This is a genomic window from Parasutterella secunda (genome assembly GCF_016901835.1).
Lineage (GTDB): Bacteria > Pseudomonadota > Gammaproteobacteria > Burkholderiales > Burkholderiaceae_F > Aphodousia > Aphodousia faecavium.
In genome coordinates this window covers 1-50090 of the sequence record NZ_JACJKX010000015.1, presented here as the reverse complement: position 1 = coordinate 50090, position 50090 = coordinate 1, and the positions used below count along the sequence as shown (strand labels likewise).

Here is a 50090-nt window from a genome sequence, read left to right as displayed (position 1 = left end):
CTAACAGAGTTAATAAAAAGAAAAAAATGCAACCTAATAAAGTCGCAAGAGGGAGCTATAAATACAAAAGAGGGTGTTAATTAGTCGTAGCGACTTTTGTAACACCCCCTTTTTTGATTGTACAAATGAACTCACGACTATTGACGAGCAATCTTGCGTTGAGCACGCTGACGGATCAGCAGAGCGATCATATTAAGTCCCAATACCATCAGCACCAACAGACAAGCTGTACCGTACTGCATCGGACGGGTGGCATCAACGTCAACACTGGAAGTTGCCAACACATAGATGTGATAAGGCAAACTCATCACCGGATCCAAAACGGAGTCGCCCATCTTCGGTGTGTAGAAAACCGCAGCCGTGTACATGATGGCGGCCGTTTCCCCTGCCACACGCGACAGAGCCAAAATGTTACCGGTCAGGATACCGGGCAAAGCGGCCGGCAAAATGATCTTAAAAATCGTCTGTCGCTTGTTGGCACCGAGTGCCAAAGACGCTTCACGCCAGGCTTGAGGAACTTGATTTAAAGCGGCTTCAGTTGTGTTAATGACGATCGGCAAAGCAAGAACTGCTAAGGTGAGAACACCCGAGAGCAGACTCACGCCGAAACCGCAAATCGTCACAAAGAAAGTCAAACCGAAGAGCCCGAAAATAACCGAAGGCACGCCCGAGAGGTTGGAAACAGACAAACGAATAGCCTCGACCATTCGACCCGATCCACCGTATTCGGTCAAGTAAACAGCCGTACTCACACCCAAAGGCAGAGCAATGACAGTGGCGCCGACAGCAAGCCAAAATGTCCCGACAATACAGGGCCAGACACCACCGGCGGTCATCATGTCACGAGGCGGCTCGAAGATAAATTCCCAAGACAGGGCGGGTAAGGCGTTATCCAACAGATAAAGGATAATGGCAACTATAACACCGGCGCTGAAAAGCGTTGACAAACGCATAAAAAACATACCGATGTGTTCGTACGTATAACGCCAGGTCGGATTACGTTCTGCAGACATCTTTCTATCCCCTTAATGCTTTCCGCCGATCTGGAATTTCTTCGTCAGGAAGAAGGCCAGTGCATTGAAAATGAAAGTCGTAATAAAGAGCACCAAGCCGGTAGCAAACAGTGCATAGTAGTGAGTGGAACCCACTGCGGCTTCAGCCATTTCTGCAGCGATGGAGGCGGTCATCGGACGCAACGGATCAAAGAGACTTTCCGGAATAATCGCAGCGCCGCCGGCAACCATCAACACCACCATCGTTTCACCTAATGCGCGGGAAATACCCAACATAATGGCTGTACCGATACCGCCCAAAGCGTAACGGAACTGAACCTTATAGAGCGTCTCCCAACGGGTCGCCCCCAAAGCAAGCGATGCTTCGGACAAAGCAACCGGCACATTTCTGAGTGCGTCTTCAGAAATAGAGCAGATAAAAGGAATGCACATCAGGCTCAGCATGACAGAGGCGTTAATCCAGTTCAGACCGGAGTCCAAACCCATGGATTCCTGAAGCCAAGGAGCCACAACGACCATACCGAGGAAACCGACGATAACCGAAGGTAATGCGGCTAACAACTCGATGGCCGGTTTAACAATACTGCGTACTTTCGGGCTCGCAAAATAGGCCAGATACGCTGCCGTGAGAAGACCCAGCGGCAAAGAAATCAAAGTGGTGGTCGCAGCCACCGCAAGGCTGGCTACCAACAGGGCACCGATCTCAAAATCCGGTGCAGGTCCCGTCGGATACCAATCCGTACCGAACAAGAATGTGAAGAACGGAACTTCACGAAGAATAGGAAGGGCTTGAGTGAGCAGAAAAACCAAAATGGCAGCGAGAGCCACAATCGAGAGCATGGCTATCGCTGCCAAAGACTTTTCAAACCCCTCGCCTCGTTTTAACAACGTCATAACGAATTCTCAAAGGGTTTGAGTGTCAATTACTTCTTGGCAGGAACCGGAACGAAACCGACTTCTTTCACAGAAACCTGACCTTCAGGAGACAAAGCGTAATCGATCAAAGTCTTCGTGTCACCCTTGGGTTGACCGTTTGTGAAGAGATAGAGGTCACGAGCGAGCGGCCATTCACGAGACAGAGCCGTTTCAGCAGAGGCGGCCTTGCCGGAGATCGTCAAACCCTTGATGTCCTTGGTGATGTAACCCAAACCGACGTAACCGATGGCATTCGGGTTCTTAGCAACCGTTTGGAGAACAGCACCGTTGGAAGCTTGCAACAGAGCACGTTGTTGAACGCGTTCACCCTTCATCACGAGTTCTTCCCAGGTTTCAAACGTACCGGAAGAAGAGTCGCGGCTCACAACCGTGATACGGGCATCGGCACCGCCGACGTCCTTCCAGTTGGTGATACGGCCGGCGTAAATGTCACGGATTTGTTGCATGCTCAAATCCTTGACCTTGTTGTTCGGGTGAACAATCGGAACGATGGCGTCAACAGCCACCGTGAAGCGAACGGCTTCACCACCGTTCTTCTTAACGTTTTCCACTTCTGCGGGCTTCATGTCACGGCTGGCCATAGCCACATCCGTGGTCTTGTCCATCAAAGACTTGATGCCGTGACCGGAACCACCGCCGGACAAGGAAACTTGAATGTCCTTGTGCTTGGCCATGAACGTTTCACTGATCTTTTGCATGGCGGGCAAAACCGTCGTGGAGCCATTGACAACAACCGTGCCGGCAGCGGCAGCGAAAGAGGCCAAACCAACACAGCCGGCCACCAAAGCAGAAATCAAAGTACGTTTCATTTTCAGTTCCTTATAAAAGAAATTTCAGAGTATTAGTCGTTTGAACTTGATCGGTATTGTGATGTCTGCATATGAATGAATGGTGACGGCTTTATGAAATTTTGATGAACAAACGCCGTCGGGGAAACAAATTCAACCGACGGCGCGTTCTTTCTGACCGGCAAAAAGTCGTTTATTAAAAATTGTTTTTTGCCTAATAGAGCCAATGTACAGCAATATTGCCGGCTACACCCTCCTTTTGACCGACATAACCGTTAATCGACGCATCCACTCGCCAGGAACTGGTCTCTGACGGTTTAAAGTGAACGCCTAACTGAGCGCTGCCGGTATCTCCTTTGAGGCTTAATTCTTCAAGTGACAAGCCGTATGACTTTACATTAGCATTGCCATCAAACTCATGTTCCCAGCTTAGTCCGACATATGGAGAAAGTAAGGAATTCCCCGTATACGCCATCCTGGCAGTATCTAATCAATAAAATTTTATTGTCTACATAATTTTTTATGTTAAACTGAGTATCCTCGTGAAGGAGAAACTATGGCTAAAACGCTTTATCAAAAAATCGTTGAGGCACACACAGTCAAAAGCATCGATGCCAACACGGTTTTGCTCTACTGTGACATTCATTTTGCCAACGAATACACCTCTCCTCAGGCCTTTGCCGGCTTACATAGCAGACACCTTCCTGTATTGAGTCCGGACTCTCACCTCTGCGTAGTCGATCACATCATTCCGACACACGATGAAGAGCCGCGCCGCATTTATGACGAAGCTTCCCTCACACAAGCCAAAACGTTGCAAAGTAATTGTGAGCATTTCGGCATCAGCGCCTTTTACGGTCCCAATAGTCCCGATCAAGGCATAGAGCACGTTGTCATGCAGGAGCAAGGACTCGTACGACCCGGAATGGTTGTGATCTGCGGCGACAGTCACACCACCACTCACGGAGCACTGGGCGCTTTAGGTTTCGGAATCGGTACGTCTGAAATCGAACATATTTTGGCGACTCAAACGCTCGTCTACAGAATGGCAGGTACTATGCGAATCACCGTTAACGGACAACTGCACGGAGATGCTACCGCCAAAGACCTTGTATTGGCAGTTTTACGAGAAATTTCCGCTCGAGGCGCTCTGGGTCTTGTGGTTGAGTGGGCCGGTGAAGCAATTCGGGCGCTTAAAATCGAAGATCGCATGACAATTTGCAACCTCACCGTTGAGGCCGGCGCACGAGGCGCTCTTGTGGCACCTGATGAAAAAGCTATTGACTGGGTTATTGATCACGCTAAAGGCTTAAGCGGCGAAGACATTGAAGCAATGTGGGCCTACTGCAACGAACTTCACTCTGATGAGAATGCGATCTTTGATAACGAAGTGACTTTTGATGCGGGTCGTGTCAAACCGATGGTCACCTGGGGCACAAGCCCCGATCAGGCAATTGCCTTTGATGAAAAAATTCCGACACCGGACTCTTTCGGTGACCCGATTGCCCGCCAAGCTGCTAAACGAGCGTTGGAGTACCAGAACTTAAAGCCCGGTTCTGAAATTGTGAGAAGCCCTATTGAACATGTTTTCATCGGTTCCTGCACCAACTCACGATTGTGTGATTTGCAGGCGGCCGCTCAAGTGTTGAAAGGGCGCCATGTGGCTGCCGGTGTGCGGGCTCAAGTGGTACCGGGCTCCATGCGTATCCGCAGACAGGCAGAAGAACTGGGCCTGGATCGAATTTTCAAAGACGCCGGTTTTGAATGGAGAAAAAGCGGCTGCTCGCTATGTCTGGCTATGAATGACGATATTTTGAAAGCCGGTACCCGTTGCGCATCGACAACCAATCGCAATTTTGAAGGTCGTCAAGGCCGAGGCAGTCACACACATTTGGTAAGTCCTGAAACTGCCGCAGCCTCTGCCGTCATGGGTTACCTCTGCCCGAAGAGCGAACTGGAAGAATAATCATGGAAAAACTCATTTCGTTAACGGCCGTAGCCGCCCCGATCAATGTCGATAATATGGACACCGATCAATTGATGCCCAAGCAGTTTTTGCGTGGCATTGATAAGTCAGGTTTGGATAAAGGCCTTTTATACAACCTCCGTCATTTACCCAACGGAAGCACCAATCCGGAATTTGTGCTCAACAAACCGGGCTTTGAAAATACACAAATCATCATGGCAGGTCCCAATTTCGGCTGCGGATCCAGTAGAGAGCATGCCGTTTGGGGTCTGATGCAGTACGGTATCCGAGTTGTCATTGCGACGGGGTTCGGAGAAATCTTTTATTCGAACTGCTTTAACAACGGTTTGCTTGCTGCAAAAGTCACCTCTGACGATGCTCAGGAAATTTTTGAGTATCTTTCCGATAACCATGCCGTTAAGCTCACAGTGGATGTTGAAAAAGCGCAGATTCGATCCGAAGATGATTCAAAAGTCTGGTCCTTTTTTATTGCGCAGCGCCATCAAACGATGTTGCTCGAAGGTCTGGATATGCTTGAGGCAACGATGAAAGATATCGATCTCATCAAACGCTTTAAGACTGAACACGAAAAAGCCTTTCCCTGGATGAGCAATTTGGCGGGTCAATACACAAGAAATCGTTGAAATTCATCTTAAAATTGCCTTTTTTTGTCGCCGAATACTGGTTTTTGCCTAGAGCAAAAGCCGTATCGGCGATTTTCGTTGTTAGAATGGCAAATCAGACTTGCTATATCGTGCCGGCTATTTCCCTCATAACCTTCCTAGCCCTCCTCAGCTCGACTTTGCACCTCTGAGCTTGGCGATTCATTGATTCGGCCGGCTTATTAATTATTTTTGACTACTCATTCTGTTACCGGGGTAAAAATGGAGTTTTTGAATAATTTATTCAGCGGTATCAATAGTTATCTTTGGGGCGTGTTCGTTCTGATCCCGCTTTTGTGCGGAACGGGGATTTTTTATACGATCAAACTGCGCTTTGTCCAAGTTAGACTTTTTCCTGTCGCCCTTAAATTTCTCTTTAATAACGCCACGCTTTTCGGTAAGCGCGCCGACCAAAGCGGTATGAGTTCCTTTCAGGCATTGGCGACAGCCGTAGCTGCTCAAGTCGGCACGGGTAACGTAGCCGGCGCCGCCACCGCCATTGTGGCGGGTGGCCCCGGTGCTCTTTTTTGGCTTTGGGTCGCTGCCTTTTTCGGTATGGCGACGATTTTTGCTGAAGCCGTTTTAGCTCAGACCTATAAAGCAACAGGCGAAAATAACCGCGTTGTGGGCGGCCCTGCCTTTTATATTTCCCTGGGCTTAGGACCGAAATTCAAACCCATGGCCATTTTCTTTTCTGCGGTTGCCATCATCACAATGGGCTGTATGGGTAGTCTCGTTCAATCCAATACTGTCTCTCAAGCCTTAAATCATGCTTTTGATGTACCGCTTTTAGTTTCAGGCATCGGCGTGGCGATTTTGTCAGGCCTTGTGATGTTCGGCGGCATGGCCAGTCTTGCCAGTGTCACGGAAAAACTCGTTCCCTTTATGGCCGGTCTTTACCTCATCGGCGGAAGCTACGTTCTGGTTTGCCACTACGATCAGATTCTTCCGGCCTTTGATCTGATTTTTACAGCCGCCTTTAATCCCGAAGCGGTCGGTGGCGGTGCTCTCGGTCTGACTGTCGCCAAAGCCATGCAGTTCGGTGTTGCCCGCGGTTTGTTCTCTAACGAAGCCGGTATGGGTACCACGCCTCATGCTCACGCCGTCGCTAAAGTCGAACACCCGGCCGAACAAGGACTAGTCGCTATTTTCGGTGTCTTTACCACGGTTCTCATCGTCACTTTCACCGTGTTGGTTATCCTGGTCACCGGCGTCATGGACTTTAACACCACCGGCATTGAACTCACTCAAAAAGCCTACAACGTCGGTTTGGGCAGCATCGGTGTGCAGTTTGTCGCGGTTTGCTTATTCTTTTTTGCTTATTCAACGATTATTGCCTGGTATTTCTTCAGCGAACAAAATGTCCGCTACCTCTTTCACGGTCGAGGCATTTTCCTCTATCGTGTAATCGTCTGTGCTTTCTTGGTTTTGGGAGCTGTTACGCACGTTAATCTCGTCTGGACCCTTTCGGACTTCTTTAACGGTATCATGGTGATCCCCAACGTGATTGCTCTTGTTCTTTTGCATAAAGTCGTCGGAGCATCGCTTAAAGATTTTGAAAAGAAACTTAAAAAAGCCGGAATCGACTAAATGGTCTCACCTTTACTGGTTGTCGCCCCGATGGAAGGCCTCACAGGCTTTCCATTCAGACGGGTACATGCTCATTTTTTCGGAGCAGCGGACAGCTATTATCTCCCGTTTATCACACCGACAACATTGCCTCGTTTTACCGATCGTCAAATGCGGGAGCTTGCCCCGGACATCAATCTGGGCATCAGGGTCGTCCCTCAACTTTTGACGAGGCGCACGGAAGATTTTCTTTGGGCTGCCCGGGCTCTTGCCGATCTCGGGTACGATGAAGTGAACCTCAACCTGGGTTGCCCGGCCGGAACCGTCGTTGCCAAAGGGAAAGATTCCGGCTTTTTACGCGAACCCGCAGAGCTGCAGCACTTTCTGGACAAAATTTTTAATGCCGATCTTCCCATCGCGATTTCTCTGAAAACCCGACTCGGTTGGTCAGACGAAAATGAGTTTGATCTGTTGGCTGACGTCTATAACCACTATCCGCAGATGAAATCGCTCACCATTCATCCACGCGTGAGAAGCGATTTCTATAAGGGTGATGTCCGAGAAAACGTTTTCAGGCAATACTTTCATTGTCTGAAAATGCCTGTGGGCTACAACGGTGATGTCATTACTGTCGGCGACATTGAAAAAGTACGATCACAGTATGCTCCGCTTGCTCATATCATGGTGGGAAGAGCCCTGATGGCCGATCCGGCTCTTTTCAGAAAAGCAAAGGGCGGAGCGCCTGCTACCTTAGAAGAAATTCAAACGTACTACGATGCCCTGCTTGAGAGTTACTGCGTTGCTTTCGGCAACGTTAAAAATGCTCTCATGCGAATGAAAGAATATTGGTTTTTCCAACACAATCTTTTTGAAAATGCCGAGCGCGCGGTCAAAGCCATCTATAAAGCCAAATCAATGGACGACTATTTGAATGCGACTCGTTTTATTTATGAAAACTGCAAACTCAAAACCGAATCTCATTTCGGTTGGAAGAAAGAATTGCTCTGAGGCAAATTCGCACAAAAAGGCGCTTTGCTTTAAAATCACTACTCCTTTCAAGAAAAGGAAGGGCCTGTAGCTCAGTCGGTTAGAGCAGCGGACTCATAATCCGTTGGTCGTGGGTTCGAGCCCCACCGGGCCTACCATTTTCTTTCGCTTCCTCTTTCCTCTCATTTTTCAGAAACTAACAGAAACATTTTTCCCCGGCTGCTTAACCTATAATCTAGGCGTTCTTAATTGTCTTGCCTAAGGTTTGTCCCATGTCTTCTTTTTCCAAACTAAGTACCTGTGCTGTCCTTGGATTAACATTGGCCGGTGTCTGCGCCGCCGCTCAGACAGACGATCTGAAGGCTTTGCCTCATATCAGTACCCTGAGTGCTTTTCAGACCGGTGTGTACCATTTCTACGATCAAAACCAAAGTCTGCATAAACTGGGGAAAAAGACCGGTCAAACCTATCGTCTGATCAGTGAATACTCCAAAAATTCACCCAAATATTTTTCCTATGGCACCACTCGGGATTGGACCGTCAGAAACGGGGTACTCCAACGCCCGATTTCCCCCAATTCCGCTCGGGCGGTTTCAGGCAACAAAATTAACCTCACTCGACGTGGTAATGCGAGCGGCCTTGCGGTTCAGCTCAAAGCTTATGATGTATCGGAACAATCGATTTCTTCCTACCTGAGATTACAAAACGGCAAAGAGACGAAATTGTCTGAAAAAGTCTCGCGCTGGAGTAAATTCCCGGCCGGTTCCATTGCGTATGAACCCGTCATCACCAGTCTGCGTACTGAACTCGTTGTCCCTGAAATCAATATTTTTACGGGACAAAAAACCGTTGAGGGATTCGTGAAGGCTTTTTCCGGAAAAATCCCTAACTGCCTGCGGTACGAAAAACGCTCCGGCTCTCAACCCTATGCAATTCGTTTCACTAACAGAAAAGGCAACAGCGGCACTATCGAAATTTATGAAGCAAAACGTGGCAAAGTATTCTGTGAGGTGGACGGTCCCAAGGTAGCCAACGGCACCTACAAAATCCAAACCATTAACGGAACAAAAGTTCTTGCGCTCAATTTCCCGCAAAACATCGACCGCCGCGACATCGGCATTCACTCAAGTGAAAGCGGCGCTTTGGATTTTGCCTTCATTGAAGTGAAAAAGCCTCATGCCCAGGTTCTGCCCGGACGAATTCTGCATGCTAATAAATCCTTTACCGACAATCAGTATCGGTTTAATAAAACAGCCGCCGAGAGTATTCAAAAGGCTTTGAAATAGTTCCAAGGGGCGATCGAACAGTCGCCCTTTTTTCAACTCAGTTAACTCACCGACGGTTTCTACAGGTTGTTTTTCACGGCCTTCTCGTCATAATTGATCGTACATTGAAAGGAGAATCAACATGTCCGAAAACTATATTCAAGAGATAATTGAAACCCGCCGTGCGATCCATCGCAGACCTGAACTCGGTTGGACAGAGTTTGAAACGATGTGGAATGTCTGCAACCACCTTGAACGCTGGGGCATTCCGTACCTCACCGGCACGAAGGTCATTAATCCTGACTTCGTGATGGGCCGCGATGAAACGGAAGTAAAAGATGCCATCGCCCGCGCCATCAAGCATGGAGTACCGGAAAGCTTCATTGAAAAAACTGAAGGGTACACCGGAGCCGTCGCTATCATTGATACGGGCCGTCCGGGTCCCGTCACCGCCTTTCGCTGTGACATGGACGCCTTACCCGTAAGGGAATCTGACGATAGTTCGCACGAACCGACCCGCTTAGGTTTTGCAAGCGAACGCCCAGGCATTATGCATGCCTGCGGCCATGACGGACATACCGCCGTCGGTCTTGCTGTAGCTCATTGGCTCTCGGACCACAAAGAAGGACTTTGCGGAAAATTTAAAGTTTTATTCCAACCGGCAGAAGAAGGTGTGAGAGGCGCTCGTCCCATGTCCGAGTCCGGCATCGTTGACGATGTCGATTGGCTTGTGGGCAGCCACGTGGGCGGTGCTTTGCACAGCGGTGAAATCTGTGTGCAGGACGGCGGCTTTTTAGCCTCCACCAAATTTGATATTCATTTCACGGGGTTGGAAGCTCACGCAGGCAACGCTCCCCACAAAGGTCACAGCGCCTTGGTGGCCGCAGCCTGCGCCACCATGATGATTCAAGGCATTCCTCGCCACGGTGACGGTGACTCGCGTGTTGCAGTCGGCAAACTCGTTGCCGGCGAAGGTCGTAATATTGTGGCTGCGCACGCCATGATGCAAATGGAAGTTCGCGGTGAAACTCAGGAAGTCAACGATTTCATGGCTGAAAATGTCGAATATATCATCGAAGGCGTAGAAAAAGCCTATCAGGTCACAGCCAAAATTAAGCGGGTTGGAGAATCCTCAACCTTGGTGGTTTGTCCTGAAATTTTTGACAAACTGGAAAAAGCGATGTCAGAGGTTAAAGGCGTTAAGATTTTGCCGCGCTTTCATGCTCCTACCGGCTCCGAAGACTGTTCTTGGCTCATTCGCAAAGTTGCCTCTCACGGCGGTCAGGCCGGCTTTTTCCTCTACGGTTGCGAACACAAGGGGCATCACCGTCCGGATTTTGACATCCAGGATGAAACAAACCTTCCGGTTGCATTTAACACGTTTATCAGTTTCGCGAAATTAATAAATGGAAAACAATAACCGTTTTTCCTCATAGAAAAGGGGGTGTTGACAAAGTCAGCTGTTGCCGGCCTGATCATCACCTCCTATGACGAATTCAAAATCTATCTCTGAATAGACAATCTTCCGTACTCTTGTCCCATCAATCGGTGCTCATAGCGACCGTCTTTTTGAGGCACTGTCAACTCAAAATCCACGCCTTTTTGGAAAAGCATCACAATGTCGCTGCCCCCGAAAAGGAAACAACCCAACGGATCACCTTTTTTAACACGGGCGCCCACCTTCACCGATTTTTCCAATTCAACGGAAGATATCTGACTCATACCGATGGGCAGCACTGCAACCAGACCATATTTCTCGGTGTCGAGTACTATAAGGGCACGCGTTTCAATCATCTGCCAGCCGGGAATCGAGGCATTCAAAACATACGATTTGGAAGAAGGCTCCCAAGTGATAAAACCCCCGACTGCAGTGTCGCCCTCAATTTTCAAAACCTCTTTGATCGTACCTGTTACCGGAAAATGGAATCGATGGTAATCGTAAACATCTAAAAAGGTATGCGTCATCGTGCCGCCTGCAAACGCCTCACGATAGCGGCTCGGTCCCATCAGCTCACCAACGCTCGTAAAGAGCTTTGACTTCACCTGTACAAATTCCGGTTGCCCGACAGGCCCCTTTATCAGAGAATGCAGGGTATTGTCTTTTCCGATCGACCAGACGCCCTGGGCTACAGAGTCACCCGGGAAAACCACAACACTGTCATCACCGCCTGAGGCAGTCGGGCGCTTGTCGGGATCGGCTAAGCGTCGAACAAAGAAATCATTGAAGCTTTTCCAATTTGAAGGACTTTCATATTCACCGGTCTGTAACCCAAAACGGTCATCCGTTTTTGCGATAGCCAGATACTCATCGTTCCAAGACTGATCGGTAGAGAGAAATTGACCGTAACTTTTCACAAAATCAATCAACCAGGAGCGGTATGGTTCCAGATACTGTACAGACGGAATGTAAAGCCCTTTATTCTGAAGTTCGGATAAGGGTTGATCGTTTACAAAATAAAAATAGTTCAGGCTCTGGTCAATGCGGTTGTAGATTGAAGGATGGTTCTTCTCAACTCCTGGCAAAATAGCCCACGGCATCGCGGTTTCTGCCCAATTGACATACTCAATATAAGCTTTGAGATTTTGAGCAGGATTAGTTTGAGGATCCGGATTGATTTTCGCTGCTTGAGCAATCGACTTTTCTAACAATGCTTTCAATTGCGTGTCTTTTTCAAGCATCTGCACAAGCCGTTGTGTGGCAGGATGATACGACCGGACCTCCTGATCGGAAACGATCGGACTTTGTGCGGCATAAATAGTTGCCGAGGGATAGAGCGCAGCCGTGCCGGCACTCAAAGCCAGGACAACAGCCAAAAATGTTCCCTTAAAAAACTTTCTTCATAACAGCACTAAAAATCAAAGAATTATTTTTGTCGACAATTTAAAACAATAAGGATATAACATTTTCTTAACTGATTTTTGCCGGCAAACAACTCATCTGCACCTGTAAAAAAAGCGGTTCGCTTTCCATTGAACCGCTTAAAAAATCTCAGGCATCAGCGTCTGATCACGTAACCGTAAGCCCGTTTTCTTCCGTCGGGATCTTGCTGGATATAAACCCCTTGAAGTTCAGGAGAGAAACCCGGCATCCGGTTAATCCCCTCTTCGAGCGCCAGGAAGTATTTCAGCACGGCATCACTCCATACTTCACCCGGCACACAGCAAAGCACCCCCGGGGGATAAGGCAGAGCGCCTTCCGCAGCAATACGGCCTTCTGCTTTTTCCAAGGGCACCAATTCCACGTGGCCGCGGATAAATTCAAAGTGAGCCTCTTGCGGTTGCATGGCCATCTTCGGGAAATGAGCCTTGCGGAACATATCTTTTTGAAGTTGCTTCACATTACGGCTTCTGTAGAAATCGTGCATTTCCTGGCAAAGCCGACGGATGGTATAACCGCGATAACGTTCTTCATGAGCCGCATAGACACTCGGCAAGACTTCCGATAAGGGAGCATCCGCATCGAGCAACTCTTCAAAACGTTTGATTTGAGCCACCAAATGCGTCATTTTTGCCATGTCTTCAGCAGGCGTCATCAGGAAAAGAATGGAATTTAAATCACACTTTTCCGGAATGATATTATTTTCCCGCAGATAATTGGCGAGAATGGTCGCAGGAACCCCGAAATCCTCATACTCACCGGTTTCGGTATCGATGCCGGGCGTCGTCAACAGGAACTTACAGGGATCGACGAAATATTGCTTGTCCCCGTATCCCTCAAACGCATGCCATTTTTCGCCGGGTTTGAAATCAAAGAACTTCAAGTCGTGCGCCATTTCCTCCGTGTCATAGTTTTCCCACGGTTTTCCGTCTACGGTATCGGGCACGAACGGACGGATATAGCGGCAAGTTTTTAGAAGCAACTTGCGGGCTTCAATCCCCACCTTGACGCAGTCAAGCCACAGGGCTTTACCCAACTCGCCCTCATGGATCTTAGCGTTGACATCCAAAGCTGCAAACAGCGGATAGAAGGGGCTCGTAGAGGCATGCATCATAAAAGCGTTGTTTAGGCGCTTGTGCGGAACGTAACGTTCCTGACCTTTGATATGGCTGTCTTTTTTATGAATTTGGGAGGTTTGAGAAAAACCTGCCTGTTGCTTATGCACCGATTGCGTCACAAAAATGCCGGGATCGTCCGGTCCCAGTTCAAGCAATAACGGAGAGCAATCCTTCATCATCGGAATAAACTGCTCGTAGCCCACCCAGGCGGAGTCAAAGAGAATGTAGTCACAAAGATGGCCGATCGAGTCCACAACCTGACGGGCGTTATAAATCGTGCCGTCATAGGTTCCCAATTGAATCACCGCTAAACGGAAGGGGCGCTTAAGTTCGGCTTTTTCAGGAGCAACTTCACGCACCAAGCCACGCAAATACTCTTCATTAAAGCAATGCGCATCAATGCCGCCGATAAAGCCATAAGGGTTTCGAGCCGTTTCAAGGTAAACAGGCGTCGCACCGGCTTGAAGCAAGGCACCGTGATGATTGGATTTGTGATTATTGCGGTCAAAGAGCACCAGATCACCCGGTGCCAACACGGCGTTTAAAACCACTTTGTTGGAAGCAGACGTCCCGTTCAAAACAAAGTAAGTCTTATCAGCGTTATAGACCTTTGCAGCCGCTTTTTGCGCAGCGCACGGTGCGCCTTCATGAATCAACAAGTCCCCCATGGAGACGTCGGCGTTACAGAGGTCGGAGCGGAAAATGGATTCGCCGAAAAAGTTATAGAACTCGCGCCCGGCCGGGTGACGCCTGAAAAATGCCCCACCTTGGTGCCCGGGACAGTCAAACTGCACGTTGCCTGACTCGACGTAACTTTCCAAGCTACCGAAAAAAGGCGGTAAGAGCGCGTTTTCATACTTTTGAGCGGCATTGTCAATCTGTCGACCGTAAAAAGCTTTATTCGTAGGATTGCAGTCAATCACACCGTAGAGCTTGTCCATCGGTAAAGTTGACTTTCCTTGCGAAACCGCAAAAACCGGGATATTCAGATGCAAAGCCTCAATGTCCTGAAGTTTTCCAGCCTGCAAATCGGCTTCACTTAAAACCGCAGCGGAGACTTCCATCCAATCCGCTTCGGAAACCGGTACTTGGTCGCGAACGGATTCAAATACGCCGGTTAAGGTGTCACTGACGGCAATTTTCAGTTTTCTCATAGCGCAATCCCATAGGAAAAATTTATGCGTTGACGGTTTGACAGATTAAAACAGTTTTACTCTGCGTCCGGATTAACGGGACGAACAACGTACAGTTTATCGTTTTCTCGTACTTTTTCCTTCACTTTAAACGTGATATCCATCCCCTTTTCAATATTTTGCTGAGCAACGTCATCGACCAAAATGGTCTCAGGCGTCACATACACGGCCCCGGTCGTGGGACCGGTGATCAAAAGTTTTTCACCGAGTTTAAAGTTCTGAGCTTGAACCAAAAATTCTGCCACGCCCAGTTTCGAGTAGTATTTCAAACACTTACCGGTATAACACTTCTTCTCTGTTGCTCTCGAACCGTAGTGTTCGGTGAGCTCTCCCACGGGCTGTCCGAGGTAAAAGCCATCCCAAAATCCGCGATTAAAGACCGTTGCCAGACGTGCGTCCCAAGACGTGGAGAGCGCTTCGCTCCAACGTCCTTCGGCGATGGCGTGCAACGCCTCGTCGTAACACTCGACAACCGTTCTGACGTATTCCGGACCGCGTGCGCGGCCCTCAATTTTGAAGACTCTTACGCCGGCTTTGACCATTCTGTCCAAAAATCCGATGGTCTTCAGATCTTTCGGACTCATGATGTATTCATTGTCGATTTCGAACTCAATGTCACGCTCTTTGTCTTTGGCAATGTAAGAGCGTCTGCACGTTTGAATGCAACTGCCACGATTGGCACTGTAGCCACGAGTGGACAAACTCAAATAACACTTGCCGCTCACAGCCATACAAAGCGCCCCGTGGCAAAACATCTCAATGCGCACCGGATTGCCCGAGGGCCCGCAGATATTTTCCTCTTTAATCGCCCGAGCGATCACCGCTACCTGCTTGAGAGTCAATTCACGCGCAAGAACCACGACATCGGCAAATTGAGCAAAAAAGCGAAGCGACTCAACATTGGAAATATTCAATTGCGTAGACAGGTGCACTTCCAGACCGATCTGACGGCAATAACTCATCACCGCCACATCCGACGCAATAATCGCATCGATAGCAGCCTCTTTGGCGGCATCGAGGATTTCACGCATGAGCGGACGCTCTTCATCATAGATAATCGTATTGACCGTCAGGTAGCTTTTAATGCCGTGTTCTCGACAAATCTGAGCGATTTCCTTTAAATCGGCAATCGTGAAAGTTTTAGCCGAGTGGGCTCGCATATTGAGTTGCTCCACTCCGAAATAAACAGCATCGGCCTTGGCCTGAATGGCTGCAAAGAGGGACTCTCGAGAACCCACCGGAGCCATGATTTCAAAATCACTGCGCTTTAACATAATCTCAAACTCTAGAAACCGGAGGCAGGTTGATTGGAAAAATCAAGCACCATGTCATACCAGGCCGCGCCGCCATGAACCGATGCAGAAAGCCCCTTATTGACAAAACCGAACTGCTCATAAAACGGGATGAGTTTTTCCTTACAGGTCAAAATAACGCCTCGGCGATTTTCTCCTCTGGCTTTTTCAATCATTTCCATCATCAATAAAGACGCGTAGCCCCGATGGCGTTTAGTAGGCATCACCGCCAGGCCGAAAATACTTTGCCACGCGCCTTTTGGGTTATGAAGCTTTGCATCCTCATAAAGATCATCAGTAATGGTTTGTTGATCGGTCACCATCCCGTCAATGAGGCCACAGACTTCACCGTCCTCTTCAAGCACGATGAAACAATCGGCAAAAACAGCCAGACGTTTTTTGAAATTCTCCAAGCTGCATGCCTCGGCTTCAGGAAAAGAGGCCTTTTCAACTTCTGCAAGAGCCTGCGCATCTTCGAGCGTTGCCGTTCTTAATTGAATCATCACATTCTCCAAAATAATGGCGCCCGAGCTCAAAAGAATCAGGGGCGCCTCAACCGGTCTATTGACCGTCAGGAAAAAAAATTATTTTTTCCATTTACCGTGGACAAGCACCACACGATAGCCGTCTGCGTCTTCATACGCCACACACGGCCACTTACCGTTGACATATTGAATCGGGGGCGTGACCTGAGGAACACCGGCCTGGAACATGGCGGCTAATCGAGCAGCCCAATGTTCATCCTCTTCAATGCAAAAGACCCGATAGTGTTCGGAAGAGGGGGCACGGGGAGCGGTATCAGCCCCTCTGATCTGAGCAAATTCAAATTGATAAGGCCAGTCCTTGTGACCGAGCAAAACCGTATCCATCCCGTCGACATTTTCACTGCGATCGAGTACTTCAAAACCCAAACCGTCACGATAAAACGGCAACAGCAATTCAATATCTTTTGTCTGACGAGACAGGCGTAATTTCGGGCAAGCTGTCATGTTCAACACTCCTCGTTTACTGCTTTCAAATCCCTGAATGTTCATTATAAACAGGCAATGATCGTTTTTTGTGATTCAATGCCCGATTTTGCTTAGAAAAACCGTAGGAAAATCAGTCAGTTTTCTTTAAAATAATCAGGTTCAAGACTATTGTTTGCAGGGATAACCAAATTGAAGCTCTCCGTCAAAAATCAATCCATCACCAAAATCAACACCCAGGCGTTGATCATCGGTCTTTTTGAAAAATCTGAAACTCCGCGCACACAAACGGATGCTCAGGGGCTCTTAAACAGTATCAGCGACATGGTTGCAATCGATGGTTTTAAAGCCAACGTCGGAGAAGTCACTCGGGTTTTGCGTCCGATGGGATTGGCAACCCGTGAATTGATTCTGGTCGGATTGGGGCCGGAAGACAATTTTGACGAAGAGGCGCTCACCCGAGCCGCTCATGCCGCTTTTTCTGCCACTCGTGCCGAAACGGTTTCCGTAATGCTTGATGATTGGCGACTCGAGACCAAAACTGAAGAGTGGTCGGTATTGCAAATCGCAATGGCTGCGGGCTCTGCCTTTGAACCTTTGACAGAGGAAAATCGCTCCCTTTTAGCCAAGCGCCGAGTCAGCATCATCGTCTCACAAAAAGGTGTGGCTCTGAGCGAAGCAGCCAAAATCGGCGAAGCGATTGCCGGTGCAGTCAATCGAGCGAAAGTCTGGGGCAATTTGCCTGCCAATATCTGTACGCCTTCGTATTTGGCCGATGAGGCTCAGAAACTCGCGAAACTTAAAGGCGTCACGATCAAAATTCACGATGAAAAAGCCGCCCGAAAAATCGGCATGAATGCCTTTTTAGCGGTAGCTCAGGGCTCTCGCGAAGCTCCCCGCTTCATTGAATTGCACTACACGGGTGCTACCAAAGACGATGCTCCCGTTTGCCTTGTGGGTAAAGCCATTACGCTCGACGCAGGCGGCCTGTGCCTGAAACCTTCTGCGCACATCACGGACATGAAGTACGACATGTCGGGCGGCGCTGCGGTTCTCGCTGTTTTTGAGGCCGTGGCCTCACAGAAATGGCCCTTAAATCTCGCGGCTTTGATTCCTGCCTGTGAAAATTTACCCGACGGGGCTGCCTATAAGCCTTCCGATGTCATCCGCACGCTTTCGGGTAAAACGGTTGAAATTACCAATACTGATGCCGAAGGACGTCTGATTTTGGCCGATGCCCTGAGTTATTCAGCTCGCTTTAAACCTCAGGCAGTGATCGATGTGGCGACGTTGACGGGCGCCGTGGAAGTTGCGTTGGGCTCTGACATCAGCGGACTCTTTGTCAACGATCCGGTTCTTTGCGACATGATTGAAACTTCTGCCGACGTCGCTCACGATGCTGTCTGGACTCTTCCTTACGGTGGCCGTCGATTTGAAGAACTCTTAAAGAGCAATGTGGCCGACTGTGTCAATACCGGCCCGCGCGGTATCGGTGGCTCGTGCGTAGCGGCAACGTTCCTGTCTCAGTTTGTCGATGAGGATACCCCCTGGGCTCACCTGGATGTCGCTGCGACAGCTTTCAGAGGCGGGAAAAACGCTCATTCCACCGGACGCCCCGTTCCCCTTTTGATGGTTTTGCTGCATCAAATGGCTGCTTTTGCCGAGTAAGCGAACATGGCTCAACGCATTGATTTTCACTTCAATGTCACCAACAGGCTTTTATACGCCTGTCGTGTGGTCAGAAAGGCTCGAGCCAACAACCTGACCCTGGCGGTGTGGACAAAAGACCGTCATAAGCTTGACTTTTTTGTTCGCCAACTTTGGAGTTTTGAACCCACCGGGTTTTATCCGCATGTAGCGGCTGACGATGAGCTCGCCGCCGAAACGCCCATTGTTTACCACACTGATGAAACGCTTTTACCTGCTCGCGATGTATTGATTTTGCTCGATGACGAGGTGCCCGATAACTGGTCCGTGCTTTTCGGACGATTCGGACGAGTCATTGATATTGTCGGCACTTCTGAAGCTGAAAGGCAGCCGGCTCGCGAACGCTTTAAGATTTACCGATCGGCGGGAATGGCTCCCGTCGCCCATGACCAAGGAGGTCACTAAACACATGACCAATGAACTCCTCCGAAAGGAACCGACCATTGCCCACTACGATGACATTCCGGTTTTAAACGACCGCATCAATGTCTCGTGGGACAAATTAAGCCGAGTGCTCGAACCGGTGAGAATGCCGACAATGCCCCAAGAGGGAGGAGCCCTTTCAGATAAAGAAATGGCTCTTGTATTGGCCGGTGACCGCATTGCTGAAAATGTTTCGGCTCAGATGGATGATATTCTGAGCATGGCGATCAACAACAGCTACCATCGTCTTCGCGCCGACTTAACCAATCAATTGCGAGCGGCTGTTAAAGAAGCGGTGCATGAAGAAATCGAAAAGATCGTACAATCCGACAAACGTTCGACTTTGTCGTAATACAATCGAATGACTGAAACTTTGTAAAGAAAGACTGAAAAATGAGTACAGAAGAACTTGCCAAGAGCTTTGAACCGGCACAAATTGAAAAGCGCTGGTATGAAACCTGGGAAAAGCGCGGCTATTTTGCCGGCAAACAGGATCCCTCCAAACCCTCTTTCAGTATCCAATTGCCTCCTCCCAACATTACGGGCATTTTGCACATGGGTCATGCTTTTAACCAAACGGTTATGGATACGCTTGTGCGTTATCACCGCATGAAGGGATATAACACCGCTTGGGTTCCAGGCACCGACCACGCCGGTATCGCCACCCAGATCGTGGTGGAACGCCAACTTGAAAAAGAAGGGCTCAATCGCCGTGACATGAAGCGCGAAGACTTCATCGCTCGCGTGTGGGAGTGGCAAAAGTTCTCCGGCGGCACGATTCTGCAACAAATTCGCCGTATGGGTGACTCGGTCGATTGGGATCGTCTGTACTTCACGATGGACAAAAAGCTCTCCAAGGTTGTTGTCGATACCTTTGTGAAGCTCTATAACGACGGCCTTATCTACCGCGGCACGCGCCTGGTGAACTGGGATCCGAAGCTGCAAAGTGCCGTCAGTGACCTCGAAGTCGAAAGTGAAGAAGAAAACGGCCATCTGTGGGAAATCCGTTATCCTGCAGCCGACGGCGGCGAAGGTGTGGTTGTGGCCACGACTCGTCCCGAAACGCTTTTCGGTGACCAAGCCGTTGCCGTTCACCCTGAAGATGAACGCTACCAAGCGTTGGTCGGAAAAGAACTCGTTCTTCCGCTTTGCAACCGCACGATTCCTGTGATTGCCGACGAGTACGTCGATCGCGAATTCGGTTCCGGCTGCGTGAAAATTACCCCGGCCCATGACTTCAATGACTTCGCTGTCGGTCAACGTCACCATTTGAAACCCTTGTCCGTTTTAACGAAGACGGCCAAGATGAACGACAACGTTCCTGAAAAATACCGCGGCATGGATCGCTATGAAGCCCGTAAAGCAGTCATTGAGGACCTGAAAGCCTTGGGACTGTTGGTGGGTATTAAGGATCACAAGCACATGGTGCCGCGTGTGAGCCGTACGGGCGAAATCGTCGAGCCGATGCTCTCGGAACAGTGGTACATGGCAATGAGTAAGCCGGCTCCTGAGGGTGCACACTTCCCCGGCAAATCAATCGGAGAGATCGGTCTGGAAGCGATCGAGTCCGGTGAGGTCAACATTCAGCCCAAAGAATGGCGCGGTGTTTATCGTCAATGGCTTGAAAACATTCAGGACTGGTGCCTGTCTCGTCAACTTTGGTGGGGCCACCAGATCCCGGCTTGGTACGATGAAAAGGACAATGTCTACGTCGCTCACGATGAAGAAGAAGCTCAAAAGCAAGCCGGTGCCGGTGTCAAACTCACGCGTGATGAAGACGTGTTGGATACGTGGTTCTCTTCAGCCATGGTCCCCTTCTCTACTTTAGGCTGGCCCGACAAAGAAAAGATGGCTCAGGAAGGCTATGACCTGTTCCTGCCGAGTTCTATCCTCGTGACTGGCTACGACATCATCTTCTTCTGGGTGGCTCGTATGGTCATGATGACGCGCTACTTCACCGGCCGCGTTCCCTTCAAGGGCGTGTATCTGCACGGTTTGGTGCGCGATGCCGAAGGCAAGAAGATGTCTAAGAGCGAAGGCAATACGCTCGATCCTTTGGACATTATGGACGGCATCGATCTCGAAAGCCTGATTAAGAAGAACACCCGTGGCCTGCGTCAACCGGAAAAAGCCCCGCAAGTCGAAAAGAAACTGCGCAAAAATTATCCCAACGGTATTGCCCCGCACGGTGCCGATGCTTTGCGCTTTACGATGGCTGCCTATGCCACCTTGGGTCGCAACATCAATTTTGATCTGCGCCGTGCTGAAGGCTATCGCAACTTCTGCAATAAGCTCTGGAACGCCACGCGTTTTGTGCTCATGAACGTTCAGGGCAAAGACTGTGGAACGGATGCTTCTTTGCCTCAAGAACTCTCCTTTGTGGATGAATGGATCCTTCGCGAACTCGATCGCACGATCGCTGAAGTGGAAAAAGCTTTTGCCGAATGGCGACTGGACAATGCCGCCAATGCCATCTATTCCTTTGTCTGGGATCAATACTGTGACTGGTACCTGGAATTGTCCAAGGTTCAGTTGGCTAACGGCAACGAAGCTCAGCAGCGCGCAACACGCCATACGTTGATTACGGTGCTTGAAGCCGTGCTGCGCTTGGCGCACCCGATTATTCCGTTTATCACCGAAGAGCTCTGGCAGAAAGTCAGTGTGGTGGCCGGTACCCGTCAAGAAGACGAAGAAACCTCTGTGATGATTCAAAATTATCCTCAGGCTCAATTTGCCGGAGCTGACACGGGCGCTGATCACAAAATGGCTCTGACCAAACAGATGATTGATGCCGTGCGTAATCTGCGAGGTGAAATGCAATTGTCTCCTTCGCAACGTATTCCGCTTGCTGTTGAAGGCGACGAAACGGTACTGAAGACGGTTGCTCCTTATATCATGCATCTGGCTCGAGTCAGCGAAGTGAACATCTGCGAAGACATCAATAAAGCCAATGAGGGTTCGATTGCCCCGGTGGCTATTGTTGAAGACTACAAACTCATGTTGGTCGTCAAGATTGATGTCGCCGCCGAACGTGAGCGTCTCGGCAAAGAAGCTGCTCGCTTGGAAGGCGAAATCGCCAAGGCCAACGCTAAGCTCAGCAACGAGAAGTTCACGGCCCGCGCTCCGGCTGCGGTGGTGAATCAAGAGCGTGAACGCCTGGCCAATTTCACCAAACTGTTGGCTAAGGTTCAGGAACAATTGGATAAGCTTCCCAAAGCTTAATTCCATTACCTAAGCGCTGAAGAAATCCGTCGGTAACCTTTGTGCCCGACGGATTCTTTTTTTTCAATAATGTTAAAGTTAGGCTTTAATCGAATCACCTTGCGGGAATACCGCTTCAGAAGAAAGGAACTCTGACCATGTCTGAAAACTACCAAGGCAAACGCCCTCGCGAATTAGGAATCTCTTTCGGTGTGTTACCCACCGGCAAAAACAATGCCATCACTGACGTTAAAGGCGTTAAAGTCGGTCAGGTCACTCTGATTGATGACAAAAAGGGCATGCGCACCGGCGTCACTGCGATCGTCCCGCACGAAAATAATATCTTTCAACATAAAGTGCCCGCCGGTATTTTCCTCGGGAACGCTTTCGGGAAGATGGTCGGATACCCCCAAGTCAAAGAACTCGGCAATATTGAAACGCCGATCGTTTTAACCAACACTTTAAATCTGGCCGCGGCCATTGACGGAATCATTGATTATGTTTTCAGTTTCGAAGAAAACGATTCCGTTCAATCCGTCAACTGTGTGGTGGGTGAAACCAATGACGGAGCCATCAATGACATTCGCTCCCGATTTGTCAAACGTGAAGATGTACTCAAAGCCATTTTAGAAGCCAAAGACGGTCCGGTTGAAGAAGGCGGAGTGGGTGCCGGTACGGGTACCAAAGCGTTCAATTTCAAGGGCGGTATCGGTACCGCCTCTCGAAAACTACCCGACAACATGGGCGGCTATACAGTGGGCGTCATTGTCCAGAGTAACTTCGGGGGGTTACTGAACATTAACGGCGTCGAAGTCGGCAAGGCTCTCGGCGGTTTCCCCTACCAGAAAGAAATTGAAAGCGCAGACGGCTCCATCATGATGATCGTCGCAACCGATGCGCCGCTCGAAGCACGCAATCTTGAACGCGTGGCCAAACGCGCTTTCATGGGACTGGCTAAAACGGGCGGCGTGGCCTCCAACGGTTCGGGCGACTTTGTGATTGCCTTCTCGACCAACGAGGACGTTCGGGTCGATCATAAGGCCGATAAATTAGCCAAACAGACGATGTCTGTCGTTCGCAACGATGACATGACGCCGATTTTCATAGCAACGATCGAAGCCACAGAAGAGGCCATTATCAATTCATTATTTGCTGCCCATGACACCCCGACTCATGACGGTCGAGTCATCAAGGCACTGCCTTTGGATAAGGTGATGGAGATGATGCGCGAACACAAAAAAATTTCGCTTCAATAGAGCGCCAACTCAATTCCGACTATCTAGTCAGACAAATTGACCATCTGAAAGCCTCTCGGGTTATTCGAGAGGTTTTTTATTAAGTTTCCAGCATTGAGAAGACGATGGGCATTAATGCTATGGTTTAATATCTGAAACAAAGGACCTATTGGAGTCGGAAATGAGTATTAACGCAGTGCTAGCCGGAGATTATGAAGGCTGCCAGATATCTTTCAACGAAATCAAATTGCCTCTTCTCGAAACCTGTCGAATTCAGAAGGAAATAGAAGCGAAAGGTTATCGAACCGTCCGTAGCGACAACTTCAAACCGTTAAACAAGGACTTTGTCGAAAGCTATCAGCTGATTGATTCGATTGACGATGTTCAGAAAGACGTCTTCAGTGCCATGTTCAGAGGCGGAGTCGGTCAAATGGTTTTCGGTAATGTCGGAGGTGTAGCGGGCGCCGCTACGGCCAAAAACCGCAACGACGGATACAAAATTGTTGATGTGCACTTTCGTGACGGCAAAAGAAGCCTGATTCGCTTGGATTTGAAAGCATGGGAACAATTTCTCTCTGAGACCTATTGCTCACCGGATTACATTCCTAAACCGATCGTTCGTCCGAAACTCACGAAACCATTTCAAGTGGCCAGAAGTATTTTAGCCGTCGCTATAGTTATCGGATGTGTGTGGCTAATTGTTAGGTGTACAACCGTGATTTAACTTGAGGACTAGACTCAAGAAAATCAGGAATTAGAAAAACAGTTGAAAAACAAATTTAAATCTTATAAAATCCGCATTCTTACTGAGCAATACTCAGTGTGTGCGGAGAAGTGGCCGAGAGGCTGAAGGCACACCCCTGCTAAGGGTGCAAGCTCGCAAAACGGGCTTCGGGGGTTCGAATCCCCCCTTCTCCGCCATTTTTTATCCTCACATTTCTCAAAATCCCCTTAAAAATCAAACCAATCCCTCTGAATGCGTTTATTTTCAGGCTTTGCAGCTCGATTTTGATTTTCTCAAAAATTCTCAAATTTTCTCAAGAATTCTCAATTTTTCTCGTTTTGTCGCATAACATTTGTGGGTAAATTAGGGGGCAAAATTGAATCTTTTAGTTCGAATCCCTTTTCCCGCCACCGACTTATCGGCTAGAACATCCATCCCAACTTCAATCCCAAATTAACTCCGGAGTGATCGTCTGTGAAAAATTCACTGCCGACATCGAGATTGGCTTGGAATTTTTCATCTACAGACAAATGCAGCCCCATCTGTACCAAAAGCGCATCCTTATCACGTTTTTCCGACTCGCCGACAAATCTGTTGGCACCATATCCCACAAAGTTAGCCTCGGTTCGATAGGCTGCGTCAAGCACCTCGTAGCGCCAAGCGGTTAAGAATTGAGCGGTTCCGACAGAATGGCGATCATCTGAAAGTGCACTCAGTGAAGCTCTGAAGCCTGCAGAAAGCAGCAAAGAATCATATGTCTGGGCTTTTGTATGCAACGCTGCAGCACTCGCTTCTTTTTCAGTCACACTCGGACGTCTGACAAAACTGTATTCGGCCCAAGCTACAGGCCCAACGGCTATTGCTGTATCGTCTATCATCCGTGTCCAATCTTTACCGGCTGCCAAAAAAGTGCTGCCTGAAACCTGAGTCCAATCGGTTTTAAAGCGCGAAGAATATCCCGGGAAGGTTACATCACGATTCATCTCTGCGTCTTGCAGACCAAACCGAAGGCCGCCGGCCACATAAGCACCTCTCCAATCTCGGGGACCATAAAGCATCTGAGCTCCAAGATGAACGCCCTTACTTTCAAAGTCAGTTCCTCCCAACTCATTCATTTCAGTTTCGCTCTCTGAAACGATAAGATGACCGCCGAGCGTCAGACCTTGCTGCAAAGTGGTGTCAAATCCGGCCATAAGACCATAGCCCGTACTGTCCTCACGGGCATCCGTTCGATAAGGCATCACCCAAAAAGCGTCGCCTGCAACGGGTGAACGGCTCGACTCAAACCGAGCATTTAGCATGTGCGAAAGGATTGAAACATTAAATTCACTTTGCTCAATGAGGCCTGAGCGTGCGGCTTCAGCAAAAGCTCCCGGACCTAAAACGTTCAAAGCACGAGTCACACCACTACCGTCTGCTCCTGACCAATCAATGGCAGAAATCAAGGCCTGCATGTCTGTTGAACTATTTTGAGCGATCGCACTTAAAGCATTACCAAGACCAGCCTGAGCTGAATTTTGAGCCCATTGGCTGTACGCATCAGAGGGTCGGTCAACGGCAACAAAATAGTCATTACCCGATGTTATTAAAAAGACATCCAGCGTAGGAGAGTCCGTTTGTGCCGTCAAATCCAACTCTCCGGTTGAATTTCCGTTAATTTCAATGACGTTGCCCGCCAGATCATATTGAGCAGACCGGTAGAAAAGATTGCGCTCCGGGACAAAGACAAGTGTTCCCGCCAGTGTGGCATCGTTTTCAACTTTAAGTTTGGCATGATTTCCTTCGGCATCAAAAGTGATGGCAAGCGTTGCCTCATCGCCTTGCGTATAGTTTCCTACTGTCAAAGTATCGCCGCGCCAACCGGGCCTCACCGTTCCGTTATTGATGAGTGCCTGTTCAATGAACCCGTCCCCTGAAAGTATTCCGTTTTCACGAACGACAACAGAGCTCTTTTGCAAGGTGCCGCTCGTCATTGAGTCTTCTTCCGAGATAACCTCAGTCGTATCGGCACGTTGTGCAATGACAAGTACGCCCTCTTCTACAATGGTTGCTCCCTCATAGGTGTTGTAACCGCTGAGAATCAACATGCCGGGGCCCGTTTTCAAAAGCCCGACTGATTTATCTTTCAGACTTTGGGCATTTTTATTGCCGGGACCCGTAGTTTGATATTCTTCATGGTGGTACCGGTCATCCCACTTTCTTTCTGAAATATCGTTGGAAAATTCTGATGTATAAACCTGCGTGTTGAATGTTTCTATGGCATAGGTCTTTTGGAGTTCGGCTACCTCCAGAACATTGTCTGCAGTCATGCGGTTGGCATCAAGCCTAGCCGGGCCGCGCACGGCCTTACCTACATCAAGAATGCCTTGACCGAAAACCTCTTCACGAGTGAGCACCTCTATGACAAAGTTGCCTTCTGTCACTGCCTGATGAGCATAGTCTGCTCCCCCTACCCAGGCCGAAGGATCCTGCTCGATTTGTTGATCAAGCAATGCCAGAACACTCTCTTTGTCTGCATTGATCGTTATGAGTGTTCCGTCAATATCGGTGCCGTTTTCTCTAAATTTATCGGCTTGCTCCTTGTTATCGGCGATAATCACGAGGCTTATCGTGCCGAAATCACCTTTGGACGGATTAAAACCGGCTGTTCTGTACTGAATAGCGTATTTCGGCGCCTCAAAACTATTGTTTGCCGTAGTCAGGACTGCGTCAGCCAACTGCTTGCCGTTCATCCATGGGTGAGCCTGAGCAACCAATGCTAGAGCACCGCTAACAACCGGCGCCGACATACTGGTTCCGGAATCAAGCATATAACCGTTGGTACCGGCATCAAGGGAGAAAATGTTGCTGCCGGGCGCCATCACCGTAAAAAGTTCTGCACCCTTAGAGAGATTCGTAAACCAGGGAATGCCACCGGAATTTAAGATAAGTTCCCCATTTTCTCCTGTCGTTATGCAGCCGTTATTGGCATTGACCGAGCCTACATTAATCCAGTTAGCCAGATCGCCCACGTTAAGATACCTCGGCAGGTTAGCCGTGAAACCAGGAGCAATCTCTCCTTCATTTCCGGCTGCAAAGACAAATACACTCCGAGGATGTTCGTGGGCATGAACAGCAATAGTGACCAGTTCAATGTCTGAAGAAAGAATCTCTGCAAAGTTCTCTATTGAGCTTTCCTTGCCATCGGCTCCAAACATAGGAATGTACTCGGTATATCCCCAACTGTTATTAAAAATGCGGACTTCCGGATGAGTCGCGAAATACTGATTCAGATCAAGAGGGGTGTACTCATTGAGAAAATCGCCTGACCAAATCTCTGCATCAAAAGCGACCCCATGCATGCCGATACCATCGCGTTTAGCTGCCATAATTCCGGCTACGTGCGACCCATGAGTATTATCGTTGTCCCAAGTCTGAGTGCCTGAGCTCGAGTTCATCAGCATCTCTGCCTTGCCGGCCAATTCCGGATGATCAATGCGAACAGCCGTATCAAGAATTCCGATTGTCAGGCCCTGCCCCGTGTAACCGAGGTCATAAGCTTGCGAGGCCTTGATGATGTCAAGAGCGCCGCTGCTTTTGTATTCTTCAGTCTCTAAATCAGTCGGTGAGGCCGTTACTTGAGAAGAAAACGATAAGGCTAGCGACACAGCAACGACAAGAGGGGAAAAACGAAATCGCATACCAACTCCGAAAGCTCTATGAGCTTATTCTATTCCCTGTCCTATTTTTTACACTTACGGCCCGCCCTTTCATTTTTCGGGGAAATAATCTGGGAACAGACTCCTCTGAGGAGATCGACTTCAGGTTGAGTCAATAGAGTACGCGAAAAAAGTCTTCTGACTCTCGGCATAAAAAGCTTAGGTTCTTTCGGATCAAGCACTCCGCAATGAATCATTGCTTTTTCGAAATGATTCAGAAAACCCTCGACGGCTTGAGGGCCTGCCAATTTTTCACCGGCAAACCGCTCCTGCCAATCATAAAGTCCATCATGGGTTTTGGTCTGATCCATGATCGCCATGTGCAGTTCATAGGCCATAATCTGAACTGCCTGCGATAAATTCAAGCTCGTACACTCGGGATCGGCCGGTATGGCTGCGCATCCCTGACAAAGAGCCATCTGCTCATTGGACAGGCCTGTGCGCTCGCAGCCGAAAACAAAGGCGATATTGCCCTGTCCTTCTTTGATAAATTGCTCGGCTTTTTGAGCCACCACTCTGACCGGTTCGATTGCAGGGCCGAACTCACGGTCGTAACCCGACATTGCCCAAGCAAAATTCACTCCCTCAAGGGCCTCAATAAGTGAAGGATAAGATCGGCTGGCAGCTAAAACGTCGACGCTACTCGTTGCATAGGCAATGGCCTCCGGGTGATCGCGGTAATCACTCTCCCATGGACTGACCACCCGCAGATCTCTAAACCCCATGGTTTTTATCGCCCTGGCGGCCGATCCGATATTGCCGGGATGCGCCGGTTCGACAAGAATAAATGAAACATGTGGGGCAAGGGCGGAGGTTGACATTTTTACAAGCTAAAGGGCCAAAAATCATTAAAATAACCAGATTCTACACGTAGTTATCTCGTAACTGACTCAAACTTATTAATAAGGATTCCGACAATGGCATCTCCTATGCTCAACACGGCCATGAAGGCTGCTCGCGCCGCCTGCACCATCTTAAACCGTGCTGTTGACAACCTCTCCGGTTTGGAAGTACACAAAAAGGGTCACTCCGATTTCGTCAGCGAAGTGGATGTCGCTTGCGAACGCACGATTGTTGAAATCTTGCGCGAAGCCTATCCCACGCATCAGATTCTTGGTGAAGAAAACGGAGTCACGGGACCTGAAAAAAGCGACTTTCAGTGGATCATCGATCCGCTTGACGGCACGACCAACTTCCTGCACGGCTTCCCGCAGTACGCGGTTTCCATCGCTTTGAAACGCGAAAATGAAATTATCGAAGCCGTTGTTGCCGATCCGGTTAAAAACGAGATTTTCACGGCGACCCGCGGAGTGGGAGCTTTCTTAAACGGACGCCGCATTCGTGTCACCAAGCGAGTGTCGCTTGCGGACTCTTTGGTGGGAGCCGGTTTCCCCTTCCGCAAGTCTGACGACGTTGAAGCGTACATGAAGGTTTTCTCTCAGTTGGCCAAAACGACGAGCGGCATTCGCCGCGCCGGCGCCGCTTCGCTTGACCTCGCTTATGTAGCGGCTGGTCGCTTAGACGCCTTCTGGGAACCCAATCTCAAACCCTGGGATATTGCTGCGGGCTCTTTACTCGTGTTGGAAGCAGGCGGCCTTGTCACTGACTTCAAGGGTGAAGCCGATTATCTGACCAACGGCCAAATTATCGCCGGTACACCAAAAGTGTTCGGCCAGTTGCTCGCTGTCGTCAATAAAAATTACGGCGACATCCGATAATCGAACGATCGATTCAGACTCTGATGGCTACCAATAAAAACGCTCAAAATACCAACGATCCTCTGGCCGGTCATACACCGGCCATTCGGCGTTTTCTGGAAATCAAAGCCCAGCATCCGGAAACCTTGGTGCTCTACCGGATGGGGGACTTTTACGAAACATTTTTCGATGACGCTGTCAGAGCCAACAAACTATTGGGAATCACACTGACTTCCCGCGGAACCGATGCTCAGGGCAACCCCATTCCGATGGCAGGAGTGCCGGAAAAAACGCTTGAGCAATATCTTGCCCGTTTGGTCAAACAGGGAGTGTCGGTTGCCATTTGCGAGCAAATCGGCGATCCGAGTAAGGGCCCTTTGGAAAGAGAATTGGCCCGAATTGTCACGCCCGGCACACTCACGGAAAATGAACTCTTGCCTCAAAAGCAAGACGCCGCCCTTTTAGCGATTTCTCCGGCCGGTCGGCACGGCAAGCGTTTGGGTCTGGCGTGGCTCGTACTCAGTAACGGGCACTTTCACGTAGCCAATACCAGTATTGAAGAACTCCCCTCCGAACTCACGCGTATTGCGCCGACCGAAATTCTGGTGCCGGAGGACTTCAAAGAAACAATCGATGAGCTACGACCGGCTGCTGCTGTCACCCCGTTGCCCAAATGGCATTTTTCAGTTGAGCACGGCACAGCGAAATTAAAGCATCAGTTTCAGGTGCAGGAGCTCACCGCCTGGGGGCTTGATGATGTACCCGATGCCGTCAGTGCTGCGGGCGCCTTGCTCACCTACGCCGAAAACACACAATGCGAAGCCATCCCGCATCTTTTGCCCCCTGTGTTGGAAGTTCAAAGCCAGTTTGTCGGCATGGATTCGGCCAGCCGCCGAAACCTGGAACTCACCCAAACCCTCAGAGGCGATGACGGTCCGACCCTTTTTTCATTGCTTGATCAATGTAAGACGAGCATGGGCTCGCGCCTCTTGCGTCAGTGGATTCATAACCCGTTAAGAGATACCCGAACGGTAAGCAGTCGTCATCAGGCGGTCGAAAGTTTTCTGATTGCCGAGCATCTTCGGGAAAGCACTCGGGAAAAGCTTAAAACCGTTCCCGATTTTGAGCGTCTGGCGACACGAATTGCCATGCGCACGATTCGCCCCAAGGAGCTTGCTGCCCTTCGCGATGCTTTACCTCTTCTGGCACAGATTGCTCAGGAATTAATCACCGTTGACGATCCGCTTATTGAAGAAAAGGTAGGCGAATTGGTTATTGATCCCGCACTGTACGAAAAACTGCACGCGGCACTCCTGCCTGACCCGGCCGTGCTTTTGCGTGACGGTGATGTGATTGCCAGTTCCTATAACGAAGAACTGGCCACGCTTCGCGAGTTGCGCGACAATGTGGGCGAATTTTTAACCCAAATGGAAATTCGGGAGCGTCAAGCCACAGGCATTGCCACGCTTCGTGTTCAGTACAACAAAGTTCAGGGCTTTTTCATTGAAATTTCCAGAGGCCAGGCCGAGCGTGTACCTCTGCACTACCACAGAAAGCAAACGCTTAAAAATACCGAGCGCTACATCACGCCGGAATTAAAAGAGTATGAGGATAAAGCCCTCTCCGCCCAAGAGCGTTCCCAGGCACTGCAAAAATCGCTTTACACGGAGTTGCTTGAGTTTGCCGACTCCTTTGTGCCCGCTCTTCAAAAAGCGGCCGCTGCGGTTGCTGCAATAGATGTGTTGAGCTCTTTTGCTTTTCATGCGGCTCGGGCCAACTGGGTACGTCCTCAGCTTGAAGCTGCGCCCGGCATTGAAATTGTCGGCGCCCGTCACCCTGTTGTAGAAGATGCCATTGAAAGCTACACCCCCAACGACTGCCATTTGATACCGGGCAGACGCCTTTTGGTTATTACCGGTCCGAACATGGGCGGTAAGTCAACCTATATGCGCTCCATTGCCCTTATCGTGCTGCTCACCTACATCGGCAGCTTTGTACCGGCAACGAGCGCCAAAATCGGCCCTGTCGACCGAATCCTGACCCGCATCGGTGCAAGCGATGATTTGGCTCGAGGTCGATCGACATTCATGGTCGAAATGACCGAAGCAGCCGCCATTTTGCATCAGGCCACGGATCGCAGCCTTGTACTGATGGATGAAATCGGCCGCGGAACTTCGACTTTTGACGGTTTAAGTCTGGCGGCGGCCATTGCTCACGAACTGGCTTTGGTTAAAAAGAGCTTCACGCTTTTTGCTACACACTACTTTGAACTCACCAAACTGGAGCAGACCGCTCCTGAGGTGGCCAATGTTCATGTGGCGGCGGCAGAAAATAAAAATCGAATCGTATTCTTGCACGAAGTCCAGGAGGGCCCTGCCAATCAAAGCTACGGTATTGCGGTCGCCCAATTAGCCGGCGTTCCCAATTCGGTCATTCGCCGGGCTCGAAAAATGCTCAATGAGTTGCAGGAAAAAAGTCAGATTAATGAACAGTTGGATCTTTTTGCCGACAACAACGTTGAGATGCCCGATGAAAAAGCGCCCGAGCCCGACAGAACTCAAGCGCTTTGTGAGGAAATCGAAGCCCTCGATATTGACCAACTCACTCCCCGCCAAGCCCTGGATCTCTTATACGATCTCAAGGACAAGGCTCACGAAGTGCTGACCAATTAGTGTACCGTCTTCCCGACAAGTTCCTCATCGCCTTGGTCATCCACTACATTGGCGACCATGGGCTTGTCGGAAACCTGCAAAAAGGAAGGAACCACGACGTCGTCGTTGCCGACAGTTTCCATTCCCTTTTTGACCGGTTCAACTTTGCGAACAGTGATTTCAAACTTGAGGCCGATACCGGCCAACGGATGATTGCCGTCCAACACCACGACGCCGTCGGCAATATCGGTCACACGGTATACCCGATCCAAGGTTTCTCCACGGATTTCCGTGTAACTTAAGCCCACTTCCACTCCGCCGTCAAAATCGGTTTCAGGTCGAATGATGAGGGCCGTTTCATCATAATCACCGAACGCTTCTTCGGGTTCAAGCTGAACCGTAACGGTGTCGCCGGCTTTTTTCCCTTCGAGCGACTTTTCAATAACCGGGAAAATGTCGCTGTGGCCGTGCAAATACACCAGGTCATCGGCCGATTCCATCAGATCGCCCTGCAGGTTAAACATTTTGACTGAGATCGTCACCAATGTGTCTTTTGCAACTTGCATACTTTTTCCTACTTCAAAATAGAACGCTTGGCTTTTTCGTATTCCGCTTCGGACAACAGTCCTTTTTCAAAAAGCGCTGCCAAATCTTTTAACTCTTTGACCCGCATCTCGTCGTTGCCGGGAAAGTAAACATTTTCCTGCCCGAGAGGATTGAGCCCGTAACGGTTAGCGCCTCGCTGCGAGCCTATCAAACCGATGACCAGACAGGCAATGAATTCAATACCGGGGACAAAGAGCAAAATAGCCCAAAGACCGCTTGCGTCAAAATCATGCAGGCGGCGAACGGCAACCGAGACGGTACTCACCAGAGAGATCGCCGTCAAAACGGCGTAGAGTTTTCCGGCCTCAAAAATCTCAGGGCTTGCCGTCGCATCCTGAATATCAAGAGACTGCCCTGGCAACATCGCAAAACTGTAAAGCAGGTACGGAACACCCAGCCGCACCAACCACCAAAAAGCGATCACTGCCCAAAAGCGTCCGCGATTGACACGACCGGAAAATGAGAAAAAGAGTTTCAACATTTCGCTTTAGTTCACTGATAAGAGAAAGGGAGCAGGTTGTTTGAACGTGCTCCCCATTCGTCTGAAATTCCTGTTGCCGACTACTTCGTCTGTTCGCTCAGTAACGTGAGAATTCTGGGTGCAACACCCGTTGTATCGGCCTTTCCGTCCGGTCCCAACACATGCACACGGCACTCGGTATCGGACAAGCGTTGCAGGTAAATCACGTACTGCGGAGCCTCAACCGGCGTATCCTTGCCGAACACATTGCTCCAGAAGCCTTGTTCAGAACGCTTCTGATCTTCGTATTCCTGATCAAGGTAACGCACGAGGAAGAAACCGCGTGAACGGTCACGATCTTCGACGGTAAAGCCCATACGGTCAACGGCTAAAGCCAGACGGCGCCAGGCGCGTTCGAAATCTTCCTTAATGAAGATGCTCGTGGCAACACCTTCGGCGTTTTGTTCAAGCTGGCTGATGGAGTTTTCAGGCTGATAGGTAGCCAATTTTTCCACTTCTGCCTCATGTTCGGCAGCAGAAGGCTTGGTCGAATTGGGATTGAATTCCTGATTGATTCGGTGAGCCAAACGCGTGAGCATTTCAGCTTCCATTTCCGGATCACTGGGACCAGGCTGCCAAACGGTTGTTTCGTTGTCCCCGCCCATGCTCTTGACCACTTCAACCATGGCACGGTGCGTTACGAAAATATCGCAGCCACCGTCGGCCGTGCGTTCCACGCGGGCACGGTATTGATCGCGTTCACCGGTCGAGTAAACCAAATCCACCACTCGGCCCAATGTCGCACGAATGATATCCTGAGGCAACTTGGCACGGTTTTCCGCCCAATTGGTTTCCATCACACCGGTCGTCGCATCCTGACGGGAAAGCGACAAACCGACCGTTGTCCAAAAGTCCTGCATGATGGGCCAAACCATCTCAGGAGTCATGTTCACATGAATCCAACGGTCATTGCCTTCGCGGACAATTTTGGCCACTTCGCCCTGAGGCAACAAAACCATGTTGGCGGGCGTACCGTTAGAAGCCGAGGCATCGGCCTGAGCCTGTTGACTTGCCCAGACAGTCTGAGGACGAGACGGAACCGTGTAGCGATCCGAACCCGGTACAGAACTTAAATCCGGCGGGATTTCCAAAGGAGCACGAGAATCACTCGTTTCATATTGAATGCGGTCTTGACCGAAATCGATGGCAGAGCAAGCGGCCAAAGCCATCGGCAACGCAACCGCCAAACCCGTACGGACGAATTTTTTAATCATTTTGGAATCACTCATGCAGGCGTGGGAAAAGAGCCACGCTCAGTTATTTCAAATTAACCCGAGTATTGTACCCATTTCATTACGCCTATGGGGCTTAAGCCTGCGGCGAATTTTGAAACAATTCTCAAAACAGTACCCATCTCAGAAGTTCTCTGGCTGTCCAAACAAAGGGATGCATAAAATAAGTCAAAAAGCCTGAAATGATCAGTACCACAAGAATGATCATGCCGTAGCGCTCGATTTCGGAGAATTTCACCGCCGCTTCATAAGGCAACAACATCGTGACAATTCGTCCGCCGTCAAGGGGCGGCAACGGCAAAAGGTTAAAGGCCATCAGGTAAAAATTCACCATGACGCCGGCAATCGTCAGATCCAGAAGCGACTGAGAGATAAAGCCTGTCAGAATAAAAATCTTCAGAAGCAATAACCAAAAAAGAGCCTGAAGCAGATTACTTAAAGGCCCCGCCAGGGCAACCATGAACATCCCCTGACGAAACGGATGCAGATTTCGGGTATTGATCGGAACAGGTTTGGCCCAACCCAAAAGGATGCCACCCAAACCGGTTACGGCCGACCCCAACAGCAACACCCCCGGCACAATAATCGTGCCCACCAAATCGATATGCGGAATAGGATTTAACGTAACACGACCCAACATACTGGCCGTTTGATCACCGTAGCGCGAAGCCACCCAACCGTGGGCGGCTTCATGCATGGTGATGGCAAAAATCAAAGGAATCACATATACCGCAATGTTGTAGAGCTCATTCATTTCAATTTAACGATCTTTCAAAAGTTCGAGTACAGTGGGCAGATATTCCGGCAACGGTTCCTGTAAACCGGGCTCGGGCCGACCGGGTTTAAATCCGTGATAGTCACTGCCGGTGCTTGCTAAAAATCCCATGTTAAGTGCCACTCGTGTGTAGCGTTCGTTTTCCGCCTCAAAATGACTCCCTGTTGTCACTTCGATCGCATCGCCCCCCAACGCCTTAAATTCTTCAAGAAGGTCTATGGTCGTGGTGGGCGCCGCAAAATTGTAACGACCCGGATGAGCGATAACGGCTACACCCTCCGTTTCGCTGATAAAGCGCATCGCCTCAGGCAGGCTCATCCACTCGGTTTGAACAAACGCCGGGCCGTTATCTTTGAGGTATTTGTCAAAAGCTTCGTCTTCGGTACCCACCGTGCCTCTTTGCACCAGCGCCAAAGCAAAATGGCGGCGGGAAAGATTCAGTTTATTGCCGGCCAATTCCAACGCCTGCTCATAGGTGTTGTAGATCCCCATGGCATCAAACTTTGCCGCAATGGTTCGCGCTCGGGTATCGCGCTGACGGCTTAACTTCTCAGACAGCTCCCGATAAGGTTCAAATTTTTTGGGCCCCAAACTCACCACATGAATGGTTTTCCCACCCCAACAGACAGAAAGTTCCACCCCGTCGATAAAACGCATGCCGAGCTTTTCAGCCTCTTTGCGCGCTTCTTTTAAACCCGCCACCGTATCGTGATCAGTCAAAGCCACCACTTCAGCGCCGTTGGCGTGCGCCTTTCGCATCACCTCAGCCGGAGAAAACACTCCGTCGCTGGCGTTGGAGTGCATATGTAAATCCATTCTCATGACAGTACTCAAACCCGTTACAATTCAACCCTTAACTTTAACCGATCTGATGCTTGATAGATGGCTATTTTTTCAATTTCTGACAAGATTCCGCGCGTTGCTGACTCGGCCTATGTTGATGAAGCGGCTACGGTCACAGCCGATGTCTTTCTGAGCGCAAATGTGAGCGTCTGGCCCGGTGCCAGTATTCGCGGCGATGAAGCCCCTATTTTCATCGATGAAGGCAGCAATATCCAGGATTGTGCGGTCTTACACACCGATCCCGGCAAACCTTGCCGTGTGGGCAAAAATGTAACGGTCGGCCATAGCGCGATTCTTCACGGCTGCACCGTGGGCGATGACAGTCTGATCGGCATGGGAGCGGTCATTCTCAACGGAACCGTTATCGGGAAAGAAACACTCGTCGGTGCAGGCACACTCATTGCCGAAAACAAAACTTTTCCGGACGGCGTGTTGATTCTCGGCCGACCCGGTCGTATTGTGCGAGAATTAACCGCTGAAGAAAAACGAAAGATTCGGGATAATGCCCGAGAATACGTTGAACAAAAAATTCGTTATCAAACCGAGAAAAAAAGAATCGGTTAAACAGGACAATCATGACTGAACACGACACTTTACTTCGTTTTATTTTTAAACACACCCCCATGAAGGGCGCTTGCGTAAAGCTCACGACTGCCTGGAAATCCATGCGTCAATATCAAAAGTGGCCCGTGTGCGTTACGCGCCTGATGGGCGAGATGACCGCCGGTTCCATTCTCCTTGCGAGTTCTCTAAAGTTTGAAGGTTCACTCATTATGCAGGTACAGGGAGACGGCCCTGTTCGCCTCGCAATCGTTGAAGTCCGAAACGGTCTTTTGGTGCGGGCCACCGTGAAAATGAATACAAATGAAGAATTGTCCGACAGCATGGACATGAAGGCACTCTTAAACGCTCACGGCCGCGGCCGTTGCGCGATTATGCTCGATCCCAAAGACAGACGTGAAGGTGAACCCCTTTACCAAGGCGTTGTGCCCCTGACAGGCGAAAATATCGCTCAGGCTCTTATGGGTTATATGGAGCAGTCCGAGCAGATTCACACCAAGTTGTGGCTTGCGGCTGATGAAAATGCTGTGGGCGGCTTGATGCTGCAACAGATGCCTGATTTCGGCGGCAAGGATGAAAACATCAAAGACGATGAAGAAAGCGTCAACCGCATTGAAACGCTTGCCGCAACGATCACGGACGAAGAGCTCTTGGGTCTTTCCTGCCAAGAGGTGACTCACCGCCTCTTCTGGGAAGAAGCCCCGGAATATTTTGAAGCAACCGAACCTAAATTTGCCTGCACGTGCTCGCGAGAAAAAGTCGCGGCGATGATTAAGAATTTAGGAGAAGTCGAAGCCCTTCAAATCATCAAAGATGAAGGAAAGCTTGAAGTCACATGTGATTTTTGCGGACGAACCGAAACCTTTAATGCCGAAGACATCGTCAACCTTTTCGATGATGGATCTGCTGAAAAAAATAATTAAGGAGCATGTGCTCGTCTGGACGTTTGTACCATGAAAACAGTTTTTAAAACAAACGAAAAACATAACGTCATGGGCTTTTCCCTTGAGGGTCTTCAGGGTGGTTTTTATCTGATGGGGGACCCCATCCTCGCCACCTTAAACGGTCCTTACCCCATCCGGAATCTGTCTGAAAAAGAAGCTATTGAAAAAATTCGCCTCATCACCGATGACTTTTTGGAAAAAACCGGGAAAAAAGAGGGGCTCATCGCCTGGGTATTCAAACTGATCATTGACGGAGAATGTCTTATTTATTCCGTCAACATCAATGCTGCCACTAAAGAGATCAGTGTCACGCATCAAAACTTAAAAGAGGTGCTTGACTCTTTCTTACCCAAGCAAGTCAAGGGCGGCGAAGAGGTCGACGGCTTTTTCATTAAATCTGAAGACGATAAACTCTGGGCGTTTGAACCGGTGGAACACTTCCTGCTCTGCCTCGTGCCCGATAAAGAACAAGCCGCTATCAACGTTCGTGTGTATCAGGCCGACCCGGCTTTAGCCGACTTGATTGAACACGACCAAAACGACTTGCTTGAGCGCTTTATGAATCAGGTCTTGCCCAAACTCTCAGATCGGTACCCGCAGCTTTCTCCCGTGAACGAGGCTAAACAGGCTGATCCTGAAAAGCTCTTTGAAGGCCTCATGTCTTTGCTTGAAAGCCCCGCTGAGCGGATGCCTTTGCGTGACGTGACGCTCAAGCTCACCGGTCAACCCGAAGTCACTATGAAGCTTTCTCACCTCTTCGGCTTCCGTGCGATCAGAGAAAATGACAGAAAAACCGAGCACCTCACGGTTTATTCCGACGGTCACTGCTACTGGCTCTATACCGTCACACCGGCCGAAAAAGAAACCGAGGAACCGCTCATGACTCTTGAGAAAATCACACCCGAACAAATCGTGGATTTAGCCCGCCGTATGGTTTGGGGACAGACGAAAGCCGATGAGATCCTCAAGACGCAAAAGTGGATTAACTGAACGTAGCGTTGAACGCAACTTTGAATCGGGATGCCGAGAACCGGCATCCCTTTTTTGCACAATATCAGGCCTGCATTCGATTCAATGCGATGGAGACAAGAACCGCAGCCCCCGCGGCAATGGCCTTATCGTTGAAATTAAAGCGTTCGTTATGAACCGGTGCGGTATGATCCGCATCTTTCATACCGAGTCGGAAAAGGCAGCCGGGACGCTCCAAAAGCATGAAGGAGAAATCTTCTCCGCCCATCGTGCGCTTGAAGTCACCGACATTTTCTTCACCCAAAACCTTGCAGGCAATGGCCTTAGCAGCAGCCACTTCATCGGGAGTGTTATACATAGCCGGATACAGGCGAATGTATTTTGCCTCAGCTTTAATGCCGTGCGTTTGCGCAACTCCTTCGGCAATTTCTTTAATGCGGCGTTCGATCAAATCACGAACTTCGGGTTCATAAGAGCGCGTTGTTCCCCGAATGAGCGCTTTTTGCGGAATAACGCTCGTGCCGTTGGGGTCGCCTGCCTGTGCACACCCGATTGATACCACTGCAGACAAATTGGGATCGACATTTCGGGAAACAATACTCTGAAGCGCCCCGATCGCTTCGCCCATCGCCAAGACAGGATCTTTGGCAAAATGCGGACGTGAACCGTGACCGCCCTTACCCTCAAAAACAATTTCAAAAATATCGGCGTTTGAGGTCGCGTAGCCCGAGACAAAGCCCACCTTACCCACATCAATCGAGGGTTCGGCGTGAAGTGCGTAAAACTCTTCAATGCCGAAACGATCCACGAGCCCGTCTTCGACCATATGACGAGCGCCGGCAAAGCCTTCTTCACCGGGTTGGAAAATAGCCACAACGGTTCCGACAAAGTGGCGATGCTGCATCAGATATCTCACCACCGCCAAAAGGGTTGCGACGTGGCCGTCATGGCCGCAGGCGTGCATGTGTTTGGGCTTTTGACTGGAATAGGAAACACCGGTATTTTCATTGAGCGGTAAAGCATCGCTGTCGGCTCTGAGTCCTATCGTGCGACCGGGTTGATCACCCTTGATCACGCAGACGACACCTGCCACATCAGGGCCGCCCACTCGCGTATGAATCTCTTCACAGCCGAAACTCTTAAGCGAATCCACGATCGTTTTTTCCGTTTCGGTGAGATTTAGACCGATTTCCGGATTGTGGTGAATCACGTGGCGAATTTGCGCCGCCACCTCCGCACACTCAGCCATCTCTGCCGGTGTGACACAAATGCAATCAGCCATAATAGTTCCCCTTGAAGAACAAAGTATTTTTCAGTTATAGCTGATCGCAGAAAAAGACAGCGAAAAATTTTTAGAAAAGGTAGAGATTTCGCCTTATTTGGCGGCCTCAGATGACGGAGGGGTTACCGGTGCAGGACGGTACAAGGGGTCGTTAAGAATATCGGCAGGAATAGCGTTGCCGGGTAAAACTTTCTGAGGTCTTTGAATGCGGAAAAGCACTTCGCCGGGTCGAACCATATTCAGATCGTACCGTGCACGCTCCTCAATGGCATCGGCGCCTTGCTGCAGAGAACGGACTTCGGCGGCCAAGCGTTGGTTTTCTTCGAAAATGAGCACGTTCTGCTCGCGGATATCGGCAAGCTCTTCACTTAACGACACCACCCGAATATAACCGCCTTGACCGCCGATCAAAGGCCAGAGCATGAGCAGCAACAAAATCACCAATACTTTGATGATCTTATCGGCAGTTATCATCGACTCTGACCTTTACCCGTCAATTAGAAGGACCATTCCTTGACGCAATAGAAAGCGTCACGGCCCGGATAAACGGCTTGGTCGTCCAATTCTTCTTCAATACGAAGCAATTGGTTGTACTTGGCCATACGGTCACTGCGGCTCATGGAACCGGTCTTGATCTGGCCGGCGTTCACAGCCACGGCCAAGTCAGCGATGAAGCTGTCTTCGGTTTCGCCGGAGCGGTGAGAGACCACGACGGAGTAACCGGCGCGCTTGGCCATTTCAATAGCAGCGAGCGTTTCGGTGAGGCTACCGATTTGATTGACCTTAATGAGGATGGAGTTGGCCACACCCTTTTGGATGCCTTCGGCCAAAATCTTCGGGTTGGTCACAAAAAGGTCATCGCCCACGAGCTGCACGCGGCGGCCCAAAGCATCGGTCAACTTCTTCCAACCTTCCCAGTCGACTTCAGCCATACCGTCTTCGATCGAAATGATCGGATACTTAGCCACCCAGCTTTCCAAGACCTTGATCCATTCTTCGGCGGTATAGGTCTTGCCTTGTCCCTTTTGGACATACTTGCCGTCTTCGTAGAATTCGCTTGCGGCGCAGTCCAAACCGATGGCAATATCCTTACCCGGTTCGTAGCCCGCAGCCTTGATGGCTTCAATGATCAACTCGATAGCTTCTTCGTGGCTGTCGATATTGGGAGCAAAACCGCCTTCGTCACCCACAGCCGTGCTCATGCCGCGACCGTTGATGATTTTCTTTAAAGCATGGAAAGTTTCTGCACCGTAGCGCAAAGCTTCATGGAAGCTCGGAGCGCCCAACGGGATAATCATGAATTCCTGCAAATCGAGGTTATTGTTGGCGTGAGCGCCGCCGTTGATCACGTTCATCATCGGCACGGGCATTTGCACGGCACCCATACCGCCCAGGTAGCGATAAAGGGGCAAACCGCTATAGTTGGCTGCTGCACGGGCGCAGGCCATGGACACACCCAAAATGGCATTGGCGCCGAAGTTGCTCTTATTTTCCGTGCCGTCGTCTTCGATCATTTGCGTGTCGATCGAAGCTTGCTGCGTCACATCAAAACCGATCAAAGCCGGCTGAATCTTGGCGTGAATGTTTTCCACGGCCTTCATGACACCCTTACCGCCGTAGCGAGAGTCCTTGTCGCGCAATTCAAGTGCTTCACGAATACCGGTGGAAGCGCCGGAAGGCACGGCAGCGCGACCCATCACGCCGCTGTCAAGATAAACGTCGCATTCAACCGTGGGGTTGCCGCGGCTGTCCAAAATTTCACGAGCGACGATGGCATTGATCGTAGACATATCGGAAGTTCCTCAAAAGTATGTTTTAAGCGGTTGCGACCCCGCAGCCGCCGCAAGAAAAAATACCGAAATCGGCCGTGCCGACTTTTGGTCGCTATTGTACCGAAGCGGCTCAAAAGCCGCTTCAATACAGTTAAAGATCGTTCTCCAGTAAGGGCAGTCCCTTGACCACTTTATCAATGACCACCAGGCTGCTCAAAAGCTCACGCATGCGAGAAAGCGGCACCATATTCGGGCCGTCGCTCTTGGCACAGGCCGGATCCGGATGGGTTTCCATGAAAAGCCCCGAGACGCCGACAGCCACGGCTGCACGCGATAAAACCGGAACAAACGCGCGATTGCCGCCCGAACTCGTTCCGTTGCCTCCGGGCAACTGTACCGAGTGCGTTGCATCAAAGACAACCGGCGTGCCGGTCTCACGCATGATGGCAAGGCTTCGCATGTCGCTTACCAAATTGCCGTAACCGAATGAGGCACCGCGCTCGCAACACATGAAATTGTCTTCATTGACACCGGCCTCACGAGCGGCGGCTCTCGCCTTTTCAATCACATTGACCATGTCATGCGGAGCAAGAAATTGTCCCTTCTTAATATTGACAGGTTTTCCCGTACGGGCGCAGGCACAGATGAAATCCGTTTGACGACAAAGGAAAGCGGGCGTCTGCAATACGTCAACGTACTTGGCAACTTCCGTGACTTGGGCTTCGTTATGCACGTCGGTTACGACCGGCACGCCGACCGTTTCTCTGACTCGGGCCAGAATTTCCAGACCTTTTTGCATCCCGGGGCCCCGAAAGCTCGAGACAGAGGTACGATTGGCCTTGTCAAAACTCGCCTTAAAAATATAGTGAATGCCCAAGCCATCGCAGATAGACTTCATCTCACGGGCAATCTCCATCACCATTTCCTCACTTTCGATCACACAGGGACCGGCCATGAGAAAAATAGGTTGATCAAGACCGACTTCAAAACCGCAAAGTTTCATTAGTACGCCTTTATAAAAGAACCGCAAAAAAGACCCATTCGGATAATGTCCTTAGGAAAAAGAACGTATCCGTTTGCAAAAATGTCATTTCGGCGGGTGTTATTTTGTCTGTTTTGATTATACTGATCGATTGTTGTTTTTCTGACTGAAAGGACTAGGAAATGAAGACGATCGGTTTTGATAATGAAAAGTATCTCACGACCCAATCGGAACAGATTCGTCGCCGAATCGCCCAGTTTGGCGGAAAACTCTACCTGGAGTTCGGAGGCAAACTTTTTGACGACTTCCACGCCTCCCGCGTTTTGCCGGGTTTCCAACCCGACAGCAAAATCCGCATGCTCCAACAACTCAAAGACGATGTTGAAATCGTCATCACCATCAATGCCAACGACATTGAATCGAGCAAAGTACGCGGTGACCTGGGTATTACGTACGATGAGGACGTTTTACGCTTGATTGACTCTTTCCGTGAAATGGGTCTTTATGTCGGCAGCGTCGTTCTCACTCAATACACCGGTCAGAAAGCCGCAGAAGCCTTCTTAAAGCGTCTGGAGACTTTGGGCGTTCCGCATTACCGTCATTACCCGATCCCCGGTTATCCCTCAGACGTGGATTTCATCGTCAGTGAAGAAGGCCTGGGCCAGAATGAATACATCGAAACGTCCCGTTCGTTGATTGTCGTTACGGCTCCCGGCCCCGGAAGCGGCAAGATGGCGACGTGCCTGAGCCAGCTCTATCATGACCACAAGCACGGTATTACTGCGGGTTACGCCAAATTTGAAACGTTCCCCATCTGGAACCTTCCGTTAAAGCACCCCGTGAACTTAGCCTACGAGGCAGCCACGGCGGACTTAAACGATGTGAACATGATCGACCCCTTCCATTTGGAAGCCTATGGCAAGACCGCTATCAACTACAACCGTGACGTGGAGATTTTCCCGGTTTTAAATGCCATTTTTGAACGCATTCAAGGAGTTTCTCCTTATAAATCCCCGACTGATATGGGTGTGAATATGGCGGGCAATTGCATTGTTGATGATGCCGTCTGCCGTCACGCCTCACGCATGGAAATTCTTCGCCGCTACTACGCAGCCGGCGTCAAACATATGCGCGGAGCTTCAAATGAACAGGAAATCAACCATCTGAAGCTTGTGATGAATCAAGCCGAAACAACCCCGGATATTTTCCCGGCCGTTGCGGTTGCCTTGAAAAAAGCGGAAGAAACAGGAGCTCCTGCTGCCGCGATGATGCTGCCTGACGGACGCATGGTAACAGGTAAAACCTCCAGCACGTTGGGTTGCGCTTCGGCCATGCTCTTAAACGCTTTGAAACTTTTAGGCAACATCGATCACGATGTCGATTTGATCTCTGCACGGGTTCTTGAGCCGATCTGTCAGTTAAAGACTCAGTATCTGCTTCACAAAAACCCGAGACTGCATATTGATGAAGTGCTGTTGGCTCTGACAATTTCTGCCCTGCGCAATGAACCGGCTCAAATTGCCAAAGAGCAGCTATCCAAACTTCGCGGCTCTGAAGTGCATTTCACGGTGATTATCAGTGAGGAAGACGAACGGATTTTGCAACGCTTGGGCATTAACATCAGTTGCCAACCGCGTTACGAAACCACACGCCTTTACCACAAGTAAGCCGAGTACCGTAAAAAATCCCCGATAGAAAAAATTCAATCGGGGATTTTTTGTTGCTCTTCAATTAATGTTTTTCAGACAAGGGACAGGTACTTTCCCACTCCGGCTGAAGTGCAACGTGATCAATGTTAAAGCGCTCTTTCACGTTCTTGCGCACCTCTTCCAGAATAACCGGCCAAGACTGATGCGAGTCAATGTGCAGGTGCGCGGTAATGGCCGAATACCCCGGGCTCATCACCCAAACATGCAAATCGTGCACACTTACCACTCCCGGTATTGATGCAATGGCTTCGCCTACATCGTCAAAATTCACGCCTTCAGGAACGGCATCGAGCATCACCGGAACCGTTTCTTTCAGCACTCCCCATGCTGCATGAGCCACCAATGCGCAAATCAGGAGCGACAAAATCGGATCAACCTCCACCGGCCCGCCGAAATAAATCACTGCGCCGGAAATAATGGCGGCCACAGACCCCAACAAGTCGCCCAAAACGTGAACAAGAGCCGCACGGGTGTTGACGTTTTTCTTGTCGCGCGACAATGAAAGAGCCACGGCAATATTGACAAACAAGCCGATCGTGGCAATCAGCATGACGCTGCCCCCGGATACATCATGGGGATTGGTCAAACGATCAATGGCTTCGTAGCAAATCCAACCCAAGACCACAAACATGATCAAAGCGTTGATAAAGGCCGCAAGCACCTCAATTCGAGCATGACCGAAAGAGTGGTGGCTGTCGGCCCCTTCCCGAGCGAGCCAATTGGCGACAAGCGCAAAAAGAAGGCTCGCAGCATCGGTAGCCATATGACCGGCATCACCGATCAAAGCCAAGGAGTTACTCAGTAAGCCGCCGATCAGTTCCACCGCGGAAAAGCCGAGCGTTAATAAAACCGCCACGCCCAAAACACTAGTTTTTACCTGACGGGTTGCGTGGTTATAAAGACTGTCCCCCTGCCCATGGCTGGAAAACAGGCGCTGCTCCTGAACTTTGTCCGTATTTTTTGAGTTCAACATCTTTTCTTCGCTTTCTGACGAACATGGGCTCGCAGTGTACTGCTTTTAAACGTTCAATTGATGATTGAAAATCAGTCTCAAAATCCTGTTCCAATCGCCTAAAACTGCTCACGTATAATGCACACATTATTGTTAATGTTGACGATGTTCGGGGATTTTTCCGGTCGCCCGAACCTTTGCAGTAGATGAATTCAGCGTATTTTTTGATCCCGGGTCTGAGACTGCCCTCTGAGCTGCTCAGCAACGGCTGTGCGATTGATTTCTCCCCTCTTTTACAGTTAGCCGAAGGCGCGGGCGATGTTATTGTCCAAGAATTGGTGCATGACCCGGTTCTCGATGGTGCTTCGCACCTCGTGTGGCTTTGGCAAGTGATCGGCAAACGTTCAGGGATGCCCGAAACCGCAGCGTTTGAGTGGGAAGCCGACGGCGGACCTGCCATGGGAGCGCAGACTTGGCGCCTTCACAGTGTTCATGAAGAAGACCGTGATTCAATGCGCATTTTGCGAAAACCCAAAGAAGATCTCACTGCGGCCGAGCGCGACGATTTGCATGATGAAATATTGGCTTGCGTACGAGAGTTCGGGTTTCAGCTTCAACAATGGGCTGATCGGTGGTATCTCACCTGTAACCGAGACTGGGCGCTTTTCGTGCGTCCCTGGTGCGCCCAACAATATCGCCCCTTCACGGATGAGAGTTTGGACGGCCCGGCCGCAGAAGAATTTAAAGTACTGACCCAAAGACTTCGAGAGATTGTCAGTAAGAGCGGACTTAACGCCAGACGACAGGCCGCAGGCAAGGAAAGCATTGACGGCTTTTGGCCTGACGGCGGTTCCCGTCGCCATTTGCTCAAACCTTCCACCCTTCGTGCCGTCATGGCCAACGACTCTTTTGTATGGGGTTGGGCACAAAATGCAGGACTACTGAATTTCAGAACCACTCCCCTTAAAAACGATTGGCCCGAAGCACCCGAAGGGGATCTGCTTGCAGTGGTCGATGATCTTTATGACAGCTACCGTCAACAGGACTGGCAAACCTGGGCAACGAAACTGCCGCAGGTCATCGATACCGTCCGACATTTATCGGATCTGGCCCATGCCAGACGAGCTTCGCGCTTGGTGCTTGTCGCAACCGGTGCGCGCGACACGCACACTGTAGTTGTTGAAAAAACGGCCGGAGCCAAAGGACTTTTTGCTCGTTTTAAGAAAAAGAAAGCGCTCAATGTCCAGGCCTTTTTGAGTGAGGAGGCAAAATGACCCGCTTTATCACTCGAGATTACAGCCCTGCCATTGCAGCCCACTTACAAACAGAAGGGTTCCCGGAGCCTCTTGCACGAGTCTTGGCAGCACGAGGAATTGAATCGGCCTACGATCTGAAGGCCGATTGGCGAGCCATGCTGCCTCCCGAGACACTAATGGGAACGTGTGCCGCCGCTCAGCACTTAGCCGATGCGATCGAAGCCCGCAAACGCATCATGATTATCGCCGACTATGACTGTGACGGAGCAACGGCCTGTGCAGTTGCACTCAAGGGTCTTCGCAGCATGGGCGCATGCGTTGACTATCTGGTTCCCGACCGATTTGTCTACGGTTACGGCTTAACACCCGCTATTGTTGATCTGGCTGCTGAAAAAAAAGCCGAGCTGATTTTGACGGTTGATAACGGCATGGCGAGCATTGACGGGGTACTCGAAGCCAAAAAGTTGGGCATTGATGTCATCATCACTGACCATCACTTACCGGCCGATACGCTGCCAGCTGCAGCCTGCATCGTCAATCCCAACACTCCGGGGTGTAATTTCCCGAGCAAAAATTTAGCCGGTGTCGGCGTCATGTTTTATGTACTGATGGCCCTTCGGGCTGAATTCAGAAAACGCGGACGCTTTGATGCCAAGACTCAGCCCCGATTAGATTCGCTCGTCGATTTGGTGGCATTGGGAACTGTCGCTGACGTGGTCAAACTTGACCGAAATAACCGCATTCTTGTGCAACAGGGCTTATGCAAAGTTCGCAGCGGTCACACTCAACCGGGCCTTAAAGCCCTCTTTGAGATAGCGGGCAGACCCAGCGCTCAGGCTCGTGTGCGGGATTTCGGTTTTGTCATTGCACCGCGTATCAATGCTGCGGGCAGATTGGATCTGATGACCGCAGGCATCGAATGCCTAATGAGTGAAACAAACGAAGAGGCTCAGCACTACGCCAAAATTCTGGACGACTACAATCGTCAGCGCCGCGAACTGGAAATCAATATGCAGTGGGATGCGGCGATGATTCTCAATCAAATTGATGTCACGAAACGCCACACCTTAGCGCTTTTTGAACCGAGCTGGCATCAGGGAATTGTCGGCTTGGTCGCCAGCCGTATCAAAGAAAGCAAACATCGACCGACCATTGCCTTTGCCAATGCGGGAGATAATGAATTGAAAGGTTCCGGCCGCTCGATTGAGGGCGTACACCTCAGAGATATGCTGGATCTTGTTACCAAAACTTCACCCGGAATAATCAAAAAGTTCGGGGGGCATGCGATGGCTGCCGGACTGACAATTGAGGCGAACCGTTTCGAAGAATTTGCCGATGTGTTTGAAAAAGTCGTGGCAAACAGTTGTGATGAAGATGTCTTCGAGCGTCATGTGCTCATTGACGGAGAGCTTCAGCCTCGGGACATTACCCCCTCACTGGTCGAAGCCATCAATTCGCAAATCTGGGGACAAGGCTTTTTGCCGCCTCTTTTTGCCAATGAGTTTAAAGTGCTGCATCAAACGGTACTCAAAGGCGGACACCTTAAATTAACACTTGATTTACAAGGGTATCGTTTCAACGGTATTTTCTTCAGACGCTCGGCCGAGGTGGGGTCAGTGGCGCGCCTTGCGTATCGGCCTGAAATCAACGAGTGGATGGGACAACGAAGCATTCAGCTTGTGATTGAACAAGTCGAAGGATAGTTCGTTCAGCGCCTTGTTTTTTCTTGATATTCGTCTAAAATTAAGACCTTTATTTTGGGTGGTGTCGTTATGACTCGTAAACCTTTTGTTGTCGCGAATTGGAAAATGAACGGTAGTCTCAAAGCCAATGCAGATTGGATTGAGACCGCTTTGCCGCAAATGAGCGGTACCCGTCTTCATTGCGATGTGGCTGTTTGTGCCCCGAGTGTCTACTTGTCACAACTGGTAAAGGGTTTTGAACATAGCGCAACGCTTGTGGGTGCTCAAAACTGCGCTCAATACACTCAAGGAGCCTATACCGGTGAAGTATCCGCTGGGATGCTTGCCGATATCGGTTGCGATCTCGTCATTCTCGGCCACTCTGAACGCCGCACGCTTTTCGGAGAAACCGATGAAACGGTTGCTGAGAAAGTCAAACTCGCTTTTGATAACGGCGTGATGCCGATTGTCTGTGTGGGCGAAACGCTTCAAGAACGCGAAGCCGGTCAAACAATCGAGGTTGTGAGCCGTCAATTACGTGCTGTTTTAAATAAAGTCGGCATCATGCCTTTAGTGGCCGGTGCCGTCGCTTATGAGCCTGTCTGGGCAATCGGCACGGGTAAGAGCGCAAGCGCAGAAGACGCCCAAGCCGTGCATCAGGCTCTCCGAGCTGTTTTGGCTGAGGTGGATGAAGAAGCCTCTAAACGCACTCGCATCCTCTACGGCGGCAGCGTCAAAGCGAAAAATGCCCCCGAGCTTTTTGCTCAGCCCGACATTGACGGTGCTTTAGTCGGCGGAGCCTCACTGAAAGCTGAAGATTTCCTGGCTATCTGCCATTGTGCAGATAACCTGTAATTGAATAAAATTTCGAAATAATTTTTGCGTTAAAGGAAAATAAAAAAGATGTCCTCCATGTTGATCTCCATCGCAATCGTGGTTCAAATCATCTCCGCGATCGCCGTGATCATTCTGGTTTTGTTGCAACACGGTAAAGGTGCCGACCTCGGTGCTGCTTTCGGTAGCGGCGCCAGCGGTTCTATTTTCGGTGCGTCGGGTTCCGCTAACTTCTTATCTCGTTCAACTGCTGTGGCTGCCACGTTCTTTTTCCTGGCTACCATCGCGTTGACGTTGGGTTCCGGCGCCTTCAAATCGGCCCCTGCACCCACCTCCGGTGTATTAGGTTCCGTCGAACAATCACAATCTATTGACGCAGATCAAACAAATACGACACAACCTGCCGCTCCGGCCTCGCAATCTCAACAGATTCCGCGCTAAAATAATGAACTCTGATTTGGAGACTTTCTCCGAAAAAGAGTAGAGATTCGCGGCCGTGGCGAAATTGGTAGACGCACCATCTTGAGGGGGTGGCGGAGCAATCCATATGAGTTCGACTCTCATCGGCCGCACCAAATTTCAAACCCGAACTGATTCATTTCAGATCGGGTTTTTCGTATTCGTTGCACTCCCCTGCAATTACCTCTTTCTCTAAGCTACCTATACGGTAGTGAACGAAGAAAAGCAATCAGACGTTTCTACTGTACTTTTCTAGGCTACCTACACGGTAGTGAACGGGCAAGTAAGATCATTAACGCACTCTTTTGTTTTTCTAAACTACCTACACGGTAGTGAACCATGCAAAAAGATCTGCGAGCTGCAAATGCGATTTCTAAACTACCTACACGGTAGTGAACCCTTATAGTTATCTTATAGTTTATCTCTTAGTTTTCTAAACTACCTACACGGTAGTGAACTTTTAAAATGGCTGAATTATTATCATTGGAATTTTCTAAACTACCTACACGGTAGTGAACTGTAGAAAATTATTTCAAAAATCAGATAAATCAAAGACAATAATCCCGGTATCAAGTACGAAGTGCAATTTTCCCATCGGATCTAGACTATCACTTTAATTCCGACAGAGACTATTGATATCTTCTTCGATATCGTTTCAACGCTCGGTTGAAAACATCGTCCGGAGCATTGTATCCCAGAACCCGTTTCGGACGGTGATTAATTTTATCTTGTGCTTGTTTA

Annotated in this window: 43 protein-coding genes, 3 tRNA genes and 1 CRISPR repeat array; of the genes, 25 read left to right on the top strand and 21 right to left on the bottom strand. The window is 49.9% G+C overall.

Annotation, left to right across the window (positions count from 1 at the left end; all coding sequences use genetic code 11):
* Window positions 1-137 precede the first annotated feature (137 nt).
* From pstA to H5985_RS07930, 4 genes are all read right to left on the bottom strand, one after another.
* Window positions 138-1013, bottom strand: a complete 876-nt coding sequence (pstA, locus tag H5985_RS07945) for a phosphate ABC transporter permease PstA (RefSeq protein WP_239481718.1) — start codon at window positions 1011-1013, stop codon at window positions 138-140.
* Window positions 1014-1025: 12 nt separating this feature from the next.
* A complete protein-coding gene (gene pstC, locus H5985_RS07940) occupies window positions 1026-1907 on the bottom strand; it encodes a phosphate ABC transporter permease subunit PstC (protein WP_205050777.1) in 882 nt (293 codons plus the stop codon).
* A gap of 29 nt (window positions 1908-1936) precedes the next feature.
* Window positions 1937-2758 (bottom strand): phosphate ABC transporter substrate-binding protein, encoded by an 822-nt coding sequence (locus H5985_RS07935; RefSeq protein WP_205050776.1) that lies wholly within the window; start codon window positions 2756-2758, stop codon window positions 1937-1939.
* A gap of 193 nt (window positions 2759-2951) precedes the next feature.
* Complete coding sequence (locus H5985_RS07930; protein WP_205050775.1) at window positions 2952-3212, bottom strand: autotransporter outer membrane beta-barrel domain-containing protein; 261 nt, start codon at window positions 3210-3212, stop codon at window positions 2952-2954.
* A gap of 81 nt (window positions 3213-3293) precedes the next feature.
* Here H5985_RS07930 and leuC point away from each other — a divergent pair, with 81 nt between their 5' ends.
* The 7 genes from leuC (at window position 3294) to H5985_RS07895 (ending at window position 10606) form a co-directional block, all read left to right on the top strand.
* Window positions 3294-4703, top strand: a complete 1410-nt coding sequence (leuC, locus tag H5985_RS07925; protein ID WP_205050774.1) for a 3-isopropylmalate dehydratase large subunit — start codon at window positions 3294-3296, stop codon at window positions 4701-4703.
* 2 nt (window positions 4704-4705) lie between these two features.
* Window positions 4706-5347 carry a 3-isopropylmalate dehydratase small subunit gene (gene leuD, locus H5985_RS07920; protein WP_205050773.1) on the top strand — a complete coding sequence of 214 codons (642 nt, stop codon included), beginning with the start codon at window positions 4706-4708 and terminating at the stop codon, window positions 5345-5347.
* Between the two features lie 240 nt (window positions 5348-5587).
* Complete coding sequence (locus H5985_RS07915; RefSeq protein WP_205050772.1) at window positions 5588-6955, top strand: alanine/glycine:cation symporter family protein; 1368 nt, start codon at window positions 5588-5590, stop codon at window positions 6953-6955.
* A complete protein-coding gene (locus H5985_RS07910) occupies window positions 6956-7942 on the top strand; it encodes a tRNA dihydrouridine synthase (RefSeq protein ID WP_239481716.1) in 987 nt (328 codons plus the stop codon).
* A gap of 60 nt (window positions 7943-8002) precedes the next feature.
* Window positions 8003-8079, top strand: a tRNA-Ile gene (locus H5985_RS07905).
* A gap of 114 nt (window positions 8080-8193) precedes the next feature.
* Window positions 8194-9207 carry a hypothetical protein gene (locus H5985_RS07900; RefSeq protein WP_205050771.1) on the top strand — a complete coding sequence of 338 codons (1014 nt, stop codon included), beginning with the start codon at window positions 8194-8196 and terminating at the stop codon, window positions 9205-9207.
* Window positions 9208-9328: 121 nt separating this feature from the next.
* Window positions 9329-10606 (top strand): amidohydrolase, encoded by a 1278-nt coding sequence (locus H5985_RS07895; RefSeq protein ID WP_205050770.1) that lies wholly within the window; start codon window positions 9329-9331, stop codon window positions 10604-10606.
* Between the two features lie 83 nt (window positions 10607-10689).
* On the opposite strand, the gene H5985_RS07890 is transcribed toward H5985_RS07895, so the two are convergent.
* From H5985_RS07890 to H5985_RS07870, 5 genes are all read right to left on the bottom strand, one after another.
* Entirely contained in the window at window positions 10690-12000 is a 1311-nt protein-coding gene (locus H5985_RS07890) for a phosphatidylserine decarboxylase (protein WP_205050769.1), read from the bottom strand.
* Between the two features lie 182 nt (window positions 12001-12182).
* Complete coding sequence (gene speF, locus H5985_RS07885) at window positions 12183-14336, bottom strand: ornithine decarboxylase SpeF (protein ID WP_205050768.1); 2154 nt, start codon at window positions 14334-14336, stop codon at window positions 12183-12185.
* A gap of 56 nt (window positions 14337-14392) precedes the next feature.
* Window positions 14393-15649 carry a peptidase U32 family protein gene (locus H5985_RS07880; protein ID WP_239481714.1) on the bottom strand — a complete coding sequence of 419 codons (1257 nt, stop codon included), beginning with the start codon at window positions 15647-15649 and terminating at the stop codon, window positions 14393-14395.
* Between the two features lie 11 nt (window positions 15650-15660).
* Window positions 15661-16170 (bottom strand): GNAT family N-acetyltransferase, encoded by a 510-nt coding sequence (locus tag H5985_RS07875; protein WP_205050767.1) that lies wholly within the window; start codon window positions 16168-16170, stop codon window positions 15661-15663.
* Window positions 16171-16251: 81 nt separating this feature from the next.
* Window positions 16252-16656 carry a VOC family protein gene (locus H5985_RS07870; protein ID WP_205050766.1) on the bottom strand — a complete coding sequence of 135 codons (405 nt, stop codon included), beginning with the start codon at window positions 16654-16656 and terminating at the stop codon, window positions 16252-16254.
* Window positions 16657-16827: 171 nt separating this feature from the next.
* On the opposite strand from H5985_RS07870, the gene H5985_RS07865 reads away from it, so the two are divergent.
* From H5985_RS07865 to H5985_RS07835, 7 genes are all read left to right on the top strand, one after another.
* Window positions 16828-18303: a leucyl aminopeptidase gene (locus tag H5985_RS07865; RefSeq protein ID WP_205050765.1), complete on the top strand. Its 1476-nt coding sequence runs from the start codon at window positions 16828-16830 to the stop codon at window positions 18301-18303.
* 6 nt (window positions 18304-18309) lie between these two features.
* Window positions 18310-18747 (top strand): DNA polymerase III subunit chi, encoded by a 438-nt coding sequence (locus H5985_RS07860; protein ID WP_205050764.1) that lies wholly within the window; start codon window positions 18310-18312, stop codon window positions 18745-18747.
* Window positions 18748-18751: 4 nt separating this feature from the next.
* Window positions 18752-19117: a hypothetical protein gene (locus H5985_RS07855; RefSeq protein ID WP_205050763.1), complete on the top strand. Its 366-nt coding sequence runs from the start codon at window positions 18752-18754 to the stop codon at window positions 19115-19117.
* A gap of 41 nt (window positions 19118-19158) precedes the next feature.
* Window positions 19159-21987, top strand: coding sequence for a valine--tRNA ligase (locus tag H5985_RS07850; RefSeq protein WP_205050762.1), 2829 nt, complete (start codon window positions 19159-19161; stop codon window positions 21985-21987).
* A 137-nt stretch (window positions 21988-22124) separates the two neighbouring features.
* A complete protein-coding gene (locus tag H5985_RS07845) occupies window positions 22125-23222 on the top strand; it encodes a DmpA family aminopeptidase (RefSeq protein ID WP_205050761.1) in 1098 nt (365 codons plus the stop codon).
* 160 nt (window positions 23223-23382) lie between these two features.
* Window positions 23383-23925, top strand: a complete 543-nt coding sequence (locus H5985_RS07840) for a hypothetical protein (RefSeq protein WP_205050760.1) — start codon at window positions 23383-23385, stop codon at window positions 23923-23925.
* Window positions 23926-24029: 104 nt separating this feature from the next.
* Window positions 24030-24122: transfer RNA gene (locus H5985_RS07835), tRNA-Ser, on the top strand.
* Window positions 24123-24347: 225 nt separating this feature from the next.
* Here the strand turns inward: H5985_RS07835 and H5985_RS07830 are convergent.
* Both H5985_RS07830 and H5985_RS07825 read right to left on the bottom strand, forming a co-directional pair.
* Window positions 24348-27605: a S8 family serine peptidase gene (locus tag H5985_RS07830; RefSeq protein WP_205050759.1), complete on the bottom strand. Its 3258-nt coding sequence runs from the start codon at window positions 27603-27605 to the stop codon at window positions 24348-24350.
* A 41-nt stretch (window positions 27606-27646) separates the two neighbouring features.
* The gene (locus H5985_RS07825) at window positions 27647-28444 is read right to left on the bottom strand and encodes an RNA methyltransferase (protein WP_205050758.1); all 798 of its coding nucleotides are present in this window, start codon (window positions 28442-28444) and stop codon (window positions 27647-27649) included.
* A gap of 96 nt (window positions 28445-28540) precedes the next feature.
* On the opposite strand from H5985_RS07825, the gene H5985_RS07820 reads away from it, so the two are divergent.
* Both H5985_RS07820 and mutS read left to right on the top strand, forming a co-directional pair.
* On the top strand, window positions 28541-29341 hold the full coding sequence (locus H5985_RS07820) for an inositol monophosphatase family protein (RefSeq protein WP_239481712.1): 801 nt from the start codon (window positions 28541-28543) through the stop codon (window positions 29339-29341).
* A gap of 23 nt (window positions 29342-29364) precedes the next feature.
* Window positions 29365-31992: a DNA mismatch repair protein MutS gene (gene mutS / locus H5985_RS07815; RefSeq protein WP_205050757.1), complete on the top strand. Its 2628-nt coding sequence runs from the start codon at window positions 29365-29367 to the stop codon at window positions 31990-31992.
* Here the strand turns inward: mutS and H5985_RS07810 are convergent.
* From H5985_RS07810 to H5985_RS07790, 5 genes are all read right to left on the bottom strand, one after another.
* Window positions 31989-32537: an FKBP-type peptidyl-prolyl cis-trans isomerase gene (locus H5985_RS07810; protein WP_205050756.1), complete on the bottom strand. Its 549-nt coding sequence runs from the start codon at window positions 32535-32537 to the stop codon at window positions 31989-31991. The two genes, mutS and H5985_RS07810, sit on opposite strands and share 4 nt — an antisense overlap.
* Window positions 32538-32545: 8 nt before the next feature.
* A complete protein-coding gene (locus tag H5985_RS07805) occupies window positions 32546-33058 on the bottom strand; it encodes a DUF805 domain-containing protein (RefSeq protein WP_205050755.1) in 513 nt (170 codons plus the stop codon).
* Window positions 33059-33138: 80 nt separating this feature from the next.
* Window positions 33139-34311 (bottom strand): outer membrane protein assembly factor BamC, encoded by a 1173-nt coding sequence (bamC, locus tag H5985_RS07800; protein ID WP_205050754.1) that lies wholly within the window; start codon window positions 34309-34311, stop codon window positions 33139-33141.
* A 124-nt stretch (window positions 34312-34435) separates the two neighbouring features.
* The gene (locus H5985_RS07795) at window positions 34436-35083 is read right to left on the bottom strand and encodes a site-2 protease family protein (protein WP_205050753.1); all 648 of its coding nucleotides are present in this window, start codon (window positions 35081-35083) and stop codon (window positions 34436-34438) included.
* 6 nt (window positions 35084-35089) lie between these two features.
* Entirely contained in the window at window positions 35090-35926 is an 837-nt protein-coding gene (locus H5985_RS07790) for a PHP domain-containing protein (RefSeq protein WP_205050752.1), read from the bottom strand.
* Window positions 35927-35986: 60 nt separating this feature from the next.
* Here H5985_RS07790 and H5985_RS07785 point away from each other — a divergent pair, with 60 nt between their 5' ends.
* The 3 genes from H5985_RS07785 to H5985_RS07775 are packed head-to-tail and all read left to right on the top strand — an operon-like array spanning window position 35987 to window position 38442.
* Complete coding sequence (locus tag H5985_RS07785; RefSeq protein ID WP_205050751.1) at window positions 35987-36511, top strand: gamma carbonic anhydrase family protein; 525 nt, start codon at window positions 35987-35989, stop codon at window positions 36509-36511.
* A gap of 11 nt (window positions 36512-36522) precedes the next feature.
* Window positions 36523-37431 (top strand): Hsp33 family molecular chaperone HslO, encoded by a 909-nt coding sequence (gene hslO, locus H5985_RS07780; RefSeq protein ID WP_205050750.1) that lies wholly within the window; start codon window positions 36523-36525, stop codon window positions 37429-37431.
* A 30-nt stretch (window positions 37432-37461) separates the two neighbouring features.
* Window positions 37462-38442 carry a hypothetical protein gene (locus H5985_RS07775; protein WP_205050749.1) on the top strand — a complete coding sequence of 327 codons (981 nt, stop codon included), beginning with the start codon at window positions 37462-37464 and terminating at the stop codon, window positions 38440-38442.
* Window positions 38443-38506: 64 nt separating this feature from the next.
* On the opposite strand, the gene H5985_RS07770 is transcribed toward H5985_RS07775, so the two are convergent.
* The 4 genes from H5985_RS07770 to kdsA all read right to left on the bottom strand — a co-directional run bounded on the left by H5985_RS07770 (window position 38507) and on the right by kdsA (window position 42478).
* The gene (locus H5985_RS07770; RefSeq protein WP_205050748.1) at window positions 38507-39703 is read right to left on the bottom strand and encodes a M20 metallopeptidase family protein; all 1197 of its coding nucleotides are present in this window, start codon (window positions 39701-39703) and stop codon (window positions 38507-38509) included.
* Between the two features lie 93 nt (window positions 39704-39796).
* Window positions 39797-40177: a septum formation initiator family protein gene (locus H5985_RS07765; RefSeq protein WP_205050747.1), complete on the bottom strand. Its 381-nt coding sequence runs from the start codon at window positions 40175-40177 to the stop codon at window positions 39797-39799.
* A 23-nt stretch (window positions 40178-40200) separates the two neighbouring features.
* Window positions 40201-41493, bottom strand: coding sequence for a phosphopyruvate hydratase (gene eno / locus H5985_RS07760; RefSeq protein ID WP_205050746.1), 1293 nt, complete (start codon window positions 41491-41493; stop codon window positions 40201-40203).
* A 133-nt stretch (window positions 41494-41626) separates the two neighbouring features.
* Entirely contained in the window at window positions 41627-42478 is an 852-nt protein-coding gene (gene kdsA, locus H5985_RS07755; protein ID WP_205050745.1) for a 3-deoxy-8-phosphooctulonate synthase, read from the bottom strand.
* Between the two features lie 161 nt (window positions 42479-42639).
* Here kdsA and H5985_RS07750 point away from each other — a divergent pair, with 161 nt between their 5' ends.
* Window positions 42640-44124: a DUF1846 domain-containing protein gene (locus H5985_RS07750; RefSeq protein WP_205050744.1), complete on the top strand. Its 1485-nt coding sequence runs from the start codon at window positions 42640-42642 to the stop codon at window positions 44122-44124.
* A gap of 64 nt (window positions 44125-44188) precedes the next feature.
* Here the strand turns inward: H5985_RS07750 and H5985_RS07745 are convergent, their stop codons facing one another.
* Window positions 44189-45139: a cation diffusion facilitator family transporter gene (locus H5985_RS07745; protein ID WP_205050743.1), complete on the bottom strand. Its 951-nt coding sequence runs from the start codon at window positions 45137-45139 to the stop codon at window positions 44189-44191.
* Between the two features lie 185 nt (window positions 45140-45324).
* Here H5985_RS07745 and H5985_RS07740 point away from each other — a divergent pair, with 185 nt between their 5' ends.
* From H5985_RS07740 to H5985_RS07720, 5 genes are all read left to right on the top strand, one after another.
* Window positions 45325-46392 carry a hypothetical protein gene (locus H5985_RS07740; protein ID WP_205050742.1) on the top strand — a complete coding sequence of 356 codons (1068 nt, stop codon included), beginning with the start codon at window positions 45325-45327 and terminating at the stop codon, window positions 46390-46392.
* A complete protein-coding gene (recJ, locus tag H5985_RS07735) occupies window positions 46389-48077 on the top strand; it encodes a single-stranded-DNA-specific exonuclease RecJ (protein WP_205050741.1) in 1689 nt (562 codons plus the stop codon). The genes H5985_RS07740 and recJ overlap by 4 nt, the downstream gene beginning before the upstream one ends.
* 69 nt (window positions 48078-48146) lie before the next feature.
* Window positions 48147-48911, top strand: coding sequence for a triose-phosphate isomerase (gene tpiA, locus H5985_RS07730; protein WP_205050740.1), 765 nt, complete (start codon window positions 48147-48149; stop codon window positions 48909-48911).
* 57 nt (window positions 48912-48968) lie between these two features.
* A complete protein-coding gene (gene secG, locus H5985_RS07725; RefSeq protein ID WP_205050739.1) occupies window positions 48969-49331 on the top strand; it encodes a preprotein translocase subunit SecG in 363 nt (120 codons plus the stop codon).
* Window positions 49332-49380: 49 nt separating this feature from the next.
* Window positions 49381-49465, top strand: a tRNA-Leu gene (locus H5985_RS07720).
* Window positions 49466-49538: 73 nt separating this feature from the next.
* A CRISPR array of direct repeats spans window positions 49539-49867; the repeat unit is 28 nt; unit sequence TTTCTAAACTACCTACACGGTAGTGAAC.
* Window positions 49868-50090: the final 223 nt, after the last annotated feature.

What these genes read in the sequence shown, in the direction of transcription:
- pstC (WP_205050777.1), bottom strand. Translation starts at nt 1,907, where the DNA reads ATGACGTTGTTAAAACGAGGCGAGGGGTTTGAAAAGTCTTTGGCAGCG.
- H5985_RS07745 (WP_205050743.1), bottom strand. Translation starts at nt 45,139, where the DNA reads ATGTTGAACTCAAAAAATACGGACAAAGTTCAGGAGCAGCGCCTGTTT.
- hslO (WP_205050750.1), top strand. Translation starts at nt 36,523, where the DNA reads ATGACTGAACACGACACTTTACTTCGTTTTATTTTTAAACACACCCCC.
- H5985_RS07850 (WP_205050762.1), top strand. Translation starts at nt 19,159, where the DNA reads ATGAGTACAGAAGAACTTGCCAAGAGCTTTGAACCGGCACAAATTGAA.
- H5985_RS07930 (WP_205050775.1), bottom strand. Translation starts at nt 3,212, where the DNA reads ATGGCGTATACGGGGAATTCCTTACTTTCTCCATATGTCGGACTAAGC.
- H5985_RS07840 (WP_205050760.1), top strand. Translation starts at nt 23,383, where the DNA reads ATGAGTATTAACGCAGTGCTAGCCGGAGATTATGAAGGCTGCCAGATA.
- H5985_RS07790 (WP_205050752.1), bottom strand. Translation starts at nt 35,926, where the DNA reads ATGAGAATGGATTTACATATGCACTCCAACGCCAGCGACGGAGTGTTT.
- H5985_RS07870 (WP_205050766.1), bottom strand. Translation starts at nt 16,656, where the DNA reads ATGACAGCTTGCCCGAAATTACGCCTGTCTCGTCAGACAAAAGATATT.
- H5985_RS07765 (WP_205050747.1), bottom strand. Translation starts at nt 40,177, where the DNA reads ATGATAACTGCCGATAAGATCATCAAAGTATTGGTGATTTTGTTGCTG.
- H5985_RS07740 (WP_205050742.1), top strand. Translation starts at nt 45,325, where the DNA reads ATGAATTCAGCGTATTTTTTGATCCCGGGTCTGAGACTGCCCTCTGAG.
- H5985_RS07875 (WP_205050767.1), bottom strand. Translation starts at nt 16,170, where the DNA reads ATGATTCAATTAAGAACGGCAACGCTCGAAGATGCGCAGGCTCTTGCA.
- H5985_RS07825 (WP_205050758.1), bottom strand. Translation starts at nt 28,444, where the DNA reads ATGTCAACCTCCGCCCTTGCCCCACATGTTTCATTTATTCTTGTCGAA.
- H5985_RS07910 (WP_239481716.1), top strand. Translation starts at nt 6,956, where the DNA reads ATGGTCTCACCTTTACTGGTTGTCGCCCCGATGGAAGGCCTCACAGGC.
- H5985_RS07785 (WP_205050751.1), top strand. Translation starts at nt 35,987, where the DNA reads ATGGCTATTTTTTCAATTTCTGACAAGATTCCGCGCGTTGCTGACTCG.
- H5985_RS07845 (WP_205050761.1), top strand. Translation starts at nt 22,125, where the DNA reads ATGTCTGAAAACTACCAAGGCAAACGCCCTCGCGAATTAGGAATCTCT.
- H5985_RS07915 (WP_205050772.1), top strand. Translation starts at nt 5,588, where the DNA reads ATGGAGTTTTTGAATAATTTATTCAGCGGTATCAATAGTTATCTTTGG.
- H5985_RS07775 (WP_205050749.1), top strand. Translation starts at nt 37,462, where the DNA reads ATGAAAACAGTTTTTAAAACAAACGAAAAACATAACGTCATGGGCTTT.
- bamC (WP_205050754.1), bottom strand. Translation starts at nt 34,311, where the DNA reads ATGATTAAAAAATTCGTCCGTACGGGTTTGGCGGTTGCGTTGCCGATG.
- H5985_RS07880 (WP_239481714.1), bottom strand. Translation starts at nt 15,649, where the DNA reads ATGTTAAAGCGCAGTGATTTTGAAATCATGGCTCCGGTGGGTTCTCGA.
- H5985_RS07820 (WP_239481712.1), top strand. Translation starts at nt 28,541, where the DNA reads ATGGCATCTCCTATGCTCAACACGGCCATGAAGGCTGCTCGCGCCGCC.
- H5985_RS07830 (WP_205050759.1), bottom strand. Translation starts at nt 27,605, where the DNA reads ATGCGATTTCGTTTTTCCCCTCTTGTCGTTGCTGTGTCGCTAGCCTTA.
- recJ (WP_205050741.1), top strand. Translation starts at nt 46,389, where the DNA reads ATGACCCGCTTTATCACTCGAGATTACAGCCCTGCCATTGCAGCCCAC.
- kdsA (WP_205050745.1), bottom strand. Translation starts at nt 42,478, where the DNA reads ATGAAACTTTGCGGTTTTGAAGTCGGTCTTGATCAACCTATTTTTCTC.
- H5985_RS07895 (WP_205050770.1), top strand. Translation starts at nt 9,329, where the DNA reads ATGTCCGAAAACTATATTCAAGAGATAATTGAAACCCGCCGTGCGATC.
- mutS (WP_205050757.1), top strand. Translation starts at nt 29,365, where the DNA reads ATGGCTACCAATAAAAACGCTCAAAATACCAACGATCCTCTGGCCGGT.
- tpiA (WP_205050740.1), top strand. Translation starts at nt 48,147, where the DNA reads ATGACTCGTAAACCTTTTGTTGTCGCGAATTGGAAAATGAACGGTAGT.
- eno (WP_205050746.1), bottom strand. Translation starts at nt 41,493, where the DNA reads ATGTCTACGATCAATGCCATCGTCGCTCGTGAAATTTTGGACAGCCGC.
- leuD (WP_205050773.1), top strand. Translation starts at nt 4,706, where the DNA reads ATGGAAAAACTCATTTCGTTAACGGCCGTAGCCGCCCCGATCAATGTC.
- H5985_RS07900 (WP_205050771.1), top strand. Translation starts at nt 8,194, where the DNA reads ATGTCTTCTTTTTCCAAACTAAGTACCTGTGCTGTCCTTGGATTAACA.
- H5985_RS07810 (WP_205050756.1), bottom strand. Translation starts at nt 32,537, where the DNA reads ATGCAAGTTGCAAAAGACACATTGGTGACGATCTCAGTCAAAATGTTT.
- leuC (WP_205050774.1), top strand. Translation starts at nt 3,294, where the DNA reads ATGGCTAAAACGCTTTATCAAAAAATCGTTGAGGCACACACAGTCAAA.
- secG (WP_205050739.1), top strand. Translation starts at nt 48,969, where the DNA reads ATGTTGATCTCCATCGCAATCGTGGTTCAAATCATCTCCGCGATCGCC.
- pstA (WP_239481718.1), bottom strand. Translation starts at nt 1,013, where the DNA reads ATGTCTGCAGAACGTAATCCGACCTGGCGTTATACGTACGAACACATC.
- H5985_RS07805 (WP_205050755.1), bottom strand. Translation starts at nt 33,058, where the DNA reads ATGTTGAAACTCTTTTTCTCATTTTCCGGTCGTGTCAATCGCGGACGC.
- H5985_RS07770 (WP_205050748.1), bottom strand. Translation starts at nt 39,703, where the DNA reads ATGGCTGATTGCATTTGTGTCACACCGGCAGAGATGGCTGAGTGTGCG.
- H5985_RS07750 (WP_205050744.1), top strand. Translation starts at nt 42,640, where the DNA reads ATGAAGACGATCGGTTTTGATAATGAAAAGTATCTCACGACCCAATCG.
- H5985_RS07855 (WP_205050763.1), top strand. Translation starts at nt 18,752, where the DNA reads ATGACCAATGAACTCCTCCGAAAGGAACCGACCATTGCCCACTACGAT.
- H5985_RS07860 (WP_205050764.1), top strand. Translation starts at nt 18,310, where the DNA reads ATGGCTCAACGCATTGATTTTCACTTCAATGTCACCAACAGGCTTTTA.
- H5985_RS07935 (WP_205050776.1), bottom strand. Translation starts at nt 2,758, where the DNA reads ATGAAACGTACTTTGATTTCTGCTTTGGTGGCCGGCTGTGTTGGTTTG.
- speF (WP_205050768.1), bottom strand. Translation starts at nt 14,336, where the DNA reads ATGAGAAAACTGAAAATTGCCGTCAGTGACACCTTAACCGGCGTATTT.
- H5985_RS07795 (WP_205050753.1), bottom strand. Translation starts at nt 35,083, where the DNA reads ATGAATGAGCTCTACAACATTGCGGTATATGTGATTCCTTTGATTTTT.